This window comes from Thermodesulfobium acidiphilum (assembly GCF_003057965.1).
GTDB classification, from domain to species: domain Bacteria; phylum Thermodesulfobiota; class Thermodesulfobiia; order Thermodesulfobiales; family Thermodesulfobiaceae; genus Thermodesulfobium; species Thermodesulfobium acidiphilum.
Window position 1 is genome coordinate 600,858 of record NZ_CP020921.1, and the last position, 57,671, is coordinate 658,528.

Here is a 57,671-nt window from a genome sequence, read left to right on the forward strand (position 1 = left end):
GGAAAGAGAAGTTTCTATATGGTCCGCAGAAAACGTGTATAAAACTTTAATAAATACTGACTATATCGTTGAGATGGTGGATATTGCTAAACTTTCTCCTTATGAATTGTGTAAAAAAATATTGTGTGAAAATTTCGATCTCGTTTTCCCCGTTTTGCACGGAAAGCCTGGTGAAGATGGTTCTATACAGGGCTTTTTGGATACTCTTGGAATAAAATATATTGGATCTGGAGTTTTTTCTTGTGCTGTAACTATGGACAAATACAGGTGTAAATTAATTTGTAAATCTTTAGGACTCCCCCAGCCAGATTTTATTGCAATAAGAACAAGGGACTCGAAAGAGATTTATGAATTTTCGCGCTCAAAAGGTTTCCCTTTGGTCGTGAAGCCTAATTCACAGGGTTCAAGCGTAGGAGTATCTATTGTGAACAATGATAGTGAATTGAAAAGTGCTCTGGAACTTGGGTTCAAATATGATCCAATTGTTCTAGTTGAAGAATTTATACGCGGAAAGGAAATAACATGTGGTGTTATTGGAAATAATAACATAATTGCCCTACCCCTTGTGGAAATATTGCCTAAAACAAAATTTTTCGATTATGAGTCGAAATATAATCCTGAATTGTGTGACGAAATTGTTCCTGCAAGGTTGAACGATAACCTAAAGAACAGATTGCAAGAACTTGCAATAAAAGCGTATAAGGTTTTTGATTGTAAGGGTTTTGGCAGAATTGATATGTTTGTAGATGAGGATGAAAACATTTACCTCTCCGAAATAAACACTATTCCTGGTTTAACTGCTAATAGTCTTTTTACTAAGGAGGTTAAGGCTGCTGGATATACCTTTCAGGAAATCGTCAAACTTCTTATCAAGCTGGCGTTGGAGGATTAATTTTTTTATTTCTATAATTTTTGTTTTTATCTTATGTTATTTTTTTTGGTTTATTTTTTCAACAAACAGTTTTACTTCTTTAAAAGTTGAAGGTATGTCAAACTATATAAGAGATAAAAGTTTTTACTTTTTACATAAAGATAAATATGGTGTTTTGGGTTATAAAGCCTTTTTTAATAATTTAAAAAATCAATTTGAAAACAGCGAATTTTACAGAATTAAGTCAATAACTCATACAAGTTTAGGAAAAGTTAACGTAATTTTTTATATCCCAGACTATTTAATAAAGACGAACTCTGATAAAAATTTTTATGATTTAAATGGAAACGTAGTATCGGGTGAAAATTTAAAGAATAAAAAATTTATATTTGTCAATAGTATAATTAAAAATAGTGAATTTTTTGATATGTTACAAAATATTGTCTATTATTCTACACTTTATGGTTTTACTCCGGATTACATATTTTTTTATGATGATATTATAAAATTTAAGGATAAAAGCACAACAGTTTTTGAGTTTAAGAACGATGGGAAATTTGACGAAAAATTTAGAAATATTTTCGATTTTTTAGAAAATTTAAACAATAAAAATTGGCCCAAGGAGATAATTTTGCTAGATGAAAGAAGGCTTGTGGTTAAGAAATGAACGGTGAAAATAAAGTTCATCATATTCAAGAAAAGGTTATTCACAGTATTCATCCGCCAAAAAGGTGGGAGTTAATTTTAGGCATTATTGCTTTTATTTTGGGTTTTTTTATCGTAGTTCAATATAGAACTCAAAAAGATTTGTTTCACCTTATTCCTACAAGACAGGCAGAGGAAATGGCAAGCCTTTTAAAAGAAGCAGAAAATAAGAGACTTGATTTGGAAAGGGAACTTTTTGTTTCAAGGCAAAAGATAATGGATCTTCAAAATAAGCTTGAACAAGAAAAAAATAAAAATATTTCAATAGGCGAAGAGAGCAAAAAAATTGCGCTTTTGGCTGGTTTTACTCCTGTTAAAGGTCCGGGTGTGATAGTTACTGTTAAGGATGCAAAAAATGGTCAAGAAGGCAACGCTTCTTTAGTTCATGATGAGGATCTGTTGAGGGTTGTAAATGAGTTGAGAGCAGGTGGTGCAGAGGCAATAAGTGTTAACGATCAAAGACTCGTTGCAATCTCTGAAATAAGATGTGCGGGTCCTGTTATACTTGTAAACGGCGTGAGGCTTGCCCCACCTTTTATAATAAAAGCTATAGGTTCGCCAGAAATGCTTTATAACTCTTTGACGATGAGTGGCGGTATAATAGACTATTTAAAACTATTAGGGATCAGGGTTTCTGTTGAAAAATCAGATTCTCTTTATATTCCTGCTTTCAATGCAAACATACAGATTAATTATGCGACCTTGATTAATAAAGGAGAATAAATTATGTGGTTTATATTACTATGTTTTGTTCTTGGAATGATCGCAGCCTATTTTTTCCCTATTGAGATGCCATTTGTTTATACTAAATATATGGCAGTTGTTATTCTTGCTTTTGCTGATTCGTTTTTTGGTGCATTTAAAAGCGGTTTGGAGGGGAAGTTTAGCGGATGGCAAGCTATAACAGGTTTTTTCGGTAATTCTATTGTTGCAGCTGGTCTGACTTATGCAGGGGATCTGTTAGGTATTGATCTATACATAGCAGCTGTAATATTGTTTGGCATAAGGATTTTTAATAATATAACTGCTATAAGGCATTTATTATTTACCCCTCCTTCTTCAAAGTATGAATGATATAAAAGAGAGCAATATTCTAGCTGTTGATCTTGGTAGCACCTTTATAAGAATTGTTGTTGGAAAAGACCAACTTTCAAATAAAACTATTGCACACTTTATATCTTTACCCTCATATGGAGTTAAAAATGGTACAATATATGATTTTGAACAGGTAAGAACAATCCTAAATGCCGGTTTGAAAACTATTTACCAAAAGGAAGGTTCTAATTTTAAAGAGAAGTGCATATTAAATCTCTCAGGGAAGGTTTATGTTTCAAAAAATATTAAAATTGAACAGAAATATCCTAGAGAAATTCAAATTAGAGCTAAAGCAATAAATGACTTACTTATGAATATCTCTGAAGAAAAAGATTATATTCCTGTGCATATTTGTAAGAAATCATTTTTGGTTGATAATTCCTTTGAAACCCTAAATCCATCTGGGATGTTTTGCAAATCGCTTCAAGCAAACTTTCATGTTATATACATGCTTTCAACTTATTACAAAACTCTTAAAGAATTATTTAATTCTTTGCATTTAGATCTGGTAGATATTCTCCCTAGCTCCATTGCAAGTGCAAATGCTATTTTAAAAGATAATGATTATCTAATTCCTAAATTTTTAGTAGTGGATATAGGTGCTTTGACGACTGATTTTGTTTTGTATTCTTCGGGAGTTCCAGAATTTACTTCTACAGTTTTGTTAGGATCAGAAAATATTACTAGAGATATATCATTTGGCCTTAAGGTAAATAGAGATGAAGCAGAGAAACTAAAGTTAGATTTTTCTGAGCCTGAAGATCAAGATGATTTTAAAAATTTTTTAAAAAATATTATTTATTCGAGATCAGAGGATATTGTTTTATATATTTATGATAAACTAAAAAAAATTTCTGACAATATGATCCCTTTAAGAATTTATCTTACAGGACAAGGTTCTAAGTTAATTGTTTTTAAGAAATTATTCGAAGAAGTTTTTGAATGTCCGGTTGAAGTTAGAAGACCTCTACCATTTTCGATAAATGAAAAAAGGGATTATGAGCACTCAACTGTTTTGGGTTTGATTAATTATGCTTTAAATAATACAATATTATCTAACAAATATGATAACCAAAATTTAATAAAGAAATTTTGCACGATTTTTTTTAAAAGAGGATAATAAGTGGGAGGTTTTTATATGTATGATGAAAAAATGGGGCCCTCTATTAAAGTTTTAGGTATTGGAGGAGCTGGTGGTAATGCTATAAATAGAATGATTGAGGCAGGACTTTCTTCTGTTGAGTTTTGGGCTATTAATACTGATGTCCAGGCTCTTAGTTTATCTCGAGCAGATCAAAAATTACAAATAGGTCCTAAAGCGACAAAAGGTTTGGGTGCGGGAGCTAATCCTGATCTTGGGCGAGAAGCGGCTGAAGAAAGTGAGGACGATTTAAGGAGTATTTTAGAAGGTGCTGATATGGCTTTTATAACAGCAGGTTTGGGTGGTGGTACGGGTACAGGTGCTGCTCCTTATATTGCAAGCATTGCAAAAGAAATGGGTATATTAACTGTAGCTGTTCTTACCTTTCCGTTTAAATTTGAGGGACCAAAGAGAAAAAAGAATGCAGATCAGGGTTTGGAGGAATTAAAAAAAATTGTTGATTCATATATCGTAATTGATAATCAAAGACTTCTAACCTTTGCAGATTCAAAACTTTCTTTTTTAGAGGCATTTCGTTTAGCTGATGACGTATTAAGACAAGGAGTACAGGGAATCTCTGATCTTGTGACTGTGCCTGGTATTATAAATCTTGATTTTGCTGATCTTAAGTCTGTTCTTACTAATACTGGAAATACTATTATGGGAGTCGGATATGGACAAGATGAAATGAGGGCTATTGATGCTGTTAGAAGCGCTGTTGATTCACCCCTTCTAACGATACCTGTAAAGGGTGCAACAAATATTATTATGAACGTAACTGGCGGTTATGATTTAACTTTGCTTGAAATAAATGAAGCTGCTGATGAATTAGGTTCACTAACTTCTGAGAATGCCAACTTATTATTTGGAGCAGTTATAAACCCAGAAATGGAGAATTCTATAAGAATAACTATTATTGCTACTGGGTTTTCAGAAACTATAAGCGATATACCTTTAAAGAAAAAGACAGATTCTACCTATTCAACTCCTTCTAAAAAACGTTTATTTGATGAGACGGTTGATTTTGGCTTTGATGACCTTCCCAGTTTTTTAAGAAGAAGCCCTGAAAAAGAAGAACAATAAATTTTTAATTGTTTTTTAATTTATTTCTTATACAAATAAAGCATGTTAAAAAGACGATGTGAAATATTCCTTTTTTTTCTATTTTTAAGCATTATTGTTTGTGAAAATTCTTTTGCAAACAATTTTAATTATATTAAATTAACGCCCGAAGGAAGTGTATTATCGTTTGGCTCTTCTGTTGAAAAAGGTATAAATTTTTTCCCATTTAATCCAGCCTCAATAGCTTCTAGTAGAGGTTTACAATTACTAATGACTCATTCTCTCAGACATTTTCCTGGAAGAATAAAAAATCTTGATCAACTTGATGCTGATGTATATGGTTTTAGTTTACCATTTGAAGCTGGCAAAACAAATTTTGGATATCTTTGGATGACACCTCATGAAACAGGTTTTGACTGGTGTACCCAAAATTCTGGTGAAAATGGGAGAGTGCCCAGAAGAACGCTAAAGGGTGGGCTTTTTGAAATTGGTCTGGCTCACAGAAATGATATATCTAATGTAGGTTTTTCTTTAGCAAAGGGTGATTTTTGGCTAAAGGATGATAAAACTGGAAAAACTATATATACACATAAATTTTTTATGTTACAACCAGGCTATATGTGGGAAAGTTCTACCGATAAGTTTAAGTATGGCATTACTCCATCTTTCTCAACTGAGGAGCTTAAAGATAGCTCTGGTACCCATACGAAAAAAACTATAAATTTACAATTTTCTTGGGGATATAAACTTGATAGCAGAAGTGATGCTATAATTTCATCTGATGTGTCCATATCTTTAAATGATGGAAAATTAAAAATTGGAATAAAACCAATAACTGGAATTGGTTATCGAACTTTTGCTTTGAATAAAAAAAATTTACTTTTAGAGGTAGGATATCATGACGGTGCAATTCACTATGATGCAGGAGTTAAGACTGGTTCTATGATAGTAGATTATGCTACACTAAAGAATTCTATAGGGTTAATAACAGGGCAAAATGTGCAACTCATGAAAGATGTACATCTAGCCTCTATAACTCTGAAGTTTTAAAAATTTTTAGGAGTTTTTGATGGATAAAAATTTAGAAAATTTGAATAATGGAATATCTAAAAGGATTTTAAGAAAGCGAAAGAGTTCTACCAGGCGAAAAATTATGATTTTGTCTGTAATATTGTTCGTTTTATCTGGATTTTGTGGATTTGTCTTCGGTTTGTTTACTCCTACTAAAAATATAGGTGACTTATTAACCCCAAATTTTATGGCTCAACCTGCAAAAGGAGAGTTAAATTTGGTGCTTTTTGGTATAGATGATGTTGATGAGACTCATAGAACTGATACGATTCTTTGGTTAAATATCAACACAGATAATAAAACTATAACTATGATGTCAGTACCAAGAGACACTCTTGTCCCAATACCGGGACATGGTTATGACAAAATAAATGCTGCTTATGCATATGGAGAAACTGAACTTGCACTCAGAACACTTGCAAATTTTATTGGGGTTAAGCCTGATAAGTATGTTGTTTTGGGGTATAAGGGTTTTATGAAAATTATAGATGCTATTGGCGGGGTAGATATCAATGTTGACAAAAGAATGTATTACGTTGACAATTGGGCACATTTTACTATTGACCTATATCCTGGAATGCAGCACTTGAATGGCTTGCAATCTTTAGAATATGTAAGATTTAGGCACGATGCTTTAGGTGATTTAGGAAGAATGAGAAGACAGCAAGAATTTCTTCTTGCAGTTAAAAATAAGCTTTTTTCAAGTCCAGCTATGATAGCAAAGATACCAGATATTTTAAAAGTAGTTCTGGATAACGTTCAAACAAATATGTCATTTAATGACGCTCTTAGTTGGGCTCTTGCTGTTAAAGAAATTATAAACCAACCAAACTTTCAAATTAAGAGAGTCTTTCTTGATGAAGGAATGGTGCCAAAATATGCTTATGGGATAGATTATCTATGGCCAACTCAGAAGGTTGTTTCAATTATAAAAAGTGCTTTTCCCAATGCCAATCCTGATGTTCCATTAACCTTTCCCTTCCCAGAAGACAACACGACTTATAGTAGCATAAATACAGTTGTTCAAAAAACTCCTCCAACTCAAACAACGAGTGAGGCTAAGAATAAGAACACTACAAAAAATGAACCTAAAACTAATATAAATAGTTCCAATACTAAAATTAATGAAAATCAAAAGACTTCACCAACAAATAATAATACAATTACCCTTCCTCAAAGATAAAGTTTTTTAGCTAAGAAGTAGTTAAATCATTTAAAAATTTTTTTATGGATTTCAAATTATTGAACAGATAAAAGTTCTAATTTTCTCATATTTTCTGCAGCAATGAGAGCATCAATTATTTCGTCTAAATCACCATCTAAAATTTCGTTTAATCTATATAAAGTAAGATTTATCCTGTGATCAGTTACTCTACCCTGAGGGAAATTATAAGTTCTAATTTTTTCGCTCCTATCGCCTGATCCGACTTGTATTTTTCTAAATGTTGCTATTTCTTTTTCTGATGCAATTCTCTTTTCTTCAAGGATCTTTGCAGCCAGAATTCTCATAGCTTTTTCTTTATTCTGGAATTGAGAACGCTCGTCCTGACAGGCAACTACTATTCCTGTAGGCAAGTGCGTTATTCTTACTGCAGAATCAGTTTTGTTAACATGTTGCCCACCCGCTCCTCCGGCGCGGAAGGTATCAATTTTTAAGTCCCTTTCATCAATTGTGACGTCAATTTCATCTGCTTCTGGTAACACTGCAACTGTTGCTGTAGAGGTATGTATTCTACCTCCAGATTCTGTTTCTGGCACCCTTTGGACCCTGTGAGTTCCACTTTCGAATTTTAATCTGCTGTATATCCTTTTTCCTTTTATTGAAATTATTGCTTCCTTTATACCACCAATTCCTGTTTCATTGATAGACAATATTTCTGTTTTTGCATTTTTTCTTTCAGCATATCTAAGATACATTCTTAAAAGTTCTGAAGCAAATAATGCTGCCTCTTCTCCACCTGCGCCAGCTCTGATTTCAAGAATTATGTTTTTTTCATCAAGTGGATCCTTGGGCAAGATAAAATTTAGCAACTTTGATTCTAAATTGTCAATATTTTTCTCTACAACTTGAAATTCTTCTTCTGCTAAAGTTTTTATCTCTTCGTCCTCACTATTTTTTAGTTCTTTGAGATCAGATAAATAATTTCTCAGTTTATTTAGTTCTTTATAGTTATTTACAACCTCCTCTAACTCTGCTTTTTCTTGAGAAAGAGATATAAGTTTAGAAGGATTGTTTATTATTTCTAAATTTGATAAAAGTTCATTTATTTCATTATAACGGTTAAGCAGCTTTAAAATATTGTCTTCAAAAACTTTAAAATCCAAACCTATTACCTCCAATAGTAATTGATATATTTTAGTTAAAATGATAACATATTGTTTTGATATTATTGAAGTGAGGTGAATCGTGGAAGAAGATAGAGAGTTTGATGAATTGGAAATCTTTGAAATTGAAGAAGAAGAAGGAGTTAAAAAGCAATACGAACTATTAGATAAGTTTGAACTGGATGATAAATTGTATTTTGTCCTTACTCCTTACTTTGAAGAGGAAGTTGATAGTGAATATGTGCCAGAAATATCAATTTTCAGGCAGGAAAGTGACAATTTTTTAACTCCAGTAGTAATATTTGGTTCTGAAGATACAAAAGTGGATGAGTCTTTAACAGACGAAGAGTTTGACAAAATATACCAATATCTAAAGGAAAGTTTTGATTTCGAAGATATTTCAGAATAATTTAGTTTAATTTAAAGTATGCAATTCAGAAAAACAATGTCTCGTTTGAAGAGATGGTGTATATGTTTTGTTGTTTTTATGGCATTTTTAATTGTTATCAATTTTCCTTATGTATTATTCTATAGATTGCCCGACAAGGTAGATTTTCATGTTTACAAGGGTGAATCATCGAGCGATGTTCTACAGAAACTTTATAAAGTTTACGGTACTAGCCCATCGCTTTTTGCTGATTTATACTTTAGGCTAAAGAACTTTGATCCAAAACCTGGTAACTATAGCTTAGAAGGAAGCTTTTTAGATTCTGTATATGCTATACAAAAAGGTCCTGATGACTTTTTAAAGGTTACCTTTCCTGAGGGTTTGAGAATTAGGGATATGGTTTTAATTTTAAAGAAAGACGGATACAGCAAATATAAAGAGTATGAAAATATTGCCTATAATGATTTAAAATCCTTTTCGAAGAAGTTTTCCTTCTTGCAGGGAATTAATTCTAATTCTCTAGAAGGTTTTTTGTTTCCGGATACTTATTTTATTAGCAAAAATGAATCCCCTAAAGAAATTATTGATATGCAATTGAGTGATTTTGAGAAGAGGGTATGGCCGCTTATTAAAAATAGAAGAGATTATTATGATGTTTTGAAGCTAGCTTCTTTGGTTGAAGGCGAAGCAAAAGTTGATAAAGAACGACCTATAATTGCTTCGGTTTTTTTAAACAGATTAAAAATTAATATGCCTTTAGAATCCTGTGCAAGTGTGGAATATTTTCTTCCTGTTCATAAAGATGTATTATCTTATGCTGATACGAGAATTGAATCGCCTTATAATACTTATATACATTATGGTTTGCCACCAACACCTATTAATAGTCCTTCAATCAAGTCAATAGAAGCGGTTTTACACCCAGCTCATACTAAATATTTGTATTTTGTAGCAAAGGGAGACGGGACGCACTTTTTCTCCCAGACGTATGAAGAACAACAAGCTTTTATAAAGAGCCTTGGAGGGTGATAATGTGAAAAATAAATTTTTTTATACATTCATAATTACATTGGCTTGTTTGTTGTCGTTTTTTGGGTTTTATCTTGTTGGAAAAGGTTTTAATCTTTTGTTTTTTAACAGACCACATACCCAAATTACTGCATCTAGCGAAAATAATAATGTTGAGATCCCGGCTTCTTCACAAGATAAAAGTTCTGGCTCTAATATAAATTCACAGCAAAAAGGTTATAATAATGAAACTGTTACTGGTGGTAATTCTAAACCCATAATACAAGAGAATAGTCAAGGAATTGCTAATGAATCTCAAAGTAACAATTTGAAAAGCACAACAAATTTGCTTTACAAGGTAAGAGTGGGTCCTTTTGATAACGAACAAGATAGTGTAGGAACGAAAAAGGAATTGTTTGAACTAGGTTATTCGAGTATACTTTTAAAAGCTGATGGAAGTTATTGGTTACAGGTTGCTGCTCTTAATAAAAAGGAAGATGCTTTAAACCTTGTTAACAACTTAAAAATGAAAGGTATTAATGCAAAAATTATTAGTGGACAATAAGGAGGAAAAAAGTTGTTTGGATTTATGAAGTTATCTAACGATATTGGTATTGACCTTGGGACTGCAAATACGGTTGTTTATGTACGTGGTAAGGGGATTGTAACGCAAGAGCCTTCAGTAGTTGCTTATAACGTTGAAAAAAAACAGGCTGTTGCTGTAGGCATGGAAGCAAAAAATATGCTTGGCAGAACACCTTCGAATATAATAGCGGTCAGGCCATTAAAGGATGGTGTAATTGCTGATTTTGAAACTACTGAGATGATGCTTAGGTATTTTATAAAAAAAGCTCTTTCAAGTGGCGTTTTTAAACCAAGGGTGGTTGTGGGCATACCATCAGGAATCACTGGTGTTGAGAGAAGAGCTGTGATAGAAGCTTCCCAAAGAGCTGGGGGCAGGGAGGCTTATATAATTGAAGAACCAATGGCTGCTGCTATTGGAGCAGGCTTACCGATTGATGAACCGAAAGGATGTCTAATTATTGATATAGGTGGCGGGACTACAGAAGTAGCTGTTATATCACTGGGCGGCATGGTTGTTGCAAAGAGTTTGAGAATTGCAGGTGATGAATTGGACGAAGTGATAATGGAATATTGTAAAAAAGAATATAACTTACTTATTGGAGAAAGAACTGCTGAAGATATAAAAATTAATATTGGTTCTGCTTATCCTTTAAGGGAAGAAAAAAGTATGGAAGTTAGAGGAAGGGACTTAATTACTGGCCTGCCTAAGAGTTTGAATTTAACGTCGATTGAGATTAGGGAAGTTATAGGTCCTATTGTTGATCAAATAACTGAAACAATAAGATTAACTGCAGAACAAACTCCACCTGAGTTAGCATCTGATATTATGGAAAGAGGAGCAATGCTTGCTGGTGGTGGAGCACTCCTTAAGGGATTGGATAAGTATATTTCAGAAAAGCTTAAAATCCCAGTTTATTTAGCTGAAAATCCTCTACTCTCTGTTGCTGAAGGGATTGGAAAGGTCTTGGAAGACTTAGATAGATTTGGTCATGTTTTCAAAAACTAAAAAAAAAATAATTTTTTTAGCGTTTATTTCTGTTGTATTTCTTCTTTTTCTAAATTATAAATTTAATATTCATAATAGAATTGGTTTTTTTGTTTTATCACCTGTATATTTTTTTAGTGAATGGGCAAATGGTTTGGGAACTTTCTCAAATAATTTGTCTAATATAGTAAACGATAATGCAAATCTTAACAAAGAAATAGAAGATTTAAAGAAACAAAACGAAGAGTTGAAATTGTCTTATGCATTGATGTTAAAAGACATGCAAAATTTATATGAAGAAAGGGCTTTTCAAAATTTCAAAGCTCAAAATCCAAAATTTAAACTTCTGAGAGCTTCAGTTTTATATAGGACTGAACCCTTCTATCAAGATTTAATAATTAATGTTGGATCTAATGAAGGGGTTAAAATAGGTATGCCTGTTATTTCTGATGGTTGTATTGTGGGATTAATTTCAGACGTTGCTCCAAATTTTTCAAAAGTTTCATATATAGGCGATAAATCAGTAAAAATCCCGGTTAAGCTAAATGGTTCAAATTTGTATGGAATTTTAGAAGGAACTGGATCCGAAGAATTAATTTTTAATGTGCCAAGTGTATTTGCAGCAATTCATCCTCTTGAAGTTTTAGTTACGGCAAGTGTTCCATTATCTTTATTGCCTCCGAATATTCCAGTTGCAAAAGTTATGACTTTACGTGAAGTTGGAAGTTTGAACACAATTTTTACGGCTGTTCCTATGAAAAAAATTCAAACGGTGAATGAAGTATGGGTCTATCTTGGAAGTTAGTTTCTTTAATCTGTATTTTTTTCTATCTAATTCAAGTTTTATTTCTTTCCCTTGTGAACGTGTTTGGACTTTCAGGCGTTATCTTAACGCTTACACCAGCAATCTTATACTCTTTGTATTGCAATTTTGACTTTTCGAAGAGTATTTTGCTTCCATTAATTTTTTTCTCCTTCTTTGATGATTTTAGGCTAGGAATTTATTTGGGAACAAATTTGTTTTTGTTTTTGTTTATAATTTTGTTTATAAAGTTATATCTTGAAAAAAATTTTAGTTGGAGTAAGAGCCTTGTATTCGTCTTTGCTCTAATAATTTATTATTTTTTGCTATTTACCCTTGTCTTTATTTTTGTTAATGCTTTTAATTTTTTTAATCTTTTTGTGGCTATAATAGTTAACAGCTTAATAAACCTAGTTTTTTTGTTAGTAATCCAAAAATTATATAAATATTTGTTGGTGAATAAAAATGAGAATTAGAAGAAGAGAATTTTTGTCAATAGGTTTTTTGGGAATTCTTTGGACAGCTCTTAATTACAGACTCATTTCTTTAGCTATGTTTGGTGGCGATGAGTTTAAGCAAGTAACGATTGATAGCACTACAAGGATTCTCCCTATACCTGCTCCAAGAGGGAAAATCTTTGACAGAAAAGGGTTACCTATGGCATATGATAGTTCTGCCCATGTCATAATGTTTATGGCAAGAGATAATAAGAACGCAATGGAACTAGCTGAAAATATTTCTCCTATCCTTAATGAGGATAGTGCAAAAATTTATGAATCCATTAAGAAAAGTATAGGAAATCCTTATCCTTACATACTCCATGAAAAATTGGATACAAAGCAATATCTTAGTTTATCAGAGTTAACTTTCAGACAAAAAGGCTTTAGACTTATTGAAATACCTATGAGAAATTATCCGCTGAAAAATGTAGGTTGTCACGCAGTAGGATATGTTGGTGAAGCTTCAGAAAGTGATCTGAAAAGGTTTCCTTATTTACATCCAAATCAAATAGTTGGCAAAACCGGTGTTGAGTTAATAAAGGATAAAGAACTAAGAGGTCAAGATGGTGCGGATATAACAATTGTTGACGCCTTTGGCAACATACAAAAAAGATTTCAGGGAACCAAACCAATACCTGGTGAAAATGTAAAAATAAATATTGATTCTGACTTGCAGGAATATGCACAAAAACTTTTAAATGAAAGACCCGGAGCACTAGTAGCTCTTGATCCCAGGAGCGGTGAAATATTAACTCTTGCGAGCTCGCCTGATTTTGACTCCAATAAGATGGTTTATGGAATGACTCAAAAGGACTGGGATAACATACTTAAAGAAGATCATCCATTTATTAATAGAGCCCTTTCATCCTTTCCACCTGGCTCTACATTTAAAATTGCTGTTAGTGTAGCAGCTTTGGAAGAGGGAGTTACTACGCCTGAAGAGTTGTTTTATTGTCCTGGCTATCTAAAGGTTGGGGATCATACGTTTTATTGTTGGCTTCCAGGTGGGCATGGTCATCTTCATATTGAGAGAGCGATAGCTCAATCATGTGATGTTGTATTTTATACTCTTGGATTAAGATTAGGACCTGAAAAGATAAGATATTATGCTAATAAATTTGGTCTTGATTTACCAAGCGGTTTAAAATTACCAGGTGAAGAAACTGGTTTTTTGCCTACAAAGGAGTGGAAAGAAAAAAAATTTAACGACGTTTGGTATGATGGTGATACAGTAAATATGTCTATAGGACAGGGTTTTGTTAGAACTACTCCATTGGATATTGCAAGAATGATGAGCATTTTTGTGAATAAAGGCAGTTTTGCAGGTTGTAAATTGATTAGTGGTGAAAATACTTCCTATGAGGGGTTTAAATTCAGCGAAAAAACCTATGAGGTGGTGAGAGAAGGCTTAAGAAAAGCAGTTTTAGAAGGAACTGCTATGATATTAAATAGCGATAAATATAGCGCAATTGCAAAAACTGGTACGGCAGAAGATCCCCCCAGGAAAAAGCCTCACTCATGGATAGTTGTAGCTGCTCCTTATGAGGCACCTGAAATTGTAGTTTGTGTTTTTTTTGAACATATTGGTGAAGGTGCGTCGTTTTCTGGTCCTGTAGCTAAATCTTATCTAGACTATTATTTTTCAAATCCTAGTTTGAGGGAAAGATAATTATGGAAAAGAATAGACAATTTCGTTTGATAGGAATTAGAGGGGCTCTTAGACTCATAATAGATCAAAAACCTTCATTGGTAGATGTTATTTCTTACGTGAAATCCTTTTTTGAAAGTAATAAAAAATTTTTTGAAGGTACAAAGGTAATTTTTGAAATTCAATCACTATGTGATTTAGAAGCATCTTTTATAGAGCAGTTAAAACTTAAATTAGCTCGTTTTGAAGAAATAGACTCGTTTAAAATTTATAATGAAAACAATAAAGAACAGGATAAAATTGAAGGTAAAAATTTTGAAGACTTTGAGAATAAAGTTTGTTTCGATAAGATGAATACTAAGTACGTTTGTAAAAGCTTAAGATCTGGTCAAAAGATAGATTTTGAGGGAAATGTTATAATTTTAGGAGATGTAAATGCAGGTTCTAAAATTTCAGCGGGAGGTTCAGTAATAGTTTTGGGTAGCTTGAAAGGAATAGTTCAAGCCGGAATTTTGGACAATTCCTCCATAGTATTTGCTCTGGATTTTGATCCTGTACAGATAACAATTGCAGGTGTTTTAGGGTTATTATCAAATAATGATAAAAGTTTGATAAATAGCAATAATATGTTTGCGTATTTTAAGGATGATAAGATAAACATCGAGCCCTGGAGTGGGCGAAAATTTTTAATAGGGGAGTGATACTTTGGGGAAGTGTATAGTAGTAACTTCTGGTAAAGGTGGAGTTGGCAAAACTACTACTTCAGCTAATTTGGGTGGTGGGTTAGCAAGTCTTGGTAAATCTGTCCTTCTTGCTGACGTAGATATTGGCTTAAGAAATCTAGATATCATTATGGGACTTGAAAAAAGAATTGTTTATGATGTTATGGACGTAATGGAGGGAAGGTGTAAGATTCAGCAGGCTATTGTAAAGGACAAGAGGTTAAATTCACTGTATTTACTTGCTGCTTCCCAGATTCATGATAAATCAGATTTGGCAGAACTTATTGATAGATTTGGAGAAATAATAAAGGGTTTGAAGAAAGAATTTGATTATGTAATTTTGGATTCTCCAGCAGGTATTGAGCAGGGTTTTATGGCAGCTTCGAATTTTGCTGACGAAGCTATTGTGGTAACCACCCCTGAAGTTACTGCTGTTAGAGATGCTGATAGAGTGATAGGTTTGTTGGAAGCAAAAGGGATTAAAGATCATTATCTTATTTTGAATAGGTACAGATATTCTATGGTTAAATCAGGGAATATGCTTGACGTGGAAGATGTTTTGCACATTTTGGGAATTCAGTTATTGGGCATAGTTCCAGAAGACCCAGAGATTATAACCTTTGCCAATAGGGGGGAATTAGTTGTTACGTCTGATTTAACTAACTCGGGCAAGGCTTTTCAGAGAATTTCTAGAAGATTAATAGGAGAAAAGGTTGATTTTCCTTCCTTTGAAGAAGACAAAGGTCTGTTTAATAAGATTAAAAACTTTTTTAAGGCTAAGTTAGGAGAGTAAAGTGGGGATATTAGACTTTTTGTTTAAAAAAAGTAACAGAAATTCTTCAATTGCAAAAGAGAGATTACAATTTGTTTTGACTTTTGACAGATTGTCTATTAATCCTGCATTGCAAGAAAAGATTAGAGAAGAAATTATACAGGTAATCGATAAGTATATGGAAATAGATAAAGAAGCTGCAAGCGTTTTTGTCGAATCTAATGATTCAAATATAAGCCATCTTATCGTTAATATTCCACTCAAAAGAAAAAGATAAAGTTGCTTCAAAAACTAAAAAGCATACTCGTAATAATTGATCTTAAATTATTTCTTATGGTTACTTTACTGACTGTATGGGGCATTGTCAATATTTATAGCGTTACTTATTCTAATGTTTTTTTAACGGGTGGTAATAAGTACATATTTGTAATCAAACAATTTTTATGGTATGTGATTTCAGTTTTTCTTATGCTTATATTTTCGTATATAGGGGAAAGACATATATTTGAAAATTCCAGAAAGATATATTTTGTAGGACTTTTTATTTTGTTGTTTACAATTGTTTTTGGTCAGGTAGTGCTCGGATCAAGAAGATGGCTTTCATTAGGTCCATTTTCATTTCAGCCTTCTGAGTTCTTTAAACTCCTAATTGCTATACATCTATCAAAAATTTTTTCTTCTCAAAATAAGGCTTACATTATAATATTTAGTTCGGTTGTGTACTCAATAATTCCATTTGTAATTGTTTCTTTGCAACCAGATCTTGGAACTGCTTTATCTATTTTGTTTTTGTGGCTTACAGGTTTTATGTTTTATGGTTTTGATCTGATGGTTTATCTAGTTTTTTTTGTTATCTTAATATCCTTTTTTGTTTATTTTTTTAAATTATTATTAATCATATTAGTTCCTCTTTTGTTTTATATATTTATGCGACTAAGAAAAAGAAAAATTACAGTTTGTTTAATTTTGCTTTTTACAGTATTTTCTGCTATTTCTGGCCCTATAGGGTGGAATTCTTTACATACTTATCAAAAGGAAAGGTTATTATCTTTTATAAATCCATTCCAAGATCCAACTGGTGCTGGTTATCATATTATTCAATCACAGGCAGCTGTTGTATCTGGGGGAATATTTGGAAAAGGTTTTTTAAACGGAACACATACTCAACTCCACTTTATTCCTGAGCAACATACTGATTTTATTTTTAGCGCCATTGTTGAAGAATGGGGATTAATAGGTGGATTTTTAACAATATTATTAGAATTTTTAGTGGTTTTTAGAATTCTTAAGATTGGATTTGAAATAAAAGGATATATGGGTTATTTTTGTGTGTTGTGGTCGTTTTTGCTCTCTTTCCACACGTTTGTAAACGTAGGAATGGTTTTGGGTATGATGCCGGTAACAGGTATTCCCTTGCCGTTCGTCTCTTATGGTGGGACTTTTTTAATGACAAACTTTATTTCCTTAGGTTTAATAAGCAATATGTATTATCATAATAGAAAATGGTCTTTTAAATGAGCATTGGTTATCTTTTTATTTCATTGAGCTGTGTATTGTGGGGTCTTTTAGGACCTGTTGCAGAGCTTTTGTATGAATCTGGCTTTAACGCTAATGATGTTGTTTTTTTTAGGCTATTTGGAGTATTCTTAATAGGGTTTATACCTCTTTTTAAGGATATTGGCTATTTATATTCAAAGAGACTATTTTACCCGCTTCTTTTGTTTGCTCTATTTACTATTATTGAATGGTTTTCTTTTTTCACCTCGGTTAAGTTGAATGGAATATTTATTTCAGTATTGCTTTTATATACTGCACCCTTTTTTATTACTTTATTTGCAAAATATTTTTTTAAGGAAAAATTAACAAAGTGGCTAATATTTTGTATTTTTTTAGGCTTTTTAGGCATTATTTTACTTTTTGCTTCAAGTTATGATAATAGCAGTCAAAATCCAGGCATAACAATGGTTTTTGGATTAATTTCAGGAATTTCATATGCAATAAATAGTATGTTTGGAAAATATTTTTCAAATTATATTTTACCCTTTAAGCTTACTCTATACCGATTTTCAGCTGCAACTCTAATTTACTTCCCATTTATAGGTTTTAATATGTTTTTTAGAACGTATACTTTTTCTAACTTAGTAGAAATTTTTTATTTGATATTTTTTCCAGGCATTCTAGCTTATTTTTTATTTTATTATGGATTGAGTATGGTTGAGATATCAAAAGCTGCTGTTTTTACATTTATAGAGCCTCTTGTTGGTAGTTTTGTTGCAATAGTATTCTTTAAAGAGTCACTAGGCTATAAACTCTTTGGAGCCTTCTTTATATGTTTAGGAATTTTTGGAACGTTGATAAATCCACTTTTGTCATATAGAAAAGTTAATTGGCTAAATGGAAAAAAGTAAAGTGTTGTCTATTGATTCTTTGTATGATCTCTTGGAAAAGAAAACTGATTTTGAAAAAAGATTAGACCAGATAAATATGTCAAAATTAATTTACAAAGGCATGGGAGATTGTGAGATAACATTTATTGAGGCTCCAACTGGCATTGGAAAAACTTACTCTAGTTTAATACCATCTATAGTAGAGATAGGCTTAAATAGTTCAAAAATACTCTATCTTACTGCAAAAATTGTTTTGCAGGATCAGTTAATAAAGAAGGATTTGCCAAACTTGCATAAAATTGCTGAGATAGATTTTAAATATGGTCTAATTAAAGGAAGATCGAATTATTTTTGTTGGCTTCGATTTGATGAAGCCATGAGAACTCAAGGACTTATATATCAAAATGATTTGGATTCAATAAGAAATTGGGCAAGAGTCTCTCAGGAGGGAGATTTAAATGAATATGATGATTTTTTGAACTATGAATTAAAAGATGTAATAAGTGTGGATTATGAAGATTGTCCGGGCAGAAAATGTCCATATTTACTTAGTGGAGCATGCCACTATTTCAGGCTTGTTAATTCTTTAAACGATTTAGATATTTTAGTTTCTAATTATCACACGTTTTTTTTTAATTTAGTTAATGGTTCTTTCCCTTTTAATTACGATCATATTCTTATGGATGAGGCCCACCACTTGCCCGAAATTTTATCCAGTGTTTGTACAAGGCAGATTTCAAAAAACTTTCTAAACTATTTTTTGCCACGCGGTTTTGCTCTAAAAATTGTAGACAGAGAACCAGAAATTTTGTCCCCGGTTTTAAATGATTTAAAATTTCTGGAAAACTATGTTAATAATTTAAAAACTTTATATGAGAACTTTTTTGAGGAACTTCAGGGTTATTGTCTTGATCCAAAGGTAAATAAAGGTTCAAAAATGGTAACGTTTCATGATGCTTTGTCCTTTTTAGAGAAAAATGGCAACGAAATAATAGAGGTTTCAAAAAGGATTTTAAGAGAGTTTGATGAATGGGAGAAATTTTTTCAAAAGGTTGGCACCAAGGGCCTTGCTGATGCAAAACTAAAGTATTACAAAAAGAAAATTGATTTTTATGCTCTTGCTATTTCTGATTTTTTAAGCCTTAATGACTATCCTAATTTTTCGTATTCCTTTTTTATTGAGAAGGGTTGCCTCTCAATTGAGCCTGTTTATGTAAATGGGATTTTCAAAAATTTTTTAGACCTTCAACCCCCAAAATCTGTAACTTTATACTCTGCCACTCTAACTCCAGATAAAAAAACTTTTACTTATTTGGAGAATGAGCTTGGTTTTAAGGCTGACAACAAAATGATTTATGAGAGTGTATTTAATTATAAAAAACAGGCAAAGTTAATTATTCCTCAAAATTTTGATATTGATCCAAAATCTTCTCTTTTTTCAACACAGGTAGCATATGCAATTGAACGTATTCTCGATGATTTTGGAGGGCATGCTCTTGTTCTATTTACATCACAAAAAAATTTAAATGAAACAAAAAAATTAATAGTTTCAAAGAAGAGAAAGTTTAGATATCTTTTCCAGGGTGAGAAGCCAAATATCCAATTAATTGAAGAATTTTCGAATGATAGTTCATCTGTTTTGTTTGGACTTAATAGTTTTTGGGAAGGTATCGACGTTCCGGGTCCTTCTCTTTCACTTTTGATAATTGATAGGATACCCTTTCCTAATCCCAGTGATCCAATGATGATTATGAGAGAGAAGAATGAGGGAAGAGAAGTTTTTAACAAAAGTTATTTGCCAAGTGCGAAATTATCATTAAGACAGGGCTTTGGAAGGCTTATTAGAAGTAAAAGCGACGTGGGAGTTTTTGTTATTTTAGATTTTAGGATTTTAAAATGGGGGTTTTTGGAACTTTTTAGACCTTGTGATATTCTATATATGTGGGAAGCAGAATTAGTTAGAAAATTTATCTGGGAAGGTGAATAATATGCACCCTTATGTTCAGCTTGCTAAGGAAGCTGTAGAGCTCTGGGTAAAAGAACATAAAAAACCTGATAAGGATGTTAAAAAATCTCCGCTATTTGAAAGAAAGAGTGCATGCTTTTGCACGATTTATAAAAATAAAGAGTTAAGAGGATGTATTGGTACTATATTTCCCTTGCATGATTCTCTATACGAAGAGATAATAGAAAACGCAATAAGCGCAGCAACTAGGGATCCAAGGTTTGAACCAGTTAGGGTTGAAGAGCTAAACTTATTAGAATATAAAGTAGATGTCTTGTCTGAAATTTCTCCTGTGAAGGACTTAAACAAATTGAACCCGAAAATAAACGGAATTATAGTGAAACAAGGTTCTAAGCAAGCCTTACTCCTTCCTGATTTAGAGGGCGTTGATAGCGTAGAGGATCAAATTAGAATAGTTAAGATGAAGGCGGGCATATTTAATGATTTACCATGTGAGTACTTTACTTTTACCGTTGAGAGATATTCGTGAAATCCAAAAGAAGGAGTGATAATATGAGAAATTTACTTTTATTTTTAGTTATTTCCTTTGTTATTCTGCTTTTCCAAAGTAGTTCATTTGCCGGACCTGAATCAAATCCAAGCCTAGAAGGAACAGTAATTTTTACACATGGTACAGCTACAGATGCGCTAAAGGATTACTTTTCTGATTGGATGAAGGGTGATTATGATAAAATGTATCAGTATCTTTTAAAAGGTGATAAAAAGATAATTTCTAAGGATACCTTTGTAAGCGAATTTAAAAAGGCCGAAGCTGGTGGCTTAAGGCTTGTATCTTTTAAATTATCAAAAGCAGTATTTAAAACTGCCAGAGGTTATGCTGAAATTAATGCGAAGATTACATTTACCGAGAACAATCAAAAATTTGATATAGTTAAGACTATAACAATGTATGTAGAAGATAATGAGTGGAGACTCTCTTCGATCCCAATTTATTTCCCTGGATCACCAAGCTCAATGTTACCAGATTAAATGCTTATAAGTTATTTCTTTATTGTAAGGAGGAGTTGCTTTGTCTTTAGAGTTTTTGAAAAATGAGGCTATGGAAGAGATAGAAAGAGCTTCTTCCAGCCAAGAAGTATTGAAAATATATTCAAAATACCTTGGAAGAAAAGGTTTAATTAATGAGCTTTTTACCAAAATGAAAGATTTAGCTCCAGATGAAAAGAAAAAAATGGGAATAGAGCTAAATAGTATTAAAGCTTTTATAAATGAAGTACGAGACAAAAAACTAAAAATGATTAAAGAACGCGAAATCTATAATAATTTATCAAAAGTAAAAATTGACAATTCTTTACCAGGTGATTGTAGAAACGTTGGTACTCTACATCCATTAACGAAAGTAATTGATAAAATTATAAACATATTTGTTGGTATCGGTTATTCAATATTTGAAGGGCCTGAAATAGAAAGTGATTATTATAACTTCGAGGCCTTAAATATACCCAAAGACCATCCCGCAAGAGAAATGCAAGACTCATTTTATCTATCAAATGATTTTTTGTTAAGAACTCATACATCGCCTGTTCAAATTAGGGCAATGCAATCATTAAGGCCTCCAATCAGGATAATTGCGCCCGGTAAAACTTACAGGAGAGATGCAAAGGATTCAAGACATTCTCCTGTATTTCACCAAGTGGAAGGCTTGGCTATTGGAAAAAGAATTACATTTGCTAATCTAAAAGGAACATTAGAATATTTTGCCAAATCTTTCTTTGGTGAAAAATGCGAAATACAGTTTAGGCCTAGTTATTTTCCATTTACCGAACCAAGCGCAGAGGTTGACATAAAGTGTATTTTCTGCGAGGGGAAAGGGTGTACCATCTGTAGTCATACTGGCTGGTTGGAAGTATTGGGAGCTGGAATGGTTCATCCAAATGTATTAAGAAACGTAGGTTATGACCCTGAAGAGTGGCAGGGTTTTGCTTTTGGGATGGGGCCTGAAAGATTAGCAATGCTTAAATATTCTATAAACGATATAAGGATGTTTTATGATAATGATATAAGGTTCATTCATTCTTTTATTGGAAGCTAGATTGTAGTAAATTTAATTCTAATATTTGTTAGAGGAGGTTTTGTTGTTTTGAAAGTCTCTCTGTCATGGCTAAGCGAAATTCTTGAAGAATCTTTAGATGAACGTATTGTTTCAGATATATTACAAAGTTCAGGCATAGAAGTAGAACAAATAGACGAAGTAAAAACCGATTTTAATAAGGTAGTAATTGGAAGGATTATTAATCACGAAAAACATCCTGATGCAAATAGACTTTTTGTTGTAGACGTGGATCTTGGAAGGGAAGTTAAAAGAATTGTAACAGCCGCAACTAATTTAAGTGTTGGTGATATTGTACCCGTTGCTCTTCACGGTTCAAGACTATCAACTGGTACTGTGATAAAAAAAACAAAACTAAGGGGAATTTTATCAGAGGGGATGTTTTGCTCCCCTAATGAGTTGGGTTTTGGGAAAGATCATTCTGGTATTATGATTTTAAATGATGAAAAGTTTCAGATAGGATCAGATCTGGCGTCTATCTTGGGCGAGAAAGATTATGTGCTTGATCTCTCGATTCCTGCAAATAGGCCCGATCTGATGAGCGTTGTTGGCGTTGCAAGGGAGATTGGTGCTAAATTAAGGTTAATGGTTAAAATTAAAGATTTTGAGTGTAAATATTCTAACGATCTCTCTCCTATTAAGGTTAGAATTGACTTTCCAGAAGGTTGTATGGTTTATTTAGGTCAGTGGATTGAAGGTGTAACAATTAAACCATCTTCACCCTTTGTAGCTGAAAGGTTAAAAAAAGTTGGTATAAGACCAATTAATAATGTTGTGGATTGTACGAACTATGTAATGTTTCTTCTTGGACACCCTTTGCATGCATTTGATATGAATAAAATAAACAAAAGAGTTATTGTAAGGCGTGCATTTGATGATGAAAGCCTGGCATTATTAGATGGATCAGAAGTTATATTAAATGAAAATGATATAGTAATTGCAGACGAATCAGGCCCAATAGGTCTTGCAGGAATAATGGGAGCTGGTAACTCGGAAATATCAAGTACTACAACTGATGTCTTTCTTGAAGCGGCTATCTTTAACCATATAAACATTCGAAGGACATCGAGAAGATTGGGTATTAGAACTGAAGCTTCTATTAGGTTTGAAAAGGGTCTATATTGGAAAGATGTATCTGAAATAATATCCTTTGCTTCTAAAATGATAGCATCGACTTCAGGGGGTATTTTACACAAAAAGATTGAAATTGATGGAAAATTACCTGAAAGTTCAAAAGAGATTTTTCTGGTTCCTGAGAAAGTTAATTATATGCTAGGAACAACCTTTTCTAAGACTGATATTCAGGAATCTCTTCAAAAACTTGGCTTTAAAGTAGAGTGTAAAGATAGATTATTTAAGGTAACCAGTCCTACTTATAGATTGGACATTAAAGAGGCGGAAGATTTAGTTGAAGAAGTTGCAAGATTTCAAGGATTTGAAAAAATCCCATCTACTTTACCGGGTGAACCTATGCCTGGTTTTTTGCCCAAAAGGATAGAACTTATTAATAGAATTAAGAGTTATTTTGCAAACAATGGCTTTACAGAATCAATTAGCGATAGTTTAATATCTATGGAAGACGTTTTAAAAACAAACACAATTTCAATGCAGGATACAGATAAAGCAACTTTTATTGAAGATAGAGTTATAAAAGTTTTGTCTGCACTTTCTGAAGAACATAGTGTTTTAAGGACTTCAATGCTAGAACCCTTAACAATGCTTTTAAAAAGACATTTGAATAGACAAATTTATGATATTTCCTTTTTTGAAGTAGGAAAGGTATTTAAAAAAGTAAACAACTCCTTTTCAGAAGAAAACCTTTTAGGTGTAATTGCTACAGGTAAAAGACAATTAGATCCATGGAGATTATATGTTGAAGATAAGAATTGGTCTTTTTATCCATTTAAAGGGATTTTTGAGAATTTCTTTAGATCTTTTGGAATAATAGATTGGGAAATTTCTTCTGATGTAAGCTATGTATTTCATCCATCTATTTCATGTTCATTTGTAGTTAAAGATAAGAAGGTATTAGAGATAGGTGAAGTTAATCCGAGAATTTTACATAATTGGGAAATAAATCAAACACTTTTTTATGCGCAGCTCTTTATTGATAAATTCCTTGATCTGTTAGAATTTAAGAACACTAAACACGTTTTTTCAGTTTTTCCAGCAGCAACCAGGGATATTTCGATACTTGTATCAAAAGAAATATTTTATTCTAAAATTAGAAATGAAATTAAAATGTTGAATTGCCCGATACTGGAAAACATAACTATTTTGGACGTTTATCAAGGAAAAGGTATACCTGAAGATATGAAAAGTATAACTTTAAGTCTAAGGTTTAGAAGTGAAGAAAAGACTTTATCTAATGAAGAAATAACCGAGTGGATAGAAAAAATAATAAAAAAATTGAAGGATAGCTTGGGCATTCAAATTAGAAGTGTAAATAATTAATAGTTAAATTCCTTCTTTATTTCTTTAGTGAGGCGAAGTTTAAACTATGAATCTTATTGACTTATTAATATTAATTGTAATCATACTATCTTATTTTAGTGGTTATAAAACTGGCTTAATAGTTGTTTTTACTTTCTTGTTTGCCTTTTTTTTATCTTTGTATCTTACTCCTCACTTGATGAACATTGCTGAGGCTTTTTTTTCAAAAGCTTTATTATTTAATGGTAAATGCCTTATAAGTATTTCTTTTATTTTTACTCTTCTTATGCTTAATGCTTTAGTTGGTAAATTTTTATTGTTGGTAGCTGATATTTTAGGTATTAGCAGAATATCTAAAAATTCTTTTATTGCCGGTTTTTTGAACGTTCTTTTATCTATTTTAATGTTAAGTTTAATAATTAAGTCTTTAGATTGGGCAAATATGTATATGCTTTTTTCAAATCAATGGAAAAATTCTTTAACTACACACTATTTATTAGAAATAAATAGTAACTTTTTTAAACATCTTCCCTTTAACTTCTTTTTACCATGGAAAAATTAAAGTATAAGAGTAATCAAAGATCTGCTGATGTGGCCAGAAGGCTAAAAAATATAATTGATTTTCACCAATTAATTAAGGTTAAAGATATTTCTACTTTTTACAAAGCATTTGACATTGTTTTAAAATGGAATAAAGAATCTTATATTACAGTTTTTGGAGAAAACAACAACTTGCTTCCAGCAGATATGAAACTAAAATTAAGAAAAATGTTTGCTAGTTTGAAAATAGACGAGGAAATAGAACTAAATAAAATTAATAATTTTAATAAAGCCCTTTTTAAATTTTGTGGTAGCATTTTGGAGGAAGAAATTTTAGCTAAATATAACATATTTGGTCCTATATCTTTTTTTAAAGCTTTTCATTCTTTTAAAGAGTTTAGAAAAACTTTAAATAATTATCTAGATGAAACGAAATTTTATGAGTTCTATCTTTTCTATTTCAAGAGTTCCAGAAAGCCTATAGGAAGAGCTATTAGGTGTTATGAAAAATTGAAAAAAGTTTATCCCTTATTAGAACCTGTTGGTTCGCTTTTAAGATTTGATGAAATGATCTATCCAGTAGAATTGATTTCTAGAAGGGATTCTAATTTTGAATGTTTTGACTTAGGAAGTTTTAAATACCTTTACAAAACAAATGTTTATATATTGTTTTATGATAAGGAAAGCCAGTTAGAAGTAAAAATATATTTGCCAGATAAAAACTTTATAATTCAAAAATGGTTTTTGACCGGGACCCTGAGACATAACGAAATTTTAATTGGACTTGCAAAACAAAAATTTGAATCCTTTAAGACTTTTAAACATAATTTCTTTATTAACAATAAAAAAATAGAAATTAATTGTGAGGAGGATGTATATAAAAAATTAGGTTTTAATTATATTTATCCTGAATTAAGATGTGGCGAACGTGAACTGTTCAAAGATAGTAAAGACTTAAATGTTGTGAATTTTACTGATATTAAATCTGATCTACATATTCATACAAATTATAGTGACGGCGCTCATTCAATAGAAGAATTAGTAAATTTTTATATGTCTAGAGGCTTTCAATATATAGTTTTGACTGATCATTCGGTTTCTCTTTCACAAGGTAGAGGATTAGATATAGACACTTTGATTAAGAAAAATGAGTTAATAGATAAATTAAACAAGAAGATAGAAAAATTTAAGATATTCAAAGGAGCTGAAGTTGATATATTAGAAGATGGATCTTTAGACTATCCCGATTGGGTTTTAGAGAATCTAGATTTTGTTATTGCATCAGTGCATCAAAATTATGACTTAGATGCAGGTGCTATGACCTTTAGGTTTGAAAAAGCCATAAAGAATCCTTATGTTCATATGATTGGCCATATAAGCGGAAGGCTTGTTGGCTTCCTGCCAATTTATAAGGTTGACATTAATAAATTGTTAAGACTTGCTTCTGAATATAATACTATAATTGAAATAAATGGAAATCCAGCCCGGTTGGATTTGGATTGTGCTTCGATTAAAACCTATAAGGATAAATTTAAAAATTTATATGCAGTAAACACTGATCTACATAATTTTAGACAATATGATATAAGATTTTATTGTTCTGTAATGACTGCAAGAAAGTCTTATTTAAAAAGTTACGATATTGTGAATTCTCTCGATTTAAATGAATTTGAAAATTTGATAAAAGATATAAGAATTAAAAAGCTTCGAAAAAGCAAATTTTTGGTTTAAAAATGGGGTGTTACTTATTTTAATATATGATAAAAATTATGGTGTTTGAAATATGATAAGTAAATTGTGGTGGCATATTAAAAGACTGTTTAAGATTTTAATAGCAATGTTTATAGTAATTTTTTTGCCTCTTTATTGGTTTATTAATCAGGTAGGGCCAAAATATTATATAAGTTCTGAAACCCCAAGTTTTGTTGTTGAAAAGTACCTAGATGGTAAAAAAAATGATGATTTTTATGAAATATATACTAATTATCCATCTGTCTTTAAAAAAGAATTGTATGGAATTGCTTATAGTGGATGGGCAAAAAACATATATCAGGAAGTAAGATATAGAGTAGTTGATGTTAAAAATTTTGGTAATGAGGCTTATGTTAATGTTCTTGTAACCTTAATAGGAGGAGATAGGAAAATGACACAATATGTTTTAAGAAAAGAAAATGGTTTATGGAAAATTGTTTATGATAGGAACTTAGGTTTTGTAGAATTTTCTACAAAGGCTAATTGATATGAGTTTTGTTCACCTTCACGTACACAGTGAATACAGCTTGCTGGATGGGGCAAGTAGGTTAGAGGATATAATTCTCAAAGCAAAAAATGATAACATGCAAGCTCTTGCACTTACTGATCATGGAAATATGTATGGTGCTCTTAAGTTTTATTCTTTAGCAAAAAAACATGAAATAAAACCATTACTTGGTTGTGAGATGTATATCACGGATGATATGACCAGACAGACAAAAACAAATGGGAATGATGAATCCTATTTATCCCATTTAATTCTTATTGCAAAAAATTTTGAAGGCTATAAAAATTTGGTTAGATTGGTATCCTTTGGCTTTCTTAAAGGTTTTTACTATAAACCAAGAATTGATTTAAAAACTTTATTTGAATACAAAGAGGGTTTGTTGGTTTCTAGCGCATGCATGTATGGTAGAATACCTCAGCTAATTCTTTCTAACAATAAGGATCGGGCTATTGAGCTCGCAAAAACCTTTAAGGAACAGTTTGGTGACGACTTTTATCTTGAAATTCAAGATCATGGATTACCTGAAGAGAAAAGATTAATTCCTGTAATGATAAATATGTCACAGGATTTAAAAATTCCATTAATAGCTACTAACGACTCACATTATACTAATAAAGAGGATGCTGAATTTCATGATGTGCTGCTTTGCATTCAAACAAAAAAAACAATTCAGGATGAAAATCGAATGAAATTTAATACTGATTCTCTTTATTTTAAAAATGCTGAAGAAATGAAAGAGCTCTTTTCTTACTGCAAAGAAGCTATTGAGAATACTTTGATAATTGCAGATAAATGTAATCTGGAATTACCAATTGGAAATGTGACAGTTCCAAAGTTCCCCTGTCCTGAGGGGAAAACTGAGAAAGAATATTTAAACTTATTGATTGAAAAAGGTTTAAATCGAAGATACAAAGGCAATATTACTAAAGAAATTAAAGATCGTCTAAAATATGAGCTTGATATTATCCAGAAAACTGGCTATGAAGGTTACTTTTTAATAGTATCAGATTATATTAATTATGCAAAAGAAAATGGAATTCAAGTTGGTCCGGGTAGAGGTTCTGCTGCTGGGAGTTTGGTAGCATATGTTCTTGGAATAACTGACATTGACCCTTTGAAATATAATTTGCTTTTTGAAAGATTCTTAAACCCGGAGAGGGTAAATCCGCCTGATATTGATGTTGATTTTTGTATCGAGAAGAGATCACAAGTTCTGAATTATTTGGTTAAAAGATATGGTCAAGAAAATGTAGCCCAAATTGGTACTTTTGGAACTATGAACGCAAGAGCAGTAGTTAGAGATGTTGGAAGAACATTAGGTAAGCCACTTAGTATTGTTGATAAACTAGCAAAATTAATTCCAAACAAACCTGGTTCTCAAGCAACTTTGAAAGAAGCACAGGAATTACATGAAGTAAAACAATTTTTAGATTCTAACCCTTCTCTGAAAGAACTTTGGGAAAAAAGCATAAAGCTAGAAGGGCTAACACGTCACAGCTCTGTTCATGCTGCTGGTGTGGTGATATCACCCTTTCCTATTTATGATTTAATACCTTTACAAAGACCATCTGAAGGCGATGTTCCGGTAACGCAATGGCCTATGGAAGACGTAGAAAAATCAGGATTTTTAAAGATGGATTTGTTAGGATTAAGAAACCTAACAGTAATTGGGAAAACTCTAGAATTAATTGAAAAAACTAGGGGTATAAAGGTAGATATAGAAAGCATTCCCCTTGATGACCCGAAAGTTTATGAACTGTTAGAAAAGGGAGAAACTCTTGGAGTGTTTCAGCTAGAGAGTTCTGGAATGCAACAACTTTTAAAAGAAGTTAAACCTGATAAATTTGAGGATCTAATAGCAATACTTGCTCTTTATAGACCTGGTCCGATGAATTCTGGAATGGTAGAACAATTTATTAGACGAAAGCACAAAAAAGAGCCTGTTGTTTTTATCCATAAAGATGTTGAACCAGTTCTTTCTGAAACCTATGGTGTTATGATTTATCAAGAACAGATAATGCAGCTTGCAAGCATACTGGCAGGATTTTCTTTAGGTGAAGCGGATCTTTTAAGAAGAGCTATGGGTAAGAAAAAAGCAGAGGTGATGGCGGCCCAAAAACCTAAGTTCGTTGAGGGGGCTATAAATAAAGGGTTAATCTCAAAGGATCAAGCTGAAAAAATATTTGATGATATGGCAAAATTTGCTGAGTATGGCTTTAATAAATCTCATAGCGCTTCTTATGCTCTTATTACATATAGAACTGCCTGGTTAAAGGTTTATTATACTCCTGAATATATGGCTGCTTTGCTTTCTTCTGTATCCTCTGATACTGATAAAGTTGCTGAATATATCAAGGAAGCAAAAAAGTTTGGTGTGGAAGTTTTGTCTCCTGATGTAAACGAAAGCGGGGAAAATTTTACTGTAATAGGAAACAAAATTAGATTTGGTCTTTCTGCAATTAAAGGTGTTGGTAAGGCTGCAATTGATACTATATTAACAAGTAGACTTACAGATGGAAATTTTAAAAGTTTAAGAGATTTTATCTATAGAACCAGTTCAAAGTCTGTAAATAAAAAGATTTATGAAAATTTAATAAAAGCTGGTGCACTTGATAATCTGTATAAAGATAGACTCAATCTTTTAGATCAGTTAGATGAAGTTCTGGCATTAGTAAAGAAAAGCGCCAAAACGGACAATGAACATAGCCTATTTAATGAAGCTTTTGACGAAGAGGAGCTTTATCTTGATAACGATATTGAAATTATTCCCAAAAGGGACTTTGACCCAAGTTTAAAGCTTTCATTTGAAAAGGAAGTTCTTGGACTTTATGTTAGCGGACATCCACTTAAGCCTTATAAATTTTTGATAAATAGCATTTCAAATTTTAATATTTCTTCTCTAAACGAACTAGATGTTGAGAAGGTAAAAATTTGTGGAATAGTTTTTAATAAAAAACAAGTTTTTAAAAAAGATGGTTCTTTCTTTTTTGTATTAAACATTGAAGATTTAACTGGAAGTGTAGAGTGTATCTATTCTAAGAAGGACAAAGCTGTTATTGATGAAATAAAAGAAAATGATATTGTTTGGGTTGAGGGAAGACTTATAAAAAGGGATGAGGGATCAAGAATAATTATTGATCAAATAGGAAAGATTAACAAAAAGATATTTCATATTAAATTTTATAGGAAACTTTGTTCAGAAAGCGCTTTAATGAGATTAAAAGAAGAGCTTTTGGTTGCAAAGGGCGATATACCATTAATTATTCATTTTGTGGACGAAAACGTAGAAAAACTTTGTCTGGCAGATTCAAATTACTTTGTCAATATAGAAAACAATATTGTTGAAAGAATTGGTAAATTTAGGGGCATAGAATGCTGGCTTGAAGAAAATAGTTAATTAAAAAAAATAATTATATAATTAAAACAGTTGTAAAGAATAGTAAATCTATTTATCAAAATTAAAGGAGAGATATTTGATTGTGAATAATTCGCTTTCTGGATCTGTAGATATGCTCCCAGAAGAAGTTTTATGTAGAAACTTAATAGAAGAAAAAATTAAAAGGTTTTGGGAGAGAAATGGGTTTGTTATGGTTTCAATCCCAGTTCTTGAAAATTGGGACAAATTACAGGTAGCCCTTGACGAAAAATTAATAGAGAAAACAATTAGATTTATTGATAGATTTGGAGGAGTTAGTGTTCTTAGCCCAGATTTAACGGTTTCAATTGCAAGAATGGTTTCTGCCAGAAAGAGAAATTTCACTTTTCCATTAAAATATTTTTATTTATCAGATGTATTTAGAGTTACTTCAGAGCATAGCGTAATAAGACAATGTGGTGTTGAAATTATAGGTGCTGATAAACAAACTTTAGCTGATGTGGAACTGGCAGTTTTAATTTTTATGACTTTGAAAGAGATTGGCTTTAATGAGATTTATCTTGAAATTGGAAATTTTGAAATATTAAAGGAGCTTTTGAGCCTAAATATTCTTAAGAATCACAAGAAGAGCTTATTTGAAGCTTTCTTAAAGAAAGACTGGGTAGCACTGTACTGTATTTCAAATGAGATTAAGGATTCTAAAATTTCAAACTTTATTAAAAATCTTCCAGGGCTTTCAGGAACACCCGATGAGGTTTTTTCAAAAATTGATTTAGTTCCCGAATTTTTGCATCCTTCAGTTAAAAATTTAGAGAAAATAAGTAATGAAATTAAAAATGCAGGTGTAAAGCACTATATTAATCTTTCGTTGATTAACGAAATTTCTTATTATACTGGTTTTATTTTTCAAGTCTTTGTTCCAGGTTTACCAAGTTCTATTGGTGGTGGCGGCAGATATGACGATTTATATTCTCTATTTGGTTTTGATTGTCCTTCTTCAGGATTTGGTATTGATTTAGATAAGATTTATGGGGTTTTGAAAGCAAATTATCTTAAACCCATAAATATTGACGTTCTTTTATGCTTTAATGATGGAATACCTTTACACTGGGTATGGAATTTGGCTGCTTCCTATAGAGACCAGTGTATAAGGGTGGAAATAGATTTGAAGAATAGAGAGTTTAACGAAGCTTTGGAGTTTTCAAAAAATAAGAGGGCTAAAAGGTTGGTTTATATATCAAAATTAGAATCATCAGGGGTATCTGGATGGATTGTTGATACCCATAATGAAAACAAAGAAAGGATGACCTTCTGTTAATGCTTAAAATTGCTGTGCCAAAGGGAGTTTTGTTTGATCCGTCTTTAAAATTATTGAAAAATTGTGGGTACAAGATTCCTTCAGATTTTGGCAGGAAACTTTTAATAGAAGATTCAAATCAACAACTGTCTTTGATAATAGTAAGACCATTTGATATGCCTCTTTATGTAGAAGAAGGAGTTGTTGATGTTGCTTTTATCGGTAAAGATGTAATTGAAGAAACTTCAATGTCTTGTTTTGAGATCTTAGATTTAGGTTATGGACAATGTAGGTTGTCAGTTGCTGTGCCAGGTTTTAGTCCTTATAGATCTGTTGAAGATTTTCACTCCTTTATTAAAGTTGGATCTAAATATCAAAACCTCTCAAAAAAATTTTTTATAGAAAAAGGAATTCAAGTTAGAATCTTCCCACTTGGAGGATCTGTGGAGTTGTCGCCTATTGTAGGTTTATCTGATGCAATAATCGATCTCGTTTCTACTGGCAATACCCTTAAAGCTAATAATCTTATAGAAATCGAAACTATTTTGTTTTCTACTTCTCGTTTAGTGGTAAATGATGCTAAGTATAGACTTAAGAGAAAAGAGATAAATGAATTTATTTTGCGTGTTAAGGAGGTTCTTGATGATATTTATTGATGATTTTCTTTTATTAAAAAAGGAGGCAGAACTTCAAAGATTATGGAAAAGGAGGTCTTATTTTCAAGATAACAAAATTTTTGATGAAGTAAAAGCAATAATAAATGACATTAAAACAAGGGGACTTGAAGCTATAAAAGAATATTCTAAAAAATTTGATGATTATGATTTATCCTCTGGTTTAATAGCTTCAGAAGAAGAAATAGTTTCTCAGGCAAGACTTGTGCCTGTTGATGTTTCTAACGCTTTAAAGCATTCTGCCAAAAGGATAAAGAGATATCATGAGAGCATTAAAATTAAATCCTTTAAGTATGAAACAGAAGAGTCGGAATCAGGGTTTAAATGGACTCCAATTGAAAATGTAGGTATATATGTACCAGGGGGATTGGCAGCTTACCCATCTACAATTCTAATGACAGTTATTGTTGCTGATGTTGCGGGAGTGGACAATATTTATGTATGCTCTAAACCAAACAGGGGAAAAATAAATCCATATATAGCTTCAGCTGTTCTTGCTTGTAATAGCAAGAAAGTTAAGATTGTAAAGCTTTCTGGTGTTCAGGCTATTTCTTCCATGGCTTTGGGTTTGGGGATTAAAAAAGTTGACAAGATATTTGGGCCTGGTAATGACTATGTAAGTCTTGCCAAAAAATATTTCTTTGGAGAAGTAGCTATTGATATGATAGCAGGTCCTTCTGAAATATTAATAGTTTCTGATGGCAAAACGAATCCGTCCTGGATTGCATGGGATTTTTTGTCGCAAGCAGAGCACGATAAAAATGCAAAAACTGGTCTGATATCAAATGAAATCGGTTTTTTAAATGAAGTAATGGAAAAAGTTAAAGAGTATTCTCTTAAAGTTTTGAACAAGCATATTGTAGAATCTTCACTCCAAAATTCCTTTTTTGGTTTTGCCCCTACCCTTGAAGATGCGATAAGTATTTCAAATATCTTGGCTCCTGAGCACCTAGAAATTGCTTGTGAAAATCCTGATGAGCTTTTTGACAAGGTTCAAAATGCAGGTACAGTTTTTTTGGGGAGTCTGACTTGTGAACCATTTGGAGATTATATTTTAGGACCAAGCCATGTTTTGCCAACTTCGGGTAGTGCACGTTATTTTTCTGGGATAAACGTATATGATTTTCTAAAAAGAACAAATTTCTCCAGAATAAAAACTAAAGATGCTCTAAAAAATCTTTTAGATGCCTCTTTAATAGCTGAGGTAGAAGGTTTTAGTGCTCATAAAAAGGCCATGCTTTGTAGGAATGAATAAGAGTCTTACTTTATTAATGTAAAGGGAGTGTCATAATGTGAAAGAAAAAGAAGATAAAACTTATATAGAGTATGTATATAGTGGGAAAATTATTAAAGTGAGAAGAGAGTGGATAAAAATTAAAAAAGGATCAAAGCAGCACAGAACATGGATGGAGGTAGTTGAATTTTCTAATGCTGTAGGTATAATTGCTTTACCTAATAAAGAAGAGATTTTATTAGTTGAACAATTTAGATATGCTCCTCATGAAAAACTGTTAGAAATTCCTGCTGGGAAACTGAATCCTGGTGAATCTCCTGAAGATGGTGCAGTAAGAGAACTTATTGAAGAAACAGGATATAGAGCTAAAAGTGTCAAAAGGATATTTTCTATGTATACGACTCCAGGATTTACTGACGAATATATGCACATTATGGTTTGTGAAGATCTGGAATATGTTGGCGCTGATCCTGATGAAGATGAGTTAATTAATGTAGTAAAATTTAATATCAAAGAACTTGAGAAGATGGTTTTAGAGGGGAAGATTAAAGACGCCAAAACAGTGCTTGCAGTCCTTTATCTTACAAGAAGGCAGTGAGGCCCTAAACGCTTTTGTAAGTTATCTATTTTTTATAAGAGGATACTCTGAGAATACTGTAAATTCATACAGAAGTGATGTGAAATCCTTTTTCGACGTTGTAAAGGATAAAGTAAGCGATATAGCTGATATTGAAAAGCTATTATTATATTATTCAAATCATTTAATTTCAAACAATTATAAAGCCTCATCTCTTGAAAGAAAATTGGTAGCAATAAAACAATTTTTTATCTTTTCATTTCAGGAAGGCTATTATAAAGGTAAAATTCCTGATATTGTTTTACCTAAAAAAGAGAAAAGATTGCCGTTTTTTTTATCTAGGGAGGATGTCTTAAATATTTTTAATTTTGTTTCTAATTCAAAGCCATTTACCATCAGAGATTTACTTATTTTTAAGATGTTGTATTTTACCGGTATGAGAATTTCAGAGCTCTTAAATCTAAAGATTAATAGTGTTAATTTTGAAACTATGGATATAAGAGTTTTTGGAAAAGGATCAAAAGAAAGAATTATCCCTTTTCATCACGATATTTTAGACTTGTTTAATTCATATTTAATTTTTAGACAAGAAAATTTGAAACCCAAATGTGAGAATATTTTTGTTAATTCAAAAGGAAGGCCTCTTTCAAGACAATATATATGGAAAATGTGTAGGAAAGTAGGCAACTTCTTAAATTTGGAATTACATCCTCATATTTTTAGACATTCATTAGCAACACATTTGCTCTCTGGTGGAGCAAGCATTAAAACGATACAGGAAATATTGGGTCATGAGTCAATTTCTACTACTCAAATATATACTCATTTAGTATATGAAGAGCTAAAAAGGGAGTATTTAAGAGCATTTAAAAATTTCGATATTGATATTAATCCAATAAATAAATTATAATATTAATAAAATTTATTTTTAATAATCAATTTTAAGGAGGATTGAGTTTGAAAAATTGTATAGCAAGGATTCCAGAACCTGTTAATGAACCTGTTTATGATTATGGGGTGGGAAGTAAAGAAAGAGATAAATTAAAATTAGCATTAAAAGACGTAGCTTCAAAAAAGGTTGAAATGGCATTAATTATTGATGGAAAAGAAGTTAAGACCGAAAATAAAATAGATGTTAGATGTCCACATCAACACGATGTTGTTCTTGGTCAATATTATCAGGCTAGCAAGGAAGAAATCAAGTTAGCAATCGAATCGGCAATGAAAGCAAAAAAAAATTGGGCAAAAGTTGATTTTCAAGAAAGAGCAGCAATTTTTTTAAAAGCAGCAGAACTTTTAAGCACAAAGTATAGATACCTAATGAATGCCACAACAATGCTTTCAATTAGCAAGAATGTATTTCAAGCTGAAATAGATTGTGTTTGTGAACTTATTGATTTTTTGAGATTTAACGTAAAATTTGCTGAGAAAATTTATGAAGATCAGCCCATTTCGCCAAAAGGTTTTTGGAACAGAATGCAATACAGACCTCTTGAAGGATTTGTATTTGCAGTTCCTCCATTTAACTTTGTTTCGATTTCTGGTAATTTGCCAACTGCACCGGTCATAATGGGGAATGTTTCAATTTGGAAACCAGCTTCTAGTGCTGTTTATCCTTCTTATTTGTTTATGAAGATTCTTCAAGAGGCAGGTTTGCCAGATGGAGTAATAAATTTTGTGCCTGCTAGGGGTTCTGATATAGGAGATTTAGTTTTCTCTTCAAGAGAATTTGCTGGTCTTCATTTCACAGGAAGTTATGAAACCTTTAACTATATGTGGAAAACAATAGCCAATAATATCTCGAATTATATAACCTATCCAAGAATTGTTGGGGAAACTGGTGGTAAAGATTTTATTTTTGCTCATAATTCTGCTAACACTAAGAGTTTAATTACTGCAATTATTAGAGGTTCCTTTGAGTATCAAGGTCAAAAGTGTTCTGCTGTTTCAAGAGTTTATATGCCAAAATCAATTTTTAATGGCTTTAAAGACGATTTTCTTAATGAACTAAGCAAGATAAAAATGGGAACTCCTGAAGATTTCACAAATTTTATAAATGCAGTTATAAATAGAGAATCATTTGATAAAATAAGATCTTATATCGATTATGCAAAAAATCACAACGAAGCCAGGATCTTATTTGGTGGGAAATGTGATGATAGTGTGGGATATTTTATAGAACCTACCGTTATAGTCACTAAAAACCCTCACTTTAAAACTATGGAAGAAGAGATTTTTGGTCCTGTGGTGACTTTTTATCCTTATGATGATGATAAGTTTGAAGAAACGCTCTATTTATGTGATAAAACAAGTATATATGGGCTAACTGGTGCTATATTTGCCCAAGACAGAAATGCTATAAATATTGCAACTGAAATTCTTGAGTTTTGTGCTGGTAATTTTTATATTAACGATAAGCCAACAGGTGCGGTTGTAGGTCAGCAACCCTTTGGTGGAGCTAGAGCAAGTGGGACGAACGATAAGGCAGGCAGCTTGTTAAACCTCATTAGATGGACAAGTGCAAGGTCTGTTAAAGAAACTTTTAACCCCCCAGAACATTTCGAATACCCTTTTATGGAGGAAAGATAATGCTGAATAATATTTTTAATTTTACTATTTCGAACACGATTGACTATGTTCCAGAACAAATAATTGATTTTTTTTCAAAGAAGTATGTTGCTGGTACGTCTCTTTCTGACGCAGTTAAGACTACGGTTGATTTGAACTCTAAGGGGATAATGTCTACTATTGATGTATTGGGTGAATCTGTGTATAACGAGGATCAAACCATATTCTTTAGAAATGAATGTATTAAAGTACTTGAAACTATTAAAAAAGAGTCTCTTAACGCAAATCTTTCGTTAAAACCCACCCAGATGGGTCTTGCTATAAATAAGGCTCTTTGTTATGAAAATATAAGAAAAATAGTAAAGAGAGCTAAAGAGTTGGACAATTTTGTAAGAATTGATATGGAAAATTCTCCATATACAAGTGATACGTTGAAGATGTATAAGCTTTTAAGAGAAGAATTTCCAGGTCATGTTGGGACTGTCTTACAGGCATATTTAAGAAGAACAGTTGACGATATTGATAAACTTTCAGATAAAGATCTGAATATAAGACTTTGTAAAGGCATCTACATGGAATCTTATAAAATTGCATATAAAAATCCTGAAATAATTAATGAAAATTACATTTATTGTTTAGAAAAACTTTTTGAGAATAAGGCATATGTGGGCATTGCGACTCATGATGAGAAATTAATTTTTCATGCAATGAAACTAATTAGAAAGTACAATTTGCAGCCAAATGAATATGAATTTCAGATGCTATTGGGAATAGGCGAAAAATTAAGAGATTTCATACTTGCTAAAAAACATAGGCTTAGAATATATGTACCATATGGTAAAGAATGGTTGTCTTATGTTAGAAGAAGATTAAAAGAAAATCCAAACATAATTAAAACAGCTCTTGGCTTATAGTAAGAATATAAAAAATATTTATATATTATCAAATAAAAAGAAATTATAATAGAATATTAGCATTGACATATTAAATATTTTATTTTAGGGGGTGCTAATTTGTTTTTGAAGTACAAGAAATTTTTGTTTTCGTTTCTAGCTTTATTGGGAGTGGGTTTGCTGTTGGCCGGTTGTGCTGGAACTCAGCAAAAGGCTGCAAGTTCTACGATTAAAGTTGCAGTAGTAGGTCCAATGACGGGTGCGCAAGCGAAATATGGAGAAGATTGGAAGAATTCTGCGCTTTTGGCTATTGATGAAATTAATGCAAAGGGAGGGATTAAGGGGAAGAAACTTGAAGCTGTAATATTTGACGATGCAGCGGATCCAAAACAAGCTGTATCGGTAGCTCAAAAGATTGTTAGCGATCCAAGCATTATAGCTGTTATAGGCCACGTTAATTCTGGTTGTTCCATACCTGCATCTAAAATTTATGCCCAAGCTAATGTTCCAATGCTCACTGTTTCTACAAATCCTGAACTAACCCAACAAGGTTTAAAGAATATTTTTAGAGTGGCTCCAACTGACAACGTTCAAGGTAGTTTTGCTGCTGATTTTTTGTTTAAAAAAGGATATAAGAATATAGCAATTTTACAAGATAAGTCTGCGTATGGTCAGGGAGTTGCTACAGAGTTTAAAAATAGCTTTGAGAAATTAGGTGGGAAAGTTCTTGCATTTGAAGGCGTAACAGAAGATCAAAAGGATTTTTCAGCTATACTTACGAAATTTAAAACTCTTAAACCAGACGCTATTTATTTTGGTGGTTACTACCCTGAGGGGGCTCTCATAACTAAACAAATGAGAGATTTGGGTATGAAGATGCCTTTAGTAGGTCCAGATGGTTTGTATGATCCACAATTCTTAAAGATTGCAGGAGCAGCAGCTAATGGAGATATAATAACAAATATAGGTCTTAATATCGAGACAAATCCAAATGCTAAAGATTTTTTGGCAGCTTATAAGGCAAAATATGGAGAGCCTGGTGCATATGGTATATTTGCATACGAAGCCGTAAAAATATTGGCAGCTGCACTTGAAAAGGACCCAACAGCAAAGGGTGAAGCGCTTATAAAGCTTTTGGATGAAACTAATTACACTGGTGTTCTTGGGAAAACAACATTTGCTCCAAATGGAGACACGACTAATAAGGTGATCACGGTATATCAAGTAGAAAACGGTAAGTTTGTAGAGATTTAGGGGTTGGCAATTTTAATTTTTTAGTTTATAATCTCAACATGTGGGCGGGAGTAGCTCAGTCGGTAGAGCATCAGCCTTCCAAGCTGAGGGTCGCGGGTTCGAATCTCGTCTCCCGCTCCATGTTAGTTTAAGCGCCCGTAGCTCAGTTGGACAGAGCGGCGGACTTCTAATCCGTAGGTCACAGGTTCGAATCCTGTCGGGCGCGCCAATTTATTTTTTTATATGTAGGGGGAATATAAAAATGAAGAAAGATATAATAGTTTATCAATGTGAACCATTCAAATCTTCAGAAGTTAATGTCAAAAAGAAAAATATTACTTATTTCTCAGATAAAACTACGCTAAAAAGTGTTCTTTTTTATAATTTTTTTATAATTCTAACGAACTAAGTAAAAGGCCTGGAATTTTGTTATTTTCGGATTGGGTAGGTGTAGGGGATTTTGCTTTTGAAAAAGCGAAGAATTTTGTTAAGGAAGGATTTGTTGTACTGGTTGTTGATGTTTATGGTAATGGGAAAGTAGCAAGAGATCAAGTAGAGGCTTTTGAACTGTCTTCTATTTATAAAAATGATAGACTTTTAATGCGAAAGAGAGCTATAGCTTCATTAGAAGAATTTAAAAAAATTGAAATCGTTGATAAAAAAAACATATCAGCTGTGGGATACTGCTTTGGTGGTACAGTAGCATTAGAGTTGGCAAGAAGTGGTGCTAATATAAGGAACGTTGTAACTTTCCATGCAGGCCTGGATACCCCATTAGAAGCTACACCTGGTAATTTTAGACCTAAGGTGTTAGCTTTGCACGGTGCGGATGACCCACATGTGCCTATTGATCAGGTTTTAAAGTTTCAGGAAGAATTAAGAAAAGTTGGTGCTGATTGGGTTTTTGTTTCTTATGGAAATAGCGTTCATTCATTTACCAACAAAAGAGTAGGTACAGATCTATCTAAAGGAGTGGCTTATAATAAGCTATCAGATAAGAGATCGTGGTCTGCCGCTATTGGTTTCTTAAAGGAGAATATTAAATAAGGGATTTTAAAAAATAAAAAATTATTAGGAGTTTTACTTCTCGTAGCTGTTATATTGTTAGCTATATTGCCTAAAGAGTCTGCCAGAGAATCTGCTTAATTTATGCCTCTGTAGTTAAGATTAGATTTTTTAGCTGCAGAGGTTTTTGTGATAAAATCTAAAACATGAAAAAAGTTATTAATTCTTGTCCGACACCTTTACATTTTCTTATAAAGTGTTTGTATTTGGGCTCTGTTTCATTTGGGGGAGTTGCAATGATACCTACTCTGAGAACCGAGTTTGTAAAAAAATATTCATGTGTAAGCGACAATTCATTCTTAAGAGGTATTACTCTTACAGAGTTCTTACCGGGTTCAATTATTAGTAATCTTGTAGGGTTTATAGCATATAGGACTTTTGGTTTTTGGTATGGAATTTTATCATCCTTAGCTATTGTTTTTCCCTCTATATTAATGATGGTTTTCTTTGCATTTTTGTACATACATGGTAATGTAACAGTAATAAATCTAGTTTTTAGAGGATTAAAACCCTTTGTGGTCGCATTCTTTTTTATTGCTTTTTTACAATTTTATAAAAAATACGTTAAATCTGGAAGACAGTTAATTTTCCTCATTATCTCATTTGTTACCTTTTTAAACGATGTTGAGATTATTTATGTATTTTTATTATCGTTTTTATTTGGATCTTTTTTGCTTAAAATAGATATACCCCAAATAAAGAGTTATACAACTGAGAATCTTTCTTTGAAAGAAATTATTTATGTACTTCTTATATTAACAACAATGCTTTTAGTTGTTTTTTTCTTATTTCCAAATTTTTTTGATTTTTGTATTAGTTTAAGTAAAATTAGTTTGCTCGCTTTTGGTGGCGCTCAATCTGCCCTACCTCTTTATCACGCGACCTTTGTTGTTAATAACAATCTTTTAACACAAAATGCTTATCTGGATGCTGTTCTTATAAGCCAAATTACTCCTGGGCCGGTTCTATGTCTTTCTGGATATCTTGGATATGTTTATGGAGGATTTGTGGGTGCAATGCTAGCATTTTTATTTACCTTTGTACCGCCTATAATTTTATTAATTCTGATTGATCCGTTTTATGATAGGTTGAGCAAAAAAACCTGGTTCTATAGAGGTATGATCGGAGTGATTACATCTTTAACTGCTCTCCTCCTGTCATTGGGAGTTCAATTCTTTCCACAAACCATAATTGACCCATTTACTTTTTCTGTTATGATTATAAGTGCAATATCTCTTTATTATAAAAAACCTGTTATATTTACAGTGTTATTCATTTCTATCTGTAGTTATTTTTATTACGGCTTTTTAATACATTTTTAAATAGGTTTTTTTATTTTTTTAAGTTATAATTTATATTAAAAGAATTAAGAAGTTTGTCATGGTTGACAATTTTTATCTTTTTTGTAGAATATTAACGATGCCTCCATCGTCTAGGGGACTAGGACACAGCCCTTTCAAGGCTGAAACAGGGGTTCGAATCCCCTTGGAGGTACCATTTTGTTTTATGTACTTCTTAAAAAGTGGGCGGATAGCTCAGTGGAAGAGCACCTGCTTTACACGCAGGGGGTCGTAGGTTCGAACCCTACTTCGCCCACCATTTTTTTAAAACTTCATTTTAGAAGGTGAAAAAATGCCAAAGAATTCTAAAAAAGTTAAAAAAAATCCACAAATACCAAATGTAGAAGATCAATCTTATAAGAGTTTTTCTAATTATTTTGATGATTTAGAGGAACCGTCCGATTTAGATAATATAATAAAGTCCATAGAAGCTGGCAATGTGGATGATGAGGATCAAGATCTTTTAAAAATTGTTAACGATACTGAGCCGGTTTCAGCAGAAGATGTCCTAATTATGCCAGAAGAACGTGTTCCTATGGTCGAAGATCCAGTAAGACAATATCTTAAAGAAATCGGTAAAATACCTCTTTTAAAGCATTCAGAGGAAAAATATTTGGCTGAGAGGGCATTTCATGGTGATGAAGCAGCTAAGAAGAAACTTGCCGAAGCGAACCTGAGACTTGTAGTTTCAATTGCTAAAAAATATACAAAAAGAGGTTTATTGTTTCTTGATCTAATTCAGGAAGGTAATATGGGCTTATTAAGAGCTGTTGAAAAGTTTGACTATAGAAAGGGTTATAAATTTTCAACCTATGCAACATGGTGGATTAGGCAAGCTGTTACTAGAGCTATAGCAGATCAAGCAAGAACAATAAGAATACCAGTACACATGGTGGAGACTATTAATAAGTACAAAAAAACCGTAAGAAATTTAAGCCAGCAATTGAGTAGAAAACCTACCGACGAAGAAATAGCAGAAAAGATGGAAGTGAACGTTGAAAAAATTCATGAAATCAAAAGAATTTCTCAAGAACCCATATCTATCGAAACTCCTATTGGAAAGGATGAAGATAGTCATCTTGGAGATTTTATAGCAGACGAGTCGATTTCATCACCTATGGAAGCAGTAACATATCGTCTTTTGAAAGAAGATTTAGAAGAAGTAATAAAGGATTTACAACCAAGAGAAAGAGATGTGGTTAGGCTTAGATTTGGCCTAGTTGATGGCCATGCAAGAACACTCGAAGAAGTGGGTAAAGAATTTGGCGTTACCAGAGAAAGGATTCGCCAGATAGAAGCTAAAGCGCTTAGAAAATTAAGACACCCAAGCAGGAGTCGTAAGCTTAGGGATTATTTAGTATAACTATGTCTAAAATAAATCATATTGCCATCATAATGGATGGCAATGCAAGATGGTCAAAAACTAGATTTCTTCCAGTTTTCAACGGTCATCTTGAAGGATTTAAAAAACTACAGGAAATGGTAAACTTTTTTATTGAAAAAAATATTCCATATCTGAGTGTTTATGCCTTTTCAACTGAAAACTGGAAGAGACCTAAAGAAGAAATAGAAGGCATATTTAAAATTTTTTATGATGGAATTGAGAGATATATAAAGGAATGGTCAAAAAAGGGTGTTAAGTTAAAGTTTTTTACTCTTAAAGAAAATTTATCAAACGATATTGTGAGATTGATCGAAACTTCTGAAAAAATTGAAGTAAATCCAGTAAAGGTTAATCTTGGAGTTGCATTTAATTATGGCTCAAGAAAAGAAATTTTATATACGGCTAATAAAATAAAATCTTTAAATATTGATTTTAATGAAGAAAATTTTTCGAATATGCTTTTGACTTATCCCTTTCCTGAACCGGATATATTGATAAGGACTGGAGGGGAAAAAAGAATAAGTAATTTTTTCTTATGGCAAATTGCATATACAGAGCTTTTTTTTGTTGATAAATTATGGCCTGATTTTACAAAAGAGGATCTTGACAATATCATTGTAGAATTTCATAATAGGCAAAGAAGATTTGGGGGGCGTAATTCTTGATTTTTAGAGTAATAACAGCCTGTTGGGGAATACCTGTTTTGTTGTTTCTTGTTTATGCAGGTAATTTGTGGCTTTTGTTGCTTCTTTCTGTTTTGATTTTATGTTCTACGTATGAATTTAGCGTAATGATGAAGAATAACAATCATAAAATGCCATATATTACTTTTTTGGTCTCATTCATAGTATTTTTTGGAAATATTTTCGGTTTTCTATCCCTGTCAGTTTTTTTAAGCATGTTAATACTTTTCCTCTGGTCAATAATTTTTTTCAATAGATATACCTTATTTGATATTTGTCTTTCATTCGTCTGTATATTTTTTATATCCTTTTCACTTTCTTTCTTTTATCTTATCAGAAATCTTGATAACGGCTTTTTTTGGTCAGTGACTCTTTTAACGAGTTTATGGTTAGGTGATTCTATGGCTTATATAGTAGGTAAAAATTTTGGTAAACATAAGCTTTTAGATGTTTCACCGAAAAAAACCTGGGAAGGTGCTTTAGCAAATATGGTTTTTGGTATCATTCCTTTTATAGTTCTTTCGACTTTTTTGCAGAAATCCATTTTTTTGTTGATTTTTTTAGGTATTCTTGTTAACATAGTTTCTCAAATTTCAGATCTAAGCGAGTCTTTGATCAAGAGAACTTTTGATTGCAAAGACTCGGGGAATTTTTTGCCAGGGCATGGAGGTTTTTTTGATAGATTCGATAGTTTATTTTTCTCTTCGCCAATTTTATATTTTATAATTCTTTATCTTGGAAAAATTAAATGAAAAAGGTAATTTTGATTGGATCTACAGGTTCAATAGGTACACAAACTTTAGAGGTTGTTAGAAAATATCCTGATAAACTAAAAGTTGTAGGTTTGGCTGCAAGAAAGATGTCAGAAAAATTAAAAGATCAAATCCAGGAATTTCAACCTGAATATGTTGCCCTTTTGTATAAAGAAAATTTTGATGTTAAGTCAGAGAAAACTTTATATGGTTTTGATGGAATCTTAGAAATGATAAGGGAAACAGAGGCTGACATAGTTTTGTTAGCCTGGGTAGGAAAGGATTCAATATATATTGCTAAAGCGGCACTAGACTCAAATAAAGACCTTGCATTTGCTACAAAGGAAATACTTGTTTATGGTGGAAATTTAATTGTAAATTATGCAAAAAAAGTTGGCAGAAAAATTTTACCTGTGGATAGTGAGCACAACGCTATCTTTCAGCTACTAGAAAAGGAAGATATTTCTTTTGTTGACTCTATATATCTAACAGCTTCAGGTGGGCCGTTTTATAACAAGCACTTTATTAAAAATCCCTCAGTTGATGAAGTTTTGTTGCATCCTACATGGAAAATGGGACCAAAAGTGACTGTTGATTCTGCTAATCTGATGAATAAAGGTTTTGAAGTAATAGAGGCTTCATTTCTTTTTGGTTTTGATTCTAGTAAGATTAAAGTTCTTATTAATAGAACCAGTTTAGTTCACTCTTTAGTTTCATTTATTGATGGTTCTGTTAGAATTTTGTATTATAAACCAGATATGCGTATACCTATACAACATGCTCTCTCTTATCCTGAAAGATGGGCCGCTCAAAAAGAAGATTTTGAAAATCATTTCGTTTTAGAATTTGAAAAGCCAGATTATAATGAATTTCCATGCTTGGCTCTCGCTTATGAAGCTTTAAAAAGTGGTTCAATTAAAACTGCATCGCTTGCTGCTTGTGATGAAATTTTGGTTGATGCATTTCTAAATAAAAAGATTTCATTTTTAAGTATCCCAAAGATGCTAGAATTGATCTTATCAAAATCTGATTCGGGCAATATTACATCTTTTGAAGAGATAGATTTAATTTATAATGAAACTGTTGCAAGAAGTTTAGAGTTGTTGGAGGTATATAAATTTTAATGAGTATTTTAATTTTTATTTTGGTAATTTTCGTTGCGACATTAGTTCATGAAGCAGGACACTTTGTTTTTGCTAGGATTTTTGGAGTAGGGGTTTTTGAATTCTCAATTGGTTTTGGACCAAGAATTTTCAAAAGTAAATATAAAGAAACAGACCTTAGTATAAGGATTCTCCCGCTTGGTGGTTTTGTGAGGATTGCAGGTTTGGATGAGGGGGAAGTCCCTCCTGGAAAAAAGAGGTTCGATCAAATTAGATCATTTCAAAAAATTTTGGTAATTTTAGCTGGTCCAGTAATGAACATAATTATGGCTGCAGTACTTTTTACTCTCGTATATACACAGGGTGTTTATGTTCCTGATTTAAAGATTCAATCAGTTAATAACAATTTTCCAGCTGCAAAGGCTGGAATACAGGTTGGAGATAGGATTGTTGCTGTAAATGATATTCCCATTAAAACACCAAATGAATTAATTAAAATAGTGTCTGAATCAAAGGGGGAAAAACTTAATTTAACTATCCTGAGAGATGATAAATATATAAACATTAGTCTTAATCCAGAATTCGATCAGAAAGAAAATAGATATTTAATTGGCATAATGTTTGATCGCACCTTGAAGAAATATTCAATTCTTGAGTCTATATATATGGGATTTACTCAAACCATATCTTGGTCTATTGCGCTTGTTGTAAGCATTTGGATGTTAATAACAGGAAAGGTTCCGGTGGGAAGTCTGGCGGGGCCTATAGGGATAGCCAGTATGCTTGGCCAGGCTGCTAACGAAGGTCTAACTGCTCTTATTTTTTTTGTAGGTTTTTTATCTTTAAACTTAGGGATATTAAATCTACTTCCTATTCCTGCTCTTGACGGTTCAAGAATTCTATTTTTGCTTGTTGAAGTTCTTAGAGGAAAGCCTATAGATCCAAAAAAAGAAAATTTTATACATGTGGCGGGTTTTGTATTTTTAATTTTATTAATGATATTTATCAGTTATTTTGATATATTGAGGATTTTTAAAAGGTGATTAGAAAAAAGGTTGCCGTTAGGGATTTAATTTTTGGATCTGGTAAAGTTTTTGTTCAAACAATGACAAAAACTGATACAAGAAATGTTAGTGCTACTATTAAGCAAATCAGACAAATCCAAAAAGCTGGTGCTGATCTAGTAAGGCTGGCAGTTCCAGATAACGATGCGGCAGAAGCTATTTATAAAATTGTCAAAAAAGTATCAATACCTCTTGTAGCAGACATTCATTTTGATTATAGATTAGCTTTAAAGGCTATTGATGCAGGGATTTCTAAGATAAGAATAAATCCTGGCAATATTGGTTCAAAAAATAATTTGCTAGAAGTTGTGAGAGCTGCATCGAACAACAATATTCCTATTAGAATAGGCGTCAATGAAGGATCTATACCTAAAGATCTCCTTGGAAAGTTTCAAGATGATCCTGTTGATGCTCTTGTTAGAACTGTAGAAAGAGAAGTAAGTTTGCTGGAAGATAGTGGATTTAGCAATATTGTGATAAGTGCAAAGACTTTTTCTGTCAATTTGCTTCTAAAGACATATAGTTTGCTTTTTGAAAAATTTCCCTATCCTTTACATGTAGGGGTTACTGAATCAGGTCCCTTGTTTCAAGGAACAATAAGATCAAGCGTTGCTATAGGTATTCTTTTAAGCAAAGGCATAGGGGATACCATAAGAGTATCTCTCAGTTCTAGTCCAATTGATGAGATAAGGGTTGGAAGAGAGATTCTTAAATCTCTTGAACTTGAAATTGGCCCAGTAATAATATCTTGTCCAACTTGTGGTAGAACAGAAGTAAATTTAAGCAAATTAACTAAAATTGTTGAAAAGAGACTTTTGAATGTAAAAAAACCATTAAAAATTGCTATTATGGGTTGTGCAGTAAATGGTCCTTCTGAGGCTAAATCTGCTGATTTGGGTATCGCATGCGCTAAACAATTTGCCTTTTTGTTTAAATATGGAAAAATAATAAAAAAAATTGATAGTGATAATTTGGAAAGAGTTTTTTTGGCTGAATTAGAATCTCTTATTTTTCAGGAGGATTTATGAAATTATCCAAATTGTTTTTCAAGACTCTTAAAGAAGTACCTGGTGACGCTGAGGCTATTAGCCACGTTCTTTTGTTAAGGGCTGGTTATATAAGGCGTCTTAGTTCTGGTATTTATACATATTTACCATTAGCTAAAAAGGTGTTATTAAAGATTGAGAATATAGTTCGTGAGGAAATGATTAATATTAATTCTCAAGAGTTATTACTTCCTGCTCTTCAACCAAGAGAAATTTGGGAAATTTCGGGGAGATGGAAAAAATACGGTCCTGAACTTATGAGATTTAAGGATAGACATGATAAAGAGTACGCTCTTGGCCCTACACATGAAGAAGTTATAACTGATTTGATAAATAAGGAGGTTAATTCTTATAAACAACTCCCAATTTCTGTATTTCAAATACAAACAAAATTTAGAGACGAAATAAGACCCAGGTTTGGTTTGATGAGAACAAGAGAGTTTATTATGAAAGATGCCTATAGCTTTCACAGAAACGAAGAGGATCTTGATAAAACTTATTGGGATATGTTTCACGCTTATGAAAAAATTCTTACAAGGATGGGGTTAAATTTTAAGTCAGTTGAAGCAGATTCTGGAGCTATTGGTGGAAGCGTTTCCCATGAATTTATGGTTTTAACTCCTTTTGGGGAAGATAAGATTCTCTATTGTTCAAGCTGTCCTTATGCGGCAAATCTTGAAAAGGCTACATCAACTTATGAGCCCTTTTATAGTGCTGGGGGAGAGTTTTCTGAGTTAGAGATTATTCCAACACCTAATGCAAAAACAGTTAATGAGGTTTCGGAATATATTGGAGTAGACCATAAGTTTATCTTAAAATCTCTAATGTATAGAATCGAAGGAAAGCCTACTATGATAGTTGTAGCTGGTGATGATGAGTTAAACGAGATAAAGTTAAAAAATGCTCTTCCTGGGAAAGAACTGTCAATGATGACACCTGAAGAAATTAAGCAAGAATTAAATTTATCTGTTGGTTCAATAGGACCAGTAAAAATTGATAATATAGATTTAATTTGTGACAAAAGAGTATGTGTTGAAAATGTAGCTTTTTATGCTGGGGCAAATAAAGAAGGTTATCATTATAAAAATGTTTACTTTAAAAGAGATTTTTATACAGATAAAATTTTTGATTTGAGAACTTCAAAGGCTGGAGAATCCTGTCCCCGTTGTGGTTCTAAATTGCTGGAAAGTATTGGAAGCGAAGCTGGTCACGTATTTAAACTCGGTACTAAATACAGTGAACCAATGAAAGCTTATTTTAAAGATGAAGATGGTAAAGAGAAGCCATTTGAAATGGGATGTTATGGAATTGGCATCTCAAGACTTCTTGCTATTGTTGTTGAACAACACCATGATGAGTTTGGAATTATATGGCCAAATTCTATCTCTCCTTACCAGGTGATTATTATCCCTGCAAACATAAATGATGAAAATCAGCTAGCAACATCTGAAATGATTTTTTATGAGATAAGGCAAAGAGGTATAAGTGTTTTGTTTGATGATAGAGATGAGAGAGCTGGAGTGAAATTCAAAGATGCTGATCTCCTTGGGATTCCAATTAAAATTATTATAGGTAGCCATTTTTCTAAATCTGGTCTTATTGAGATAAAAGTTCGAAGGGATGGAAGTTCAAATCTTGTCCCGCCAGATGAAGCTAGTGTGTATGTCTCTTTAAAATTGAGACAGATAGTGTAATATGCTTAATAAAATTAAGAAATTTGTAATTTTTATAGGTATATTTTTAACACTTTTTTTAATTGGACTTCTAACTGGAATAACAATATACTCCTTTATTAAAGTTCCAAACGTAGAAAGTCTTGAGAACTATGCTCCTCCTGAAGCTACTCAAATATTTGACAGAAATGGTAAATTAATAACTACGTTGTATGATTCCGAAAATAGAATAGTTGTACCTTTAAAGGATATTCCTAAAAGTTTGCAAGATGCAGTTATAGCTGTCGAAGATTCGAGATTTTACTCAGAAATAGGTTTTGATCCTATAGGAATAATAAGGGCCTTTATAGCTGACGTTACACACAGAAAAGAAATTGAGGGAGGAAGCACTCTAACTCAACAACTGGTTAAAAATATTTATCTTACTCCACAACAGACTATTATGAGAAAGCTTGTTGAACTGGTTATTGCAATAAGAGTGGATCTTACGCTTAGTAAGGCTAAGATTTTAGAGTTATATCTTAATGAAATATATTTAGGTCATGGAACCAATGGTGTTGAAGCAGCTTCAAAATATTATTTTAACAAAGATGTAAAAGATCTTAATTTAGCGGAATCTGCGATGCTTGCAGGTTTGATAAGTGCACCTGAATATTATTCTCCAGTAAGAAATTTTAAGTTGGCCAAAGAACGTCAGAAAATTGTGTTAAACAGAATGGTAGATGTAGGCTTTATTACCAAGGCTCAAGCGGTTGAGGCATACAACCAACCTATTAAAATTGCTCATTCTAACTCAAAATGGGGTGGTATTGCTCCATACTTTGTTGATCACATATTGCAAGAAATGGCAAAAAAATATGGTTATAACGAAGTTTATACTGGCGGTTTGAAAATTTATACTACTCTTGATTACAATATGCAAGAAGAAGCCGATAAATTAGTCAAAGAATATGTAAAAAAATATAAATACCTACACGTATCAGAAGGCGCACTCGTTGCTATTGATCCTCAAAATGGAGAAATAAGAGCGTATGTAGGTGGAACCAGTTATGAAAAAAGTCAATTTGATAGAGTTATTATGGCAGAGAGACAACCCGGTTCTGCATTTAAACCCTTTGTTTATTTAACTGCTCTTGAAGAAGGAATGAGTCCTAATACTATGTTATCTGATACACCTGTTACATATCCTACGCCAGAAGGTCCATGGAGCCCTCAGAACTATGATAGAACCTTTATGGGGAATATTCCTATGTGGGAAGCTTTGATGCTTTCTAGAAATGTTCCTAGTGTAAAATTACTGGCTATGGTAGGAGTAGAGAATGCAATTAAAACAGCTAGAAAAGCTGGTATTAAAAGTCATTTAAACGCAAATCTTGCTCTTGCCCTGGGTGCAAGTGATGTAAACTTGCTTGAAATTACTTCTGCTTATGGAGTTTTTGCTAATAGGGGTATTAGGGTTGAGCCAATTTTTGTAACCAAAGTTTTGGATAGAAATGGTAAAGTGTTAGAAGAAAATAAGCCTATACCTCAGAGGGTATTCGATGAAAAATATATATCAGTTCTTGATAATATGCTTACTAACGTAATATTGCATGGTACAGGAATGGCAGCAAATATTGGTAGGCCTGCTGCAGGCAAAACTGGTACTACTGATGACTTTAGGAATGCATGGTTTATAGGCTTTACCCCTAATTTAGTTTGTGGAGTATGGGTAGGCAATGATGATAATTCACCAATGGATGGTGTAGTTGGTGGCTTTATTCCTGCCGAAATTTGGGCTTCATTTATGAAAAGTGCTCTTGCAGGTACACCTGTTGCTTACTTTCCAAAGAGTTCGGAACCTATCGGTGGTCCATCGAGTGGAAATGAGGTTAGTGTATGGGTATGTGGTGATTCTGACAAGTTAGCAACAGATAGGTGCCCAAATCCTGTGTTAAAATCCTTTCCAAAGGACAAAGCCCCTACAGAATATGATAACAGATATCCAGGTAGTCCATATGTTCCAAAAGAGAAGAAAACTAAAGTGAATACTAATGAGAAACCACAAGTTTCAGGCGAAAATAATCATCCAACTACTATTCCAAAACATGAGAATAATTCAATTATTGTACTTCCCCAAAGATAGAAGAATATTTTTGAATTAGCCATTCTACAAATTTATAATATGAATTTTTATTCTTCTTTGAAATAAGAAAGATAGGTGATTCTTTGTTTAGCTTTCTAATTTCTGAAATGAAGACTTCTTCACTAAGATCAAGGAATGGTAAAAGGTCAACCTTTGTTAAAAGTATACATGAAGCTTCTTTAAAGAGAAGTGGGTATTTTTCTGGTTTATCTTCACCTTCTGTTACACTTAATATTGCTACCTTTTCATGTTCTCCTAAATAAAATTCTGCAGGACAAACAAGATTACCAACGTTTTCTATAAATAGAATTTTTTCATGTTCTACATTAAATTGTTCGAATGCCTTTCTTATCATTTTGGATTCCAGATGACAAATACCATGCGTGTTAATCTGTACGCATTTAATATCCTTTTTATTGATTCTCTCTGCATCCCTTGTGGTAGCGATGTCTCCTTCAATGACTAAAGATGGAAATCCTTTTTCATTTAAAATAGGTGTAATATTTTCTAAAAGAGTTGTTTTTCCTGAGCCAGGAGAGCTTATAAGATTGATAGTTAAGAGTTTTTTTGATTCAAAAATTTTTTTGTTGTTCTCTCCTTCTTTAACACTTTTTGATAGTATTGGGATATTTACGCTTATATCTTTAAGTTCCATAACTTTCTTCCCTTCTTTTGTGTTTTTTAAAATTTTAAAGAATTATTCTGCAATAATTTTATTGATTAACATCTCTCTGCCAGATTCTATAACTGTTTCAAACGAGTGACAATATGGGCATTCCATACTTATCATTCTATCGCTTTCAAATATTTTTCCGCAATTCAAACAATGTAATTTTAGGTTTGCTTTGTTTATTTTCAAAATAGCTTCTTCTAGCATTGTTTCGTTTTTCATAACATCAAAAGCCGAAGCTAATAGATCAGTTTCTATCATGGCTCCAGCTCCAACAGTAATTTCTACCTCAAGAATTTTGTGCGCATTGTTCTGTTTTGCTTGTTCTGTAGTTATATCAATTATTTCTTGAACAATACTTGCTTCATGCATTTAATTAAATGCCTCCCAAAATGAGTTTTCCCATACTATCTTTTTTAACCTCGAACACAATTCATCTAAGATTTTTCTGTTTTCTTCGGTATTTTTTGTTGTAATAATTGCTATATTTTTAATATCAATTATAACATTGTTTTTATTGGTAATAACTCTGATATCATATATGTTTGGCTCTTCATCAAAAGCAAGATTTAAGTTTTTTATTACAGATGTTATGTTGATAAATGGATTAGGGAAGATTTCAGGATAATCCTGAAGATTGAACCAAAAATCTTTTTCAATATAGATATTTGGACCATCGTTAGTTACTCTGAAATAATCAGCAGCAATTCTTCGGTTAATTGTAATCCCATCTTTTTTTAAATCTGCGATAATGTATTTAATTCTTTCTTCTGTTTTTGGATGGTTTCGATAAATTCCCCAATTTATATCTTGAGAACTTCTTTCTCTTGCGTTAAGCCTTTCCATTGTTGTTAATAATCCAACTGGATTGTATCCGCAAGCTATAGCGCACCTGATTGCAAATTCATCTGCTTGTTTTTCTAACTCAATGGAATATTGATTCAGCATTGCCATTGAGAGAAGGCTTGCTGATTCAGTAGCTGCAGCATTTCCTCTTGATGCTATTATTACAGCAAGGGCTACAAGAGTGTACTTTTTTTGAAGTTCCATTTGTTTTCTGTGATGATCTAAAACTACATGCCCAGTTTCGTGTGAAAGTATGCACGCTAGTTCATCATCAGTTCTAACAAAGTTTAGCATTCCTGTTGTGACAAAAATAAAACCCCCTGGTAGAGCGAAGGCATTAACGTCGTTACTATAATATGCTCTTATTGTTAGTTTTAAATCCTTAACTCCTGAAAATTCTCTGGCGTATTTTTGTAAACGTTCACCGATTTTGTTTAATCTTTCTTGAACTGTATGATCTTTTACGATCTTGTAATATGATTCAATTTCCTTTGCAATTTTCTGACCTTCTTTATATTCAGCATCATAATTTACTATGGTTTGTGAATTAGCATTAATTTGAAGGTTTAAAATAAGATAGCATGTTAAGGTTATAAAAAAAAGCACTAATTTTTTTTTAAGCATTTTCATTTTCGTGGTTGTTTTGTTTCTTTTCTGGTTTTAATAGTGCTCCACAATAACAGCAGAAAGTATCATCTTTGTCAAAAAGAGTCTTGTGGCAGAAAGGACACTTTGCTTCTGGTTTTCTGGGAAATTTTTTTATAGCTAAAACAATAATAAAAAACGATAAAACTATTAGTAAAATACCAAAAATTGTAAAGAGTATAGGTATAAAATCAGAAAAGTTATTAATTTTTTCGGGTTTATTAATTTTTTCATTAGTTGGTGTTGTTTTTTCGGTCATGGCTTGTTTTTCTGTGTTATCCTTTTCCAAAACAATATTTTTAACAAAAATGGGTTTGTTCCCCTGGCTAATTATAAGTTTGTATGTGCCATTGACTTCAGTTTGTACAGGTATAACTATGTTTGTTTCATCTACAACTTCAGTAACAGGTCTTTTTTGCCCATTATCGCTTACAACAGAATACTTCCTTGCAAAGAAGACGATGTCAGTTGAATACAAGGATCTTGAATCTGGCGAATAAAAATTTAGCCTGTAAATTAATTTTGGTCCGGTTATGGGAGGTTTATTTCCTAATTTAAGCCATGATTCAAGTACTGGCCCATAATCGGGAGTATTTTGAATGATTTCTTCCATCAGATTACTATCAGCTTTTACATGTACAGAAATGGAACTTAGAGAACTGTAGTTGCCATCTGGTTTTTCGTTCCCTGTAATAGAAAGATTTACCTGAAGTTGATCGTTTGCCCTTGCATTGGTGCTATTAAATAGAGTTGAAAATATATAAAGAGATAGGATTATTGCCCAAAAAAATTTTAATTTCACATTCTCTCCATTGGGATAATATTTAAATATGACAATCCTCTTGAGAGGATATCGTGAACCTTTAAAATCAAAAGAAGCCTTGACCACTGAATTGACTTATCCCGATTAATTATCCTATTTTTTTGATAATAAATATGAAACAGTCTTGCAAGATCGAGCATATAATTGACAAGATAATATGGTTCATAGTCACGTACTGCCTTTTCTCTAAAAAAGTCAAAATTGTCAATTTTCTTAATAATTTCGTATTCTTCTGATGCCTTTATATATTTTGAGTATTCAATTAAATTAGACGGTATTTCTTCATCAATGTTTCTTTTTATGCTGGATATTCTTGCACATGCATATTGGATATAATAAAGAGGATTATCCATTGTAACTTCTTTTGCTTTATCTATATGAAAATCTATTGTACTATTTAAAGACCTTGAGGTTAAATAAAATCTTAAAATATCATGTCCAACGTCTTCTAAAAGTTCTTTTAAGGTAATCATATTGCCAGTTCTTTTTGACATACGTATGAGATTTTTGTTTTTATAGAGGTTTACTAATTGTCCCAAAAGCACTACAAGTCTTTCTTCAGGTAAATTTAGCGCTTTTAATGCACTTTTTAGCCTTGGTACATAGCCATGATGATCTGTGCCCCATATATTTATATAAATGTCAAAATTTCTTTTGAATTTTTCATAATGATACGCTATATCAGCTGCAAAATATGTTGGAAGCCCATTCTCTCTTATTAATACTCTGTCTTCACTATCGAAATAATTAGAAGTTTTAAGCCAAAGGGCACCATCTTTTTTGTATGTTTGATTTTTTGATATTAAAAGTTCGATTATTTTATTAATTTTGTTTTCCTGGTGCAAGCTGCTTTCAAAGAAAAAAGAATCAAAAATAACTCCAAAATTTTTTAAAATTTCCTTTTGTTCTCCAAGCGCTATATTTAAAGCCTCTTCTTTTATGAGTTCAAAATGCAAGCTTTGATCCTCTTTAGATAAAAAGGGATATTTATTAAGAATTTTTTTTGCAATATCTATAACATATTCGCCTTGATAGCCACCTTCCGGGAATATAAAATCTTGTTTTAGAATTTCTCTTATCCTAGCTATTATTGATAAGGTGAAAAGTTCCATTTGATTGCCGTAATTGTTTACATAAAATTCAGTTTGGACATTGAAGCCGTAATCCTTTAAAATCCTAGTTAAAGAATCACCAAATGCTGCCCATCTGGCATGACCTATGTGAAGTGGTCCTGTAGGATTTGCTGAAACGTATTCAATTAATATTGTTTTGGATTCAGAACTATTTAAATAAGGTTTAATAGTAAAATTTTGTAAAATATTTTGTAGAGCATGCTCTTTTAGACTTACATTTATAAATCCAGGATTGGCAACTTGAACTAAAAAATTATCGTCTTTAAAACTTTGAGCCAACTTGTTTGCAATTTTGATAGGGTTTTCTTTTAAGTGTTTTGCAAGTTTCATTGAACTTAAAACAGTATAATCCCCATATTGAGGATTAGATATTTGTATTTCTACAAAAGAATCGGGATTTTTAATTTCTGGATAAAGATTAATGATGTGTTTTTGTGTTTCTCTTTTTAAATGGTTGTAAAAAGACAAATAAAACCTCCTTGCAAATTAATTTCTCAATAATCAATTATACAATATGAGTTTAAAGTTCACATTTTAAAAAAATTGTAGTAACATATACATAGTTAATAGGGAGGTATTATGCTCAAAGCAAAAATTTTAAATGAGCAGGAAATTGGTAAGATACTTCATCGATTAGTTTACGAAATTTATGAAAATCATAAAAATTTTAATGAGCTTTTGCTAGTAGGTTTATGGACAAGGGGCGTTTATTTAAGTAAACGTATTGCTGATATTTTTTTAAGAGAACAAGGGATAGAATTAGAAACTTCAGAATTGGATGTCACACCATATAGAGATGATTTATATACTAAGGAAAAAATTCCTTTAAAAACTACTAATTTAATATCTACTCAAGATCGTTCGATTATAATTGTTGATGATGTACTTTATACAGGGAGAACTGTGAGAGGAGCAATAGAAGCTATTTTTGATTTTGGTAGGCCTAAAAAAATAGAACTATTGGTACTTGTTGATCGAGGGCATAGAGAGCTTCCAATTAATGCGAACTATTTAGGTAGATATGTTCCAACTTCTTCTAGGGAAGATGTTAATGTAAGGCTTAAAGAGATTGATAATGTAGATGAGGTGACTATTTTAGTGTGATTTCTCACTTGCTTAGCACTAAATATCTTGATTTAGATGAAATTTTAGAAATATTTAATAATGCAAAAAAATTTCTAGAGGTTTTAAATAGACCCACCAAAAAAATACCAATTCTTAAAGGCAAGCTTATTTTAACAGTTTTTTTTGAACCTAGCACACGAACGAGAACTTCTTTTGAAATTGCTGGCAAAACTCTAGGAGCGGATGTTGTGAACTTATCTGTTTCTCAAAGTTCTGCTAAAAAGGGTGAAACTATTAAAGATACGTGTTTGACACTTAATGCAATGAAGCCAGATTGTATTGTATTAAGACATTCGGTTTCGAAAATTCCAGAATATATAACGAATTTTACATCAGCAAAGATAATTAATGCAGGTGATGGTTCAAACGAGCATCCTTCTCAGGCTTTGCTTGATGCTTTTACGTTGATGCAACATTTTGGAGATCTTGAGGACAGAAAGATTTTGATCTTAGGAGACGTTTTAAATAGTAGGGTAGCAAGATCAAATATCTGGCTTTTAAAAAAATTAGGAGCTAAGGTTTCTCTTTGTGGGCCATCTACTCTTGTGAGAGAAGAATTTGAGAAAGAATGGGATGTAGATGTGTACTGGGATTTAGATAAGGCTATTAGTAATGTTGATGCGATTATAGTTCTTAGGATTCAACTAGAAAGGGCTGCAAGTGCTTGGATTCCTAGCACTAGAGAGTATTCTATTTTTTATGGTCTAAATCGCGAGAGATTGATAAAAAACAATAATGTTATAATTATGCACCCAGGACCTATGAACAGAGGTCTTGAGATATCATCTGATATAGCTGATGGCAGTAATGCGCTTATAAGAGACCAGGTAACAAATGGCGTAGCAATAAGAATGTCTATTTTTTATCATTTGTTAGCTCGTAAAGCTGATAGCATAGGGATCATTTGAAATTGAATTAATTTAGTAAACAGTGAGGTCTTTTTTAATGAATAAAATTTTGTTCAGG

56 protein-coding genes and 4 tRNA genes (2 of these 60 cut by a window edge) are annotated in these 57,671 nt (G+C 32.1%); 54 read left to right on the forward strand and 6 right to left on the reverse strand.

The genetic code is table 11. The features are described 5' to 3' along the window. The 8 genes from TDSAC_RS03160 to TDSAC_RS03195 all read left to right on the forward strand — a co-directional run. Window positions 1–892, forward strand: the 3' portion of a protein-coding gene (locus TDSAC_RS03160) for a D-alanine--D-alanine ligase family protein (RefSeq protein ID WP_108308841.1). It extends 35 nt beyond the left edge of the window; 892 of the gene's 927 nt are visible here — the last part of the coding sequence; the start codon falls outside the window, past its left edge; its stop codon occupies window positions 890–892. Window positions 893–986: 94 nt separating this feature from the next. Next, window positions 987–1,538 carry a hypothetical protein gene (locus TDSAC_RS03165; RefSeq protein WP_108308842.1) on the forward strand — a complete coding sequence of 184 codons (552 nt, stop codon included), beginning with the start codon at window positions 987–989 and terminating at the stop codon, window positions 1,536–1,538. Further along, a complete protein-coding gene (locus tag TDSAC_RS03170; protein ID WP_108308843.1) occupies window positions 1,535–2,299 on the forward strand; it encodes a DUF881 domain-containing protein in 765 nt (254 codons plus the stop codon). Before TDSAC_RS03165 ends, TDSAC_RS03170 begins: the two co-directional genes overlap by 4 nt. Before the next feature lie 3 nt (window positions 2,300–2,302). Further along, on the forward strand, window positions 2,303–2,650 hold the full coding sequence (locus tag TDSAC_RS03175; protein ID WP_108308844.1) for a small basic family protein: 348 nt from the start codon (window positions 2,303–2,305) through the stop codon (window positions 2,648–2,650). Further along, entirely contained in the window at window positions 2,643–3,791 is a 1,149-nt protein-coding gene (locus tag TDSAC_RS03180; protein WP_108308845.1) for a cell division FtsA domain-containing protein, read from the forward strand. Before TDSAC_RS03175 ends, TDSAC_RS03180 begins: the two co-directional genes overlap by 8 nt. An 18-nt stretch (window positions 3,792–3,809) precedes the next feature. Further along, window positions 3,810–4,895 (forward strand): cell division protein FtsZ, encoded by a 1,086-nt coding sequence (ftsZ, locus tag TDSAC_RS03185; protein ID WP_108308846.1) that lies wholly within the window; start codon window positions 3,810–3,812, stop codon window positions 4,893–4,895. A gap of 249 nt (window positions 4,896–5,144) precedes the next feature. Further along, the gene (locus tag TDSAC_RS03190; protein ID WP_199919883.1) at window positions 5,145–5,924 is read left to right on the forward strand and encodes a hypothetical protein; all 780 of its coding nucleotides are present in this window, start codon (window positions 5,145–5,147) and stop codon (window positions 5,922–5,924) included. Window positions 5,925–5,943: 19 nt separating this feature from the next. Further along, a complete protein-coding gene (locus TDSAC_RS03195) occupies window positions 5,944–7,128 on the forward strand; it encodes an LCP family protein (protein ID WP_108308848.1) in 1,185 nt (394 codons plus the stop codon). Between the two features lie 56 nt (window positions 7,129–7,184). Here TDSAC_RS03195 and prfA read toward each other — a convergent pair whose 3' ends face one another. After that, window positions 7,185–8,270 (reverse strand): peptide chain release factor 1, encoded by a 1,086-nt coding sequence (gene prfA / locus TDSAC_RS03200; RefSeq protein ID WP_108308849.1) that lies wholly within the window; start codon window positions 8,268–8,270, stop codon window positions 7,185–7,187. Between the two features lie 82 nt (window positions 8,271–8,352). Here prfA and TDSAC_RS03205 point away from each other — a divergent pair, with 82 nt between their 5' ends. The 43 genes from TDSAC_RS03205 to TDSAC_RS03415 all read left to right on the forward strand — a co-directional run bounded on the left by TDSAC_RS03205 (window position 8,353) and on the right by TDSAC_RS03415 (window position 51,463). Continuing rightward, complete coding sequence (locus TDSAC_RS03205; protein WP_199919884.1) at window positions 8,353–8,679, forward strand: DUF1292 domain-containing protein; 327 nt, start codon at window positions 8,353–8,355, stop codon at window positions 8,677–8,679. A 36-nt stretch (window positions 8,680–8,715) separates the two neighbouring features. Beyond that, window positions 8,716–9,687, forward strand: a complete 972-nt coding sequence (gene mltG, locus TDSAC_RS03210) for an endolytic transglycosylase MltG (protein WP_199919885.1) — start codon at window positions 8,716–8,718, stop codon at window positions 9,685–9,687. 4 nt (window positions 9,688–9,691) lie between these two features. Next, window positions 9,692–10,231: an SPOR domain-containing protein gene (locus TDSAC_RS03215; RefSeq protein WP_199919886.1), complete on the forward strand. Its 540-nt coding sequence runs from the start codon at window positions 9,692–9,694 to the stop codon at window positions 10,229–10,231. A 24-nt stretch (window positions 10,232–10,255) separates the two neighbouring features. Then, entirely contained in the window at window positions 10,256–11,257 is a 1,002-nt protein-coding gene (locus TDSAC_RS03220; RefSeq protein ID WP_108310300.1) for a rod shape-determining protein, read from the forward strand. Further along, a complete protein-coding gene (mreC, locus tag TDSAC_RS03225) occupies window positions 11,241–12,041 on the forward strand; it encodes a rod shape-determining protein MreC (protein WP_108308853.1) in 801 nt (266 codons plus the stop codon). The genes TDSAC_RS03220 and mreC overlap by 17 nt, the downstream gene beginning before the upstream one ends. A gap of 462 nt (window positions 12,042–12,503) precedes the next feature. Then, window positions 12,504–14,207, forward strand: coding sequence for a penicillin-binding protein 2 (mrdA, locus tag TDSAC_RS03235; RefSeq protein WP_108308855.1), 1,704 nt, complete (start codon window positions 12,504–12,506; stop codon window positions 14,205–14,207). A 2-nt stretch (window positions 14,208–14,209) separates the two neighbouring features. Beyond that, window positions 14,210–14,887 carry a septum site-determining protein MinC gene (locus TDSAC_RS03240; protein WP_108308856.1) on the forward strand — a complete coding sequence of 226 codons (678 nt, stop codon included), beginning with the start codon at window positions 14,210–14,212 and terminating at the stop codon, window positions 14,885–14,887. A gap of 4 nt (window positions 14,888–14,891) precedes the next feature. Further along, window positions 14,892–15,701: a septum site-determining protein MinD gene (minD, locus tag TDSAC_RS03245; protein ID WP_108308857.1), complete on the forward strand. Its 810-nt coding sequence runs from the start codon at window positions 14,892–14,894 to the stop codon at window positions 15,699–15,701. A gap of 1 nt (window position 15,702) precedes the next feature. Next, window positions 15,703–15,957 (forward strand): cell division topological specificity factor MinE, encoded by a 255-nt coding sequence (gene minE / locus TDSAC_RS03250; RefSeq protein WP_108308858.1) that lies wholly within the window; start codon window positions 15,703–15,705, stop codon window positions 15,955–15,957. A gap of 2 nt (window positions 15,958–15,959) precedes the next feature. Beyond that, the gene (locus TDSAC_RS03255) at window positions 15,960–17,198 is read left to right on the forward strand and encodes an FtsW/RodA/SpoVE family cell cycle protein (protein ID WP_108308859.1); all 1,239 of its coding nucleotides are present in this window, start codon (window positions 15,960–15,962) and stop codon (window positions 17,196–17,198) included. Then, window positions 17,195–18,088 (forward strand): DMT family transporter, encoded by an 894-nt coding sequence (locus TDSAC_RS03260; RefSeq protein WP_108308860.1) that lies wholly within the window; start codon window positions 17,195–17,197, stop codon window positions 18,086–18,088. Before TDSAC_RS03255 ends, TDSAC_RS03260 begins: the two co-directional genes overlap by 4 nt. Continuing rightward, the gene (locus TDSAC_RS03265) at window positions 18,075–20,054 is read left to right on the forward strand and encodes an ATP-dependent DNA helicase (protein ID WP_108308861.1); all 1,980 of its coding nucleotides are present in this window, start codon (window positions 18,075–18,077) and stop codon (window positions 20,052–20,054) included. Before TDSAC_RS03260 ends, TDSAC_RS03265 begins: the two co-directional genes overlap by 14 nt. A 1-nt stretch (window position 20,055) precedes the next feature. Next, window positions 20,056–20,562 (forward strand): AmmeMemoRadiSam system protein A, encoded by a 507-nt coding sequence (amrA, locus tag TDSAC_RS03270; RefSeq protein ID WP_108308862.1) that lies wholly within the window; start codon window positions 20,056–20,058, stop codon window positions 20,560–20,562. A gap of 23 nt (window positions 20,563–20,585) precedes the next feature. Further along, window positions 20,586–21,062 carry an NTF2-like N-terminal transpeptidase domain-containing protein gene (locus tag TDSAC_RS03275; protein WP_108308863.1) on the forward strand — a complete coding sequence of 159 codons (477 nt, stop codon included), beginning with the start codon at window positions 20,586–20,588 and terminating at the stop codon, window positions 21,060–21,062. 70 nt (window positions 21,063–21,132) lie between these two features. Further along, window positions 21,133–22,125 carry a phenylalanine--tRNA ligase subunit alpha gene (pheS, locus tag TDSAC_RS03280; RefSeq protein ID WP_234405768.1) on the forward strand — a complete coding sequence of 331 codons (993 nt, stop codon included), beginning with the start codon at window positions 21,133–21,135 and terminating at the stop codon, window positions 22,123–22,125. A gap of 48 nt (window positions 22,126–22,173) precedes the next feature. After that, window positions 22,174–24,597 carry a phenylalanine--tRNA ligase subunit beta gene (pheT, locus tag TDSAC_RS03285; protein WP_199919888.1) on the forward strand — a complete coding sequence of 808 codons (2,424 nt, stop codon included), beginning with the start codon at window positions 22,174–22,176 and terminating at the stop codon, window positions 24,595–24,597. 46 nt (window positions 24,598–24,643) lie between these two features. Continuing rightward, on the forward strand, window positions 24,644–25,138 hold the full coding sequence (locus TDSAC_RS03290) for a hypothetical protein (protein ID WP_108308866.1): 495 nt from the start codon (window positions 24,644–24,646) through the stop codon (window positions 25,136–25,138). Window positions 25,139–25,167: 29 nt separating this feature from the next. Continuing rightward, window positions 25,168–26,847, forward strand: a complete 1,680-nt coding sequence (locus TDSAC_RS03295) for a PHP domain-containing protein (RefSeq protein WP_199919889.1) — start codon at window positions 25,168–25,170, stop codon at window positions 26,845–26,847. A 52-nt stretch (window positions 26,848–26,899) separates the two neighbouring features. After that, window positions 26,900–27,355, forward strand: coding sequence for a nuclear transport factor 2 family protein (locus tag TDSAC_RS03300; RefSeq protein ID WP_108308868.1), 456 nt, complete (start codon window positions 26,900–26,902; stop codon window positions 27,353–27,355). 1 nt (window position 27,356) lies between these two features. After that, window positions 27,357–30,773 (forward strand): DNA polymerase III subunit alpha, encoded by a 3,417-nt coding sequence (locus TDSAC_RS03305; protein ID WP_108308869.1) that lies wholly within the window; start codon window positions 27,357–27,359, stop codon window positions 30,771–30,773. A gap of 82 nt (window positions 30,774–30,855) precedes the next feature. Then, window positions 30,856–32,070: an ATP phosphoribosyltransferase regulatory subunit gene (locus tag TDSAC_RS03310; RefSeq protein ID WP_150130285.1), complete on the forward strand. Its 1,215-nt coding sequence runs from the start codon at window positions 30,856–30,858 to the stop codon at window positions 32,068–32,070. Beyond that, window positions 32,070–32,705 carry an ATP phosphoribosyltransferase gene (gene hisG, locus TDSAC_RS03315; protein WP_108308871.1) on the forward strand — a complete coding sequence of 212 codons (636 nt, stop codon included), beginning with the start codon at window positions 32,070–32,072 and terminating at the stop codon, window positions 32,703–32,705. The genes TDSAC_RS03310 and hisG overlap by 1 nt, the downstream gene beginning before the upstream one ends. Beyond that, window positions 32,692–33,978 (forward strand): histidinol dehydrogenase, encoded by a 1,287-nt coding sequence (hisD, locus tag TDSAC_RS03320; protein ID WP_199919890.1) that lies wholly within the window; start codon window positions 32,692–32,694, stop codon window positions 33,976–33,978. Before hisG ends, hisD begins: the two co-directional genes overlap by 14 nt. 37 nt (window positions 33,979–34,015) lie before the next feature. Beyond that, window positions 34,016–34,555, forward strand: coding sequence for an NUDIX hydrolase (locus TDSAC_RS03325; protein WP_108308873.1), 540 nt, complete (start codon window positions 34,016–34,018; stop codon window positions 34,553–34,555). Beyond that, window positions 34,524–35,444, forward strand: a complete 921-nt coding sequence (gene xerA / locus TDSAC_RS03330; RefSeq protein ID WP_108308874.1) for a site-specific tyrosine recombinase/integron integrase — start codon at window positions 34,524–34,526, stop codon at window positions 35,442–35,444. Before TDSAC_RS03325 ends, xerA begins: the two co-directional genes overlap by 32 nt. A gap of 47 nt (window positions 35,445–35,491) precedes the next feature. After that, a complete protein-coding gene (gene pruA, locus TDSAC_RS03335) occupies window positions 35,492–37,123 on the forward strand; it encodes an L-glutamate gamma-semialdehyde dehydrogenase (RefSeq protein ID WP_108308875.1) in 1,632 nt (543 codons plus the stop codon). Next, window positions 37,123–38,016, forward strand: coding sequence for a proline dehydrogenase family protein (locus tag TDSAC_RS03340; protein ID WP_108308876.1), 894 nt, complete (start codon window positions 37,123–37,125; stop codon window positions 38,014–38,016). The genes pruA and TDSAC_RS03340 overlap by 1 nt, the downstream gene beginning before the upstream one ends. A 105-nt stretch (window positions 38,017–38,121) precedes the next feature. Then, window positions 38,122–39,249: a branched-chain amino acid ABC transporter substrate-binding protein gene (locus tag TDSAC_RS03345; RefSeq protein WP_150130286.1), complete on the forward strand. Its 1,128-nt coding sequence runs from the start codon at window positions 38,122–38,124 to the stop codon at window positions 39,247–39,249. A 44-nt stretch (window positions 39,250–39,293) separates the two neighbouring features. After that, window positions 39,294–39,369: transfer RNA gene (locus tag TDSAC_RS03350), tRNA-Gly, on the forward strand. Window positions 39,370–39,380: 11 nt separating this feature from the next. Further along, a tRNA-Arg gene (locus tag TDSAC_RS03355) sits at window positions 39,381–39,457 on the forward strand. Between the two features lie 33 nt (window positions 39,458–39,490). Continuing rightward, window positions 39,491–39,637: a hypothetical protein gene (locus TDSAC_RS09020; protein WP_199919891.1), complete on the forward strand. Its 147-nt coding sequence runs from the start codon at window positions 39,491–39,493 to the stop codon at window positions 39,635–39,637. A 17-nt stretch (window positions 39,638–39,654) separates the two neighbouring features. Next, window positions 39,655–40,275, forward strand: a complete 621-nt coding sequence (locus TDSAC_RS03360) for a dienelactone hydrolase family protein (RefSeq protein WP_199919892.1) — start codon at window positions 39,655–39,657, stop codon at window positions 40,273–40,275. A 164-nt stretch (window positions 40,276–40,439) separates the two neighbouring features. Further along, entirely contained in the window at window positions 40,440–41,615 is a 1,176-nt protein-coding gene (gene chrA / locus TDSAC_RS03365; protein ID WP_108308879.1) for a chromate efflux transporter, read from the forward strand. 99 nt (window positions 41,616–41,714) lie between these two features. Further along, a tRNA-Glu gene (locus TDSAC_RS03370) sits at window positions 41,715–41,790 on the forward strand. A gap of 27 nt (window positions 41,791–41,817) precedes the next feature. Then, window positions 41,818–41,892: transfer RNA gene (locus TDSAC_RS03375), tRNA-Val, on the forward strand. A gap of 33 nt (window positions 41,893–41,925) precedes the next feature. Next, a complete protein-coding gene (gene rpoD, locus TDSAC_RS03380) occupies window positions 41,926–42,996 on the forward strand; it encodes an RNA polymerase sigma factor RpoD (RefSeq protein ID WP_108308880.1) in 1,071 nt (356 codons plus the stop codon). Window positions 42,997–42,998: 2 nt separating this feature from the next. After that, window positions 42,999–43,682: a polyprenyl diphosphate synthase gene (uppS, locus tag TDSAC_RS03385; protein WP_108308881.1), complete on the forward strand. Its 684-nt coding sequence runs from the start codon at window positions 42,999–43,001 to the stop codon at window positions 43,680–43,682. Then, window positions 43,679–44,452 (forward strand): phosphatidate cytidylyltransferase, encoded by a 774-nt coding sequence (locus TDSAC_RS03390; protein WP_108308882.1) that lies wholly within the window; start codon window positions 43,679–43,681, stop codon window positions 44,450–44,452. The genes uppS and TDSAC_RS03390 overlap by 4 nt, the downstream gene beginning before the upstream one ends. Then, window positions 44,449–45,576 (forward strand): 1-deoxy-D-xylulose-5-phosphate reductoisomerase, encoded by a 1,128-nt coding sequence (gene dxr, locus TDSAC_RS03395; RefSeq protein WP_108308883.1) that lies wholly within the window; start codon window positions 44,449–44,451, stop codon window positions 45,574–45,576. Before TDSAC_RS03390 ends, dxr begins: the two co-directional genes overlap by 4 nt. Then, the gene (gene rseP, locus TDSAC_RS03400; protein ID WP_108308884.1) at window positions 45,576–46,598 is read left to right on the forward strand and encodes an RIP metalloprotease RseP; all 1,023 of its coding nucleotides are present in this window, start codon (window positions 45,576–45,578) and stop codon (window positions 46,596–46,598) included. Before dxr ends, rseP begins: the two co-directional genes overlap by 1 nt. Further along, window positions 46,595–47,647 (forward strand): flavodoxin-dependent (E)-4-hydroxy-3-methylbut-2-enyl-diphosphate synthase, encoded by a 1,053-nt coding sequence (gene ispG, locus TDSAC_RS03405; protein WP_108308885.1) that lies wholly within the window; start codon window positions 46,595–46,597, stop codon window positions 47,645–47,647. The genes rseP and ispG overlap by 4 nt, the downstream gene beginning before the upstream one ends. Then, the gene (locus TDSAC_RS03410) at window positions 47,644–49,359 is read left to right on the forward strand and encodes a proline--tRNA ligase (RefSeq protein WP_108308886.1); all 1,716 of its coding nucleotides are present in this window, start codon (window positions 47,644–47,646) and stop codon (window positions 49,357–49,359) included. Before ispG ends, TDSAC_RS03410 begins: the two co-directional genes overlap by 4 nt. A gap of 1 nt (window position 49,360) precedes the next feature. After that, window positions 49,361–51,463: a transglycosylase domain-containing protein gene (locus tag TDSAC_RS03415; protein ID WP_108308887.1), complete on the forward strand. Its 2,103-nt coding sequence runs from the start codon at window positions 49,361–49,363 to the stop codon at window positions 51,461–51,463. On the opposite strand, the gene hypB is transcribed toward TDSAC_RS03415, so the two are convergent. The 5 genes from hypB to argS are packed head-to-tail and all read right to left on the reverse strand — an operon-like array spanning window position 51,441 to window position 56,048. Continuing rightward, window positions 51,441–52,118 carry a hydrogenase nickel incorporation protein HypB gene (gene hypB, locus TDSAC_RS03420; protein ID WP_108308888.1) on the reverse strand — a complete coding sequence of 226 codons (678 nt, stop codon included), beginning with the start codon at window positions 52,116–52,118 and terminating at the stop codon, window positions 51,441–51,443. The two genes, TDSAC_RS03415 and hypB, sit on opposite strands and share 23 nt — an antisense overlap. Before the next feature lie 42 nt (window positions 52,119–52,160). Further along, window positions 52,161–52,505 carry a hydrogenase maturation nickel metallochaperone HypA gene (hypA, locus tag TDSAC_RS03425; RefSeq protein WP_108308889.1) on the reverse strand — a complete coding sequence of 115 codons (345 nt, stop codon included), beginning with the start codon at window positions 52,503–52,505 and terminating at the stop codon, window positions 52,161–52,163. After that, window positions 52,506–53,603 carry a M48 family metallopeptidase gene (locus TDSAC_RS03430; protein ID WP_199919894.1) on the reverse strand — a complete coding sequence of 366 codons (1,098 nt, stop codon included), beginning with the start codon at window positions 53,601–53,603 and terminating at the stop codon, window positions 52,506–52,508. It lies immediately after the preceding gene. Then, window positions 53,596–54,426 carry a hypothetical protein gene (locus TDSAC_RS03435; protein WP_108308891.1) on the reverse strand — a complete coding sequence of 277 codons (831 nt, stop codon included), beginning with the start codon at window positions 54,424–54,426 and terminating at the stop codon, window positions 53,596–53,598. The genes TDSAC_RS03430 and TDSAC_RS03435 overlap by 8 nt, the downstream gene beginning before the upstream one ends. After that, window positions 54,423–56,048: an arginine--tRNA ligase gene (argS, locus tag TDSAC_RS03440; protein ID WP_108308892.1), complete on the reverse strand. Its 1,626-nt coding sequence runs from the start codon at window positions 56,046–56,048 to the stop codon at window positions 54,423–54,425. The genes TDSAC_RS03435 and argS overlap by 4 nt, the downstream gene beginning before the upstream one ends. Before the next feature lie 111 nt (window positions 56,049–56,159). On the opposite strand from argS, the gene pyrR reads away from it, so the two are divergent. The 3 genes in view from pyrR to TDSAC_RS03455 are tightly spaced (at most 37 nt apart) and all read left to right on the forward strand, a layout consistent with a single transcriptional unit that may run on beyond the window. After that, window positions 56,160–56,684: a bifunctional pyr operon transcriptional regulator/uracil phosphoribosyltransferase PyrR gene (gene pyrR / locus TDSAC_RS03445; protein ID WP_108308893.1), complete on the forward strand. Its 525-nt coding sequence runs from the start codon at window positions 56,160–56,162 to the stop codon at window positions 56,682–56,684. Beyond that, entirely contained in the window at window positions 56,681–57,613 is a 933-nt protein-coding gene (locus TDSAC_RS03450) for an aspartate carbamoyltransferase catalytic subunit (RefSeq protein ID WP_199919895.1), read from the forward strand. Before pyrR ends, TDSAC_RS03450 begins: the two co-directional genes overlap by 4 nt. A 37-nt stretch (window positions 57,614–57,650) precedes the next feature. Beyond that, window positions 57,651–57,671, forward strand: the 5' end (the start) of a protein-coding gene (locus tag TDSAC_RS03455) for a dihydroorotase (protein ID WP_108308894.1). It continues 1,287 nt past the right edge of the window; 21 of the gene's 1,308 nt are visible here — the first part of the coding sequence; it begins with the start codon at window positions 57,651–57,653; the stop codon falls past the right edge of the window.

Bases quoted from the DNA above. Each gene is read 5' to 3' on its own strand.
- TDSAC_RS03300 (WP_108308868.1), top strand. From the start codon at position 26,900: ATGATAAGTAAATTGTGGTGGCATATTAAAAGACTGTTTAAGATTTTA.
- TDSAC_RS03260 (WP_108308860.1), top strand. From the start codon at position 17,195: ATGAGCATTGGTTATCTTTTTATTTCATTGAGCTGTGTATTGTGGGGT.
- hisG (WP_108308871.1), top strand. From the start codon at position 32,070: ATGCTTAAAATTGCTGTGCCAAAGGGAGTTTTGTTTGATCCGTCTTTA.
- uppS (WP_108308881.1), top strand. From the start codon at position 42,999: ATGTCTAAAATAAATCATATTGCCATCATAATGGATGGCAATGCAAGA.
- pyrR (WP_108308893.1), top strand. From the start codon at position 56,160: ATGCTCAAAGCAAAAATTTTAAATGAGCAGGAAATTGGTAAGATACTT.
- hypB (WP_108308888.1), bottom strand. From the start codon at position 52,118: ATGGAACTTAAAGATATAAGCGTAAATATCCCAATACTATCAAAAAGT.
- TDSAC_RS03290 (WP_108308866.1), top strand. From the start codon at position 24,644: ATGAATCTTATTGACTTATTAATATTAATTGTAATCATACTATCTTAT.
- TDSAC_RS03275 (WP_108308863.1), top strand. From the start codon at position 20,586: ATGAGAAATTTACTTTTATTTTTAGTTATTTCCTTTGTTATTCTGCTT.
- rseP (WP_108308884.1), top strand. From the start codon at position 45,576: ATGAGTATTTTAATTTTTATTTTGGTAATTTTCGTTGCGACATTAGTT.
- mreC (WP_108308853.1), top strand. From the start codon at position 11,241: ATGTTTTCAAAAACTAAAAAAAAAATAATTTTTTTAGCGTTTATTTCT.
- hypA (WP_108308889.1), bottom strand. From the start codon at position 52,505: ATGCATGAAGCAAGTATTGTTCAAGAAATAATTGATATAACTACAGAA.
- TDSAC_RS03240 (WP_108308856.1), top strand. From the start codon at position 14,210: ATGGAAAAGAATAGACAATTTCGTTTGATAGGAATTAGAGGGGCTCTT.
- TDSAC_RS03170 (WP_108308843.1), top strand. From the start codon at position 1,535: ATGAACGGTGAAAATAAAGTTCATCATATTCAAGAAAAGGTTATTCAC.
- TDSAC_RS03415 (WP_108308887.1), top strand. From the start codon at position 49,361: ATGCTTAATAAAATTAAGAAATTTGTAATTTTTATAGGTATATTTTTA.
- TDSAC_RS03195 (WP_108308848.1), top strand. From the start codon at position 5,944: ATGGATAAAAATTTAGAAAATTTGAATAATGGAATATCTAAAAGGATT.
- TDSAC_RS03165 (WP_108308842.1), top strand. From the start codon at position 987: ATGTCAAACTATATAAGAGATAAAAGTTTTTACTTTTTACATAAAGAT.
- chrA (WP_108308879.1), top strand. From the start codon at position 40,440: ATGAAAAAAGTTATTAATTCTTGTCCGACACCTTTACATTTTCTTATA.
- TDSAC_RS03340 (WP_108308876.1), top strand. From the start codon at position 37,123: ATGCTGAATAATATTTTTAATTTTACTATTTCGAACACGATTGACTAT.
- rpoD (WP_108308880.1), top strand. From the start codon at position 41,926: ATGCCAAAGAATTCTAAAAAAGTTAAAAAAAATCCACAAATACCAAAT.
- TDSAC_RS03430 (WP_199919894.1), bottom strand. From the start codon at position 53,603: ATGCTTAAAAAAAAATTAGTGCTTTTTTTTATAACCTTAACATGCTAT.
- TDSAC_RS03220 (WP_108310300.1), top strand. From the start codon at position 10,256: ATGAAGTTATCTAACGATATTGGTATTGACCTTGGGACTGCAAATACG.
- mrdA (WP_108308855.1), top strand. From the start codon at position 12,504: ATGAGAATTAGAAGAAGAGAATTTTTGTCAATAGGTTTTTTGGGAATT.
- TDSAC_RS03265 (WP_108308861.1), top strand. From the start codon at position 18,075: ATGGAAAAAAGTAAAGTGTTGTCTATTGATTCTTTGTATGATCTCTTG.
- dxr (WP_108308883.1), top strand. From the start codon at position 44,449: ATGAAAAAGGTAATTTTGATTGGATCTACAGGTTCAATAGGTACACAA.
- TDSAC_RS09020 (WP_199919891.1), top strand. From the start codon at position 39,491: ATGAAGAAAGATATAATAGTTTATCAATGTGAACCATTCAAATCTTCA.
- mltG (WP_199919885.1), top strand. From the start codon at position 8,716: ATGTCTCGTTTGAAGAGATGGTGTATATGTTTTGTTGTTTTTATGGCA.
- TDSAC_RS03190 (WP_199919883.1), top strand. From the start codon at position 5,145: ATGACTCATTCTCTCAGACATTTTCCTGGAAGAATAAAAAATCTTGAT.
- hisD (WP_199919890.1), top strand. From the start codon at position 32,692: ATGATATTTATTGATGATTTTCTTTTATTAAAAAAGGAGGCAGAACTT.
- amrA (WP_108308862.1), top strand. From the start codon at position 20,056: ATGCACCCTTATGTTCAGCTTGCTAAGGAAGCTGTAGAGCTCTGGGTA.
- ftsZ (WP_108308846.1), top strand. From the start codon at position 3,810: ATGTATGATGAAAAAATGGGGCCCTCTATTAAAGTTTTAGGTATTGGA.
- TDSAC_RS03175 (WP_108308844.1), top strand. From the start codon at position 2,303: ATGTGGTTTATATTACTATGTTTTGTTCTTGGAATGATCGCAGCCTAT.
- pheS (WP_234405768.1), top strand. From the start codon at position 21,133: ATGGAAGAGATAGAAAGAGCTTCTTCCAGCCAAGAAGTATTGAAAATA.
- TDSAC_RS03180 (WP_108308845.1), top strand. From the start codon at position 2,643: ATGAATGATATAAAAGAGAGCAATATTCTAGCTGTTGATCTTGGTAGC.
- TDSAC_RS03410 (WP_108308886.1), top strand. From the start codon at position 47,644: ATGAAATTATCCAAATTGTTTTTCAAGACTCTTAAAGAAGTACCTGGT.
- TDSAC_RS03305 (WP_108308869.1), top strand. From the start codon at position 27,357: ATGAGTTTTGTTCACCTTCACGTACACAGTGAATACAGCTTGCTGGAT.